43 protein-coding genes, 2 tRNA genes and 2 rRNA genes are annotated in these 57,671 nt (G+C 43.1%); 7 read left to right on the top strand and 40 right to left on the bottom strand.

What is annotated here, in order from left to right; all coding sequences use genetic code 11:
• Positions 1-628: 628 nt before the first annotated feature.
• A complete protein-coding gene (locus tag BACINT_RS00230) occupies positions 629-2,074 on the top strand; it encodes a retropepsin-like aspartic protease (RefSeq protein ID WP_007659605.1) in 1,446 nt (481 codons plus the stop codon).
• Between the two features lie 74 nt (positions 2,075-2,148).
• Here the strand turns inward: BACINT_RS00230 and porV are convergent, their stop codons facing one another.
• The 5 genes from porV to BACINT_RS00205 form a co-directional block, all read right to left on the bottom strand.
• Positions 2,149-3,324: a type IX secretion system outer membrane channel protein PorV gene (gene porV, locus BACINT_RS00225; RefSeq protein WP_007659604.1), complete on the bottom strand. Its 1,176-nt coding sequence runs from the start codon at positions 3,322-3,324 to the stop codon at positions 2,149-2,151.
• A 74-nt stretch (positions 3,325-3,398) separates the two neighbouring features.
• The gene (gene porU, locus BACINT_RS00220; protein ID WP_007659603.1) at positions 3,399-7,235 is read right to left on the bottom strand and encodes a type IX secretion system sortase PorU; all 3,837 of its coding nucleotides are present in this window, start codon (positions 7,233-7,235) and stop codon (positions 3,399-3,401) included.
• Between the two features lie 16 nt (positions 7,236-7,251).
• The gene (locus BACINT_RS00215; RefSeq protein ID WP_007659602.1) at positions 7,252-7,869 is read right to left on the bottom strand and encodes a fumarylacetoacetate hydrolase family protein; all 618 of its coding nucleotides are present in this window, start codon (positions 7,867-7,869) and stop codon (positions 7,252-7,254) included.
• A complete protein-coding gene (locus tag BACINT_RS00210) occupies positions 7,869-8,531 on the bottom strand; it encodes a redox-sensing transcriptional repressor Rex (protein WP_021967680.1) in 663 nt (220 codons plus the stop codon). Before BACINT_RS00210 ends, BACINT_RS00215 begins: the two co-directional genes overlap by 1 nt.
• Before the next feature lie 96 nt (positions 8,532-8,627).
• Entirely contained in the window at positions 8,628-11,117 is a 2,490-nt protein-coding gene (locus tag BACINT_RS00205; protein WP_007659600.1) for a DUF5686 family protein, read from the bottom strand.
• A 109-nt stretch (positions 11,118-11,226) separates the two neighbouring features.
• Here BACINT_RS00205 and BACINT_RS00200 point away from each other — a divergent pair, with 109 nt between their 5' ends.
• Positions 11,227-11,574: a translation initiation factor gene (locus tag BACINT_RS00200; protein ID WP_007659599.1), complete on the top strand. Its 348-nt coding sequence runs from the start codon at positions 11,227-11,229 to the stop codon at positions 11,572-11,574.
• A 127-nt stretch (positions 11,575-11,701) separates the two neighbouring features.
• Here BACINT_RS00200 and tsf read toward each other — a convergent pair whose 3' ends face one another.
• The 12 genes from tsf to carB all read right to left on the bottom strand — a co-directional run bounded on the left by tsf (position 11,702) and on the right by carB (position 26,027).
• Positions 11,702-12,694, bottom strand: a complete 993-nt coding sequence (tsf, locus tag BACINT_RS00195; protein WP_007659598.1) for a translation elongation factor Ts — start codon at positions 12,692-12,694, stop codon at positions 11,702-11,704.
• Between the two features lie 111 nt (positions 12,695-12,805).
• A complete protein-coding gene (gene rpsB, locus BACINT_RS00190; protein WP_007659596.1) occupies positions 12,806-13,642 on the bottom strand; it encodes a 30S ribosomal protein S2 in 837 nt (278 codons plus the stop codon).
• Between the two features lie 174 nt (positions 13,643-13,816).
• On the bottom strand, positions 13,817-14,203 hold the full coding sequence (rpsI, locus tag BACINT_RS00185; protein ID WP_007210470.1) for a 30S ribosomal protein S9: 387 nt from the start codon (positions 14,201-14,203) through the stop codon (positions 13,817-13,819).
• A 5-nt stretch (positions 14,204-14,208) separates the two neighbouring features.
• On the bottom strand, positions 14,209-14,670 hold the full coding sequence (gene rplM / locus BACINT_RS00180; protein WP_007659593.1) for a 50S ribosomal protein L13: 462 nt from the start codon (positions 14,668-14,670) through the stop codon (positions 14,209-14,211).
• Positions 14,671-14,959: 289 nt separating this feature from the next.
• Complete coding sequence (locus BACINT_RS00175; RefSeq protein WP_007659591.1) at positions 14,960-15,451, bottom strand: DUF4488 domain-containing protein; 492 nt, start codon at positions 15,449-15,451, stop codon at positions 14,960-14,962.
• 141 nt (positions 15,452-15,592) lie between these two features.
• A complete protein-coding gene (asnS, locus tag BACINT_RS00170; protein WP_007659589.1) occupies positions 15,593-16,996 on the bottom strand; it encodes an asparagine--tRNA ligase in 1,404 nt (467 codons plus the stop codon).
• Positions 16,997-17,024: 28 nt separating this feature from the next.
• The gene (locus tag BACINT_RS00165; protein ID WP_021967242.1) at positions 17,025-18,479 is read right to left on the bottom strand and encodes a pseudouridine synthase; all 1,455 of its coding nucleotides are present in this window, start codon (positions 18,477-18,479) and stop codon (positions 17,025-17,027) included.
• Between the two features lie 142 nt (positions 18,480-18,621).
• Positions 18,622-19,968: an adenylosuccinate lyase gene (gene purB, locus BACINT_RS00160; RefSeq protein WP_007659582.1), complete on the bottom strand. Its 1,347-nt coding sequence runs from the start codon at positions 19,966-19,968 to the stop codon at positions 18,622-18,624.
• A gap of 151 nt (positions 19,969-20,119) precedes the next feature.
• Positions 20,120-20,194 (bottom strand) — tRNA-Val (locus BACINT_RS00155).
• Positions 20,195-20,224: 30 nt separating this feature from the next.
• Positions 20,225-20,299 (bottom strand) — tRNA-Val (locus BACINT_RS00150).
• Between the two features lie 185 nt (positions 20,300-20,484).
• A complete protein-coding gene (locus BACINT_RS00145) occupies positions 20,485-22,689 on the bottom strand; it encodes an alpha-L-rhamnosidase-related protein (RefSeq protein ID WP_007659580.1) in 2,205 nt (734 codons plus the stop codon).
• A gap of 119 nt (positions 22,690-22,808) precedes the next feature.
• Entirely contained in the window at positions 22,809-26,027 is a 3,219-nt protein-coding gene (carB, locus tag BACINT_RS00140) for a carbamoyl-phosphate synthase (glutamine-hydrolyzing) large subunit (RefSeq protein ID WP_007659579.1), read from the bottom strand.
• Between the two features lie 541 nt (positions 26,028-26,568).
• On the opposite strand from carB, the gene BACINT_RS00135 reads away from it, so the two are divergent.
• Positions 26,569-27,210 (top strand): HU family DNA-binding protein, encoded by a 642-nt coding sequence (locus BACINT_RS00135; RefSeq protein WP_007659571.1) that lies wholly within the window; start codon positions 26,569-26,571, stop codon positions 27,208-27,210.
• 73 nt (positions 27,211-27,283) lie between these two features.
• A complete protein-coding gene (gene trpS / locus BACINT_RS00130; protein WP_007659570.1) occupies positions 27,284-28,378 on the top strand; it encodes a tryptophan--tRNA ligase in 1,095 nt (364 codons plus the stop codon).
• 87 nt (positions 28,379-28,465) lie between these two features.
• Here the strand turns inward: trpS and BACINT_RS00125 are convergent, their stop codons facing one another.
• The 12 genes from BACINT_RS00125 to tig form a co-directional block, all read right to left on the bottom strand.
• Complete coding sequence (locus BACINT_RS00125; RefSeq protein WP_007659568.1) at positions 28,466-29,659, bottom strand: OmpA family protein; 1,194 nt, start codon at positions 29,657-29,659, stop codon at positions 28,466-28,468.
• Positions 29,660-29,772: 113 nt separating this feature from the next.
• Positions 29,773-31,701: a DNA mismatch repair endonuclease MutL gene (mutL, locus tag BACINT_RS00120; protein ID WP_007659567.1), complete on the bottom strand. Its 1,929-nt coding sequence runs from the start codon at positions 31,699-31,701 to the stop codon at positions 29,773-29,775.
• A gap of 83 nt (positions 31,702-31,784) precedes the next feature.
• A complete protein-coding gene (locus BACINT_RS00115) occupies positions 31,785-32,075 on the bottom strand; it encodes a hypothetical protein (RefSeq protein ID WP_007659566.1) in 291 nt (96 codons plus the stop codon).
• Positions 32,076-32,080: 5 nt separating this feature from the next.
• Positions 32,081-33,742, bottom strand: coding sequence for an OstA-like protein (locus BACINT_RS00110; protein WP_007659564.1), 1,662 nt, complete (start codon positions 33,740-33,742; stop codon positions 32,081-32,083).
• A gap of 28 nt (positions 33,743-33,770) precedes the next feature.
• The gene (locus tag BACINT_RS00105) at positions 33,771-35,135 is read right to left on the bottom strand and encodes a peptidylprolyl isomerase (protein ID WP_007659563.1); all 1,365 of its coding nucleotides are present in this window, start codon (positions 35,133-35,135) and stop codon (positions 33,771-33,773) included.
• Between the two features lie 14 nt (positions 35,136-35,149).
• A complete protein-coding gene (locus BACINT_RS00100; RefSeq protein WP_007659561.1) occupies positions 35,150-35,992 on the bottom strand; it encodes a peptidylprolyl isomerase in 843 nt (280 codons plus the stop codon).
• A gap of 57 nt (positions 35,993-36,049) precedes the next feature.
• Positions 36,050-37,591: a peptidylprolyl isomerase gene (locus tag BACINT_RS00095; RefSeq protein ID WP_182424782.1), complete on the bottom strand. Its 1,542-nt coding sequence runs from the start codon at positions 37,589-37,591 to the stop codon at positions 36,050-36,052.
• A gap of 229 nt (positions 37,592-37,820) precedes the next feature.
• The gene (guaB, locus tag BACINT_RS00090; protein WP_007659555.1) at positions 37,821-39,296 is read right to left on the bottom strand and encodes an IMP dehydrogenase; all 1,476 of its coding nucleotides are present in this window, start codon (positions 39,294-39,296) and stop codon (positions 37,821-37,823) included.
• A 105-nt stretch (positions 39,297-39,401) separates the two neighbouring features.
• Positions 39,402-41,585: a DNA helicase RecQ gene (recQ, locus tag BACINT_RS00085; protein WP_007659553.1), complete on the bottom strand. Its 2,184-nt coding sequence runs from the start codon at positions 41,583-41,585 to the stop codon at positions 39,402-39,404.
• A gap of 171 nt (positions 41,586-41,756) precedes the next feature.
• Entirely contained in the window at positions 41,757-43,004 is a 1,248-nt protein-coding gene (gene clpX, locus BACINT_RS00080) for an ATP-dependent Clp protease ATP-binding subunit ClpX (protein WP_044154505.1), read from the bottom strand.
• Between the two features lie 2 nt (positions 43,005-43,006).
• Positions 43,007-43,669 carry an ATP-dependent Clp endopeptidase proteolytic subunit ClpP gene (clpP, locus tag BACINT_RS00075; RefSeq protein ID WP_007659551.1) on the bottom strand — a complete coding sequence of 221 codons (663 nt, stop codon included), beginning with the start codon at positions 43,667-43,669 and terminating at the stop codon, positions 43,007-43,009.
• 140 nt (positions 43,670-43,809) lie between these two features.
• Positions 43,810-45,165, bottom strand: coding sequence for a trigger factor (gene tig / locus BACINT_RS00070; RefSeq protein ID WP_007659550.1), 1,356 nt, complete (start codon positions 45,163-45,165; stop codon positions 43,810-43,812).
• A gap of 442 nt (positions 45,166-45,607) precedes the next feature.
• On the opposite strand from tig, the gene BACINT_RS00065 reads away from it, so the two are divergent.
• Complete coding sequence (locus BACINT_RS00065) at positions 45,608-45,856, top strand: RNA recognition motif domain-containing protein (protein ID WP_007210212.1); 249 nt, start codon at positions 45,608-45,610, stop codon at positions 45,854-45,856.
• A 77-nt stretch (positions 45,857-45,933) separates the two neighbouring features.
• Here the strand turns inward: BACINT_RS00065 and lptB are convergent, their stop codons facing one another.
• Entirely contained in the window at positions 45,934-46,689 is a 756-nt protein-coding gene (lptB, locus tag BACINT_RS00060; RefSeq protein ID WP_007659549.1) for an LPS export ABC transporter ATP-binding protein, read from the bottom strand.
• Between the two features lie 78 nt (positions 46,690-46,767).
• Between lptB and BACINT_RS00055 the strand changes: the two genes are divergently transcribed.
• Entirely contained in the window at positions 46,768-47,511 is a 744-nt protein-coding gene (locus BACINT_RS00055) for an MlaE family ABC transporter permease (protein ID WP_007659548.1), read from the top strand.
• Positions 47,508-48,278 carry an ABC transporter ATP-binding protein gene (locus BACINT_RS00050; RefSeq protein ID WP_007659547.1) on the top strand — a complete coding sequence of 257 codons (771 nt, stop codon included), beginning with the start codon at positions 47,508-47,510 and terminating at the stop codon, positions 48,276-48,278. Before BACINT_RS00055 ends, BACINT_RS00050 begins: the two co-directional genes overlap by 4 nt.
• 233 nt (positions 48,279-48,511) lie before the next feature.
• Here the strand turns inward: BACINT_RS00050 and BACINT_RS00045 are convergent, their stop codons facing one another.
• The 10 genes from BACINT_RS00045 to BACINT_RS00005 form a co-directional block, all read right to left on the bottom strand.
• On the bottom strand, positions 48,512-49,165 hold the full coding sequence (locus BACINT_RS00045) for a response regulator (protein ID WP_007659546.1): 654 nt from the start codon (positions 49,163-49,165) through the stop codon (positions 48,512-48,514).
• Between the two features lie 7 nt (positions 49,166-49,172).
• The gene (locus BACINT_RS00040; protein ID WP_007659545.1) at positions 49,173-51,374 is read right to left on the bottom strand and encodes a tetratricopeptide repeat-containing sensor histidine kinase; all 2,202 of its coding nucleotides are present in this window, start codon (positions 51,372-51,374) and stop codon (positions 49,173-49,175) included.
• Positions 51,375-51,526: 152 nt separating this feature from the next.
• The gene (gene der, locus BACINT_RS00035; protein WP_007659544.1) at positions 51,527-52,840 is read right to left on the bottom strand and encodes a ribosome biogenesis GTPase Der; all 1,314 of its coding nucleotides are present in this window, start codon (positions 52,838-52,840) and stop codon (positions 51,527-51,529) included.
• A 46-nt stretch (positions 52,841-52,886) separates the two neighbouring features.
• A complete protein-coding gene (gene era, locus BACINT_RS00030) occupies positions 52,887-53,768 on the bottom strand; it encodes a GTPase Era (RefSeq protein WP_007659543.1) in 882 nt (293 codons plus the stop codon).
• A 113-nt stretch (positions 53,769-53,881) separates the two neighbouring features.
• Positions 53,882-54,886, bottom strand: coding sequence for a beta-ketoacyl-ACP synthase III (locus BACINT_RS00025; RefSeq protein WP_007659542.1), 1,005 nt, complete (start codon positions 54,884-54,886; stop codon positions 53,882-53,884).
• 113 nt (positions 54,887-54,999) lie between these two features.
• Positions 55,000-55,185: a 50S ribosomal protein L32 gene (gene rpmF / locus BACINT_RS23435; protein WP_002562387.1), complete on the bottom strand. Its 186-nt coding sequence runs from the start codon at positions 55,183-55,185 to the stop codon at positions 55,000-55,002.
• A gap of 12 nt (positions 55,186-55,197) precedes the next feature.
• Entirely contained in the window at positions 55,198-55,782 is a 585-nt protein-coding gene (locus BACINT_RS00020; RefSeq protein ID WP_007659541.1) for a YceD family protein, read from the bottom strand.
• A gap of 74 nt (positions 55,783-55,856) precedes the next feature.
• Positions 55,857-56,999 (bottom strand): sensor histidine kinase, encoded by a 1,143-nt coding sequence (locus BACINT_RS00015; protein WP_007659540.1) that lies wholly within the window; start codon positions 56,997-56,999, stop codon positions 55,857-55,859.
• 118 nt (positions 57,000-57,117) lie between these two features.
• Positions 57,118-57,227, bottom strand: a 5S ribosomal RNA gene (rrf, locus tag BACINT_RS00010).
• Positions 57,228-57,295: 68 nt separating this feature from the next.
• Positions 57,296-57,671: ribosomal RNA gene (locus BACINT_RS00005) — 23S ribosomal RNA — on the bottom strand; the annotation flags it as partial.

The raw sequence follows: 57,671 nt of genomic DNA, 5'->3' as shown, positions 1-57,671 counted from the left end.
CTTTGACAAAAGAGGATGGACAAACAAAACTAAATATCAACGGGATGCATATCCAGCCTTCTACATCACAAAATATCAAAGCCCATCAATTATGAATGAAAGATTGCTAACGGAATTTTTGTTAGTTTACTGATAATCAACCAATAGCATTTACCGACGATTTACTATTAGATGTAAAAGCATTTACTGCCGTATGTAACGGCCTTTACCCCTTATTGTAACGACCTTTACCCCTTATTGTAACGACCTTTACCTCGGCATGTAACGGTCTTTACCTCAGCATGTAAATAGAGTTACCGTGTGGGGTTACTAAAGTTACCATTTGGAGTAAACTGAACTTCCATGCAAGGAAACAACTGTGTACATATAAAGGTGAAGTAAGATAATTCATATCGGGAAAGAAAGGAATAAAGGAGTGATAAGGTGGTAAAGTGATAAAATGGCTGCGCTATATATCACAGAGCGTTATCCCGCTATCACTTTATCACTCTACCACCTTATCACATTTTGTTCATAACCCTCCTGACACGAGCTAATTTATTGTTTTTTAGACAGAAGAACAATATATTTCGTATATTTGAAGAATGAATCATCAAGAAGATTGGCTAACTCTAAACAATCTGTAGTTATGAAGACAATATTACTATTTTTATTTCTCTGTATGAGCCTCAGCACATCTGCACAAACAGCTGATGAACGAGCCGGAACTTATATGAATCAGGAAAACTGGTTCAGTCTGCAACGCGAATTCGCCGTCAACAAAGACTCTTTACACCCTTTCCTGCAAGAATTCGGTCAGGCACTACTGGATAATTTCTTCAACCGTCCCCAAGCTGCCTACGAATCTATAGGCAAATTGCTGAACGAGCAACAAAGTAATATGGGCTTTGAGAATACTGCTTCCATGATTTACCTATTATCCGAAAACCTGAGCAAGCTGGGTGCTAACGACCAAGCTGCCGAAACACTGAAAAATTTCTGTGACCAGTTGGAAGGCCAGGTGGATAGTACTTTCCTTGCCGGATACCGGAGAAAAGAAAAAGAATATCGCGCTTTGTCCAAATATGCCCTATACCAATGGGAGAAGCCAGACACGGATTTAGCGCTGCCCATTCGCATAGACAGTGTAGGTCCAAAAGGTTCGGGAGCCACCGCCATAGCTATGGAAGGCAGTGTGAATGGAAAAGAACGGAACTTCATATTGGATACAGGTGCAGGTGTCAATGTTGTCACCCCCGAAGTAGCAAAAGCCTGTGGCATGAAGATACTGGACGTAGAAATCACAGCAAATGGGATAGGTACGGGAAGTGGACAATTCGCCATTGCCGAAGAGATAAAAACAGGTCCGCTCGTGATGCGAAACGTACCTTTCTACGTGTTGGATATGAAAACTGGAGAAGAAAAAGCCGACCGCTACATGAAATATCTGGAAGTCATCATCGGACTGCCTTTCCTCAATCAACTTCAGGAAATACAACTGGATTTACGCAACAACCGGATGATTATTCCCAAAGAACTGACTCCCACGCCCGGCTTTGCCCCGAACATTTGTTTTACGGGAAAGAACCTCCTGAACCTGGAAATCGTATACGACCATGAGCTATTGCAAATGAACTTCGACAGCGGTTCCTGCCTCAGCCATCTCAATTATGATTACTTTGAGCAGCATAAAGACCGTATTGAACGAATAGCGGAAAGGGACTCGATGGGACTTGGCGGTTTCGGTGGTACAGCATGGGTATGCATTTACAAACTGCCGGGCGCATGCTTCCAGATAGGTGAGTATACGGGCTGTACAGACAGTCTCAACGTAGTGGCAACACCCGAACAAGACGCTCTTCATTTTGCCGGAGATGGAATAGTAGGAATGGACATGTTCCGGAGCTTCAGTACAATTACAATTAATCTGAAGGATATGTTCGTGAAAACCACCCCGAAAATGCAAGGAAAAAACGCAATGATCTACGATAGCAAAAAGCTACGCTTAAAACTACCGGAAGACCAACTGAATATAACAGATATACTATTGGGGATAGCAGATATATATCTGAACTACTGGAACGATCATCGCTGAATGCTCTACACATAGCTCCCTCCCTCTTCTGCCGAAAGGCACTTGTAGCCCGTAACTTGTAGCTAGTAGCTGATTTATCTTCTACGACGTCCGAACAAGTCCTTTATTCCGTCAAGGTCGAAACCTAACGTGAAGCGAAGTGTCTGGTCGAGTGGATTGCTCTGTGCTGTAGATACCAGATAAGCAGCATCCAGTGAAAACACGCTCATCTTGAAACCTGCTCCGAAAGAGAAATACTTGCGGTTTCCTTTGTTCTCATGTTCCCAATGGTAACCACCACGAATGGAGAACTGTTCATGATAGGTATATTCCAATCCCAACGACCATTGTATCTCCTGCAGTTCTTCCTTGAAACCACCGGGAGCATCACTGAAAGATTTGAAAATACCCTTAATGGGTGAGATATCATTATAATCACGGTCCAGACGTTCTTCATATTCTTCCTGTGACTCGTCTTCTCCACGGATAGGACGGGTGGGAACCATATATTTATTGGCGTCGAAACTAACTCCAATTGTATTGTAATCATCTATCGGGAACAGTAAAGAAGCACCCAAACGCAAGTTAGTAGGCAGGAACCGACTGGTATTACCGCTATCATAAGAAATCTTCGTACCGATATTAGAAGCATTCAATCCGAAAGAAAGCATGCACTCACGCTGGGCAAGTATGACGTAATTTGTATAATAGAAGGCAATGTCGGCAGCAAAAGCGGAACCGGCAGAAACTTCTTCGTCTTCCCTGTATGCCAAGTCGGAGTAAATATACCGTAATGCAACCGCTGCAGAGAAACGCTCGGAAAGCATACGTGAGTAAGCTATATCCACCGCCATCTCATAAGGTTTAATCGTATATCCCGGAGAATTCTCGTCACCGGTATATCCCACGGGTACTTCCCCCAAAGAAAAATAGCGCAAAGAACCGCTGACTGCCTGATAATCTCCGATGCGATAGTACCCTGCCAGATATGCCAAGTCAATATCATTCACCAGCTTACGCAACCAGGGAGTATATGAAACCGCCACTCCGGCACGGCTGATAGTAAACGGATACTTTGCCGGGTTCCAGAATTGGGAGTTCACATCCGGATCTGTAGCCGCGCCCACATCTCCCATACCACCACCACGGGAGTCAGGGGCAATCCCCAGAGAGTTAACACCGGTATTAACAGGGTTAAACTGATTCTTGTCCTGAGCAAGAAGGTGTACGGACAAGAAAGCTATGATTAATGGTAAGATGTATTTCTTCATACGATATTATTTAATTCTTCATCTGCGGATGAAGAATATCTTTTTAATACTAATTAAACAGAGAATCCCCCTGTTTATTGTGACAGGATGATGATTTTCTGTGATTTCGTACTTTCACGACTGCCATCAGAGACAATAGAAGCACGATATAGATAAACACCCGGTGCCAGGCGTTGCCCACCGTTACTACACAAATCCCATTCTACATAGTAGGTTTGTCCTTCAGATATTCCTTTCTCCATATGTGTCCACATTTCCCGCCCGGCAAAATCATACACGGACATACGGACTGAAAGTGTGGAACCGGGGCGATTGTGAGAAAGAATAAATGTAGTACTTTCACGGGCAGGACTCTGTGTGCAAGTTACTGAAAAGAGACCGGGACGTAGCCCTCGAACCACCTCAAACTCTAAAGTCTTTGTAGAAGAACTATTCAGTAAATCCCAAGCACGGAATGACAATATATGTTTCCCCTCCGTAAGTTCGGGCACTGAAAAATGCACTGTACCCCGGGTATAATCTCCCGCTACCGGAGTATAATAATCATTCAGATTGTAAGTCGACACCGCACTGCCGTCTATACTAAGCGAAAGGTCATGCCCGATACCATTGCCAACCGTATTGATACCATCCGCATCTTCTAACTCGGCTACAAACAAGGGAGTAGTATTGGTTTGTCCACCGGAACTGAAGTCCGGCGTATTCAGATAAATGGTTATCTTAGGGCCTAACGTATCTGCCAAAGAAACATCATCATCCGTACCGCCTACCAGGAAACGGTCGAAAGCTCCGCCCGCTTCATTCGAATGAACAGCATCCAGAGCGTAAAGACTCAATAAGCCTTCTTCATCGGAATAATTGATGTCCAACGGTACAGGGAAAGTAAACTCAAACCGTCCCTGACGAACCGAATCACTGCCTGAAAAAAGAGTTTTACTGCGCTCCGTATAAGTATAAGCACCCTCACCACGATTATCAAGAGTGGTAACTTCTTCCTTACTATCCAGTACAGTAGGATGCACTGTGCCGGTAAAGTCTTCTGCTAAAGCACCTTCGGGAGTCAGGATACGTCCTTTTACAGTAATCTTGCTACCGGCTTTCACCTGCGGATAGGTGTTTGTTTCTTCTGCTACATTCACTCCGGCAAATTCATCCACCTGTATTTGATAATCAGGATATGCCAAGGTCAAGGCAGGATCACCGATCAGAGAGAAATTCAATTTATTCTTGTCAGTAGCCAAAGATGCATCGCACTTTGAAAGCCGCATAACATCTCCCAATCGCAGGCGTTTACCTTCAGGGCGGGAAAAGATATGACGAAGGAAAGCCTGGTTTAAAGTAGAATTCTGCGCAGCATATACCACCCGGGAAGTGGTGAGCAAAGCAATAGCCCCGCCTTTGGCATTCAGGAATGCCTGCTCTCCGGCGGAAGTCTGGATATCGTCGAAACGGGTAAAGTCACAAGTAGCTGTTATCCATAGAGGAAGACGTGGGGATGTCATTTGGGTAATATCTCCCATGTTCAGCAGATTCTCCTCTGCCCAGGCGGAAGTACTTCCGTGCCCTGTATAGTTGACTACCAGCATGCCTTTGTCGAATAATTGCAATAGGCGTTTTGTTGCATCGGGATAAGTTTCTCCGGTAGCAGAAGATTCGCGACGGAAAGCATCGGCATAGATTCTTTCAACAAGGAAGGAAGGATAATTCCGTTCTGTATAACTTGCCAGGATTTCAGATTGGGACATGTGCAGTCTGCCATCCCCGTCATCGCCCACATAGCAAACGGTGTGTTTCCACGGTCCTGCATGCTTATTTCCCATATAAGCGATGGTCTTATCAACAGTAGCTTTTGCCTCAGCAGCCGTGCGAACCGGGAAACGTCCGATACCTATATCCAGCATGGCATCTGACAGATTTTCACCTTCTCCATCATCGAGAAAGCCGAAATAATCGTCCGTTACATAGGAAGAGGTTTCCTCAAGAGAGGTTTCCGATTGATAAGATAGCAAAAAGTTTTCAGGCCGATAATTCTTCCAGGAGGAAGTCAGCATACGGTTATCATAACTGCAATCTCCGAAGAATAACAAATATTTAGGACTTTCAGCCTTATTCGGAAAACGATCATACAACATCTTCATCAAACGACGGTAAGCCGTTCCATCCGGTGTACCGGAAGAGAATTCATTGTAGATTTGCGGAGCAGCAAGAACAAGAACAGATAGGCCATCTTTTTCACGGTGTGCTTGTGCCAGCCGTTCCGCCTGTGTCATCAGGTCTTTCCGGTCGGGAGAAATGATAATCATATCCGTAGCTCCCAGAGAGTGCAGATTTTGATTTGCAATATTCCCTACCGTTTCTACCGTATCAAAGCCAGAAGCTTCCGGAGTGATGGCTACGAACTCACGCAATTTTCCTGCGGGAATGGTAAACGTATATGTGCCGCCTACAAAGCTGCCTTCCATCCTGCAAATATTTGCGGGATCGGTGACATCCCACACAACAGTAGAAGCTGTGGCACCGGAAAGTACAAATGTCGTCTCTTTATTGATGGAGGCCAAAGAACGGAAAGTAAGGTAAGGAGCATTCAGCGTAAGCGAGCGGATATAGTTCAAAGCAATATAATCCAGGCGCCCCGATGTCCCGGAAGGGCGGGTATGGATAACGGTCACTATAGTATTCTCCGACTCTGTACCCAGCCAGGAAGTACTTATGGAGGCAGAAGTAGCTCTAGTGTAATATTGATTGTCGGAAGATATGGATGCCAGTGTAGCATTTCCTCTCACCTTACCATTCACTGCAACCGAATAATAGGTAGATGCTCCAATGGAACGGGCAGCAAAAACTGTGGTCAGCCATACAGAATCTTCCGGAACGATACCCGGCAAACTCAACGTATAATTCTTGGTGTTACCCGTCGCATAATCATAATCTTCATATAGTTGTCTGCCGGTACTTGCCCAACTATATACTTCTTTCTCATGCAGAGCATAGGAATTAAAGGTTGTCAACCTGTTGGCAGAAGGTTCTTTCAAAGAAGAAAGGACTTCGACTTCCATTTCCGGAATATCCTCCCGGTCAGTCAGGAAATAATAGCCTTCATCGGAATAGAAATTACGTTCGCGAACAAAGTAAGTGTTATCGGAGCTCAGTTTCCAGGATACAGTGCCACGACCATAAAACAATACACCGTCTGACAAACGCAGCAAGGGGACTTCGGGCAAATCTGCTGCCGGATGTTCATTGAAACGCTGGGATAACAAATACCCACCATAACCAAATACGCGGACTTTCTCGGGTCTTGAGAATCCCATCTTCTTTAATTCGGCATTCGTGATTTTAAAGACTCCGGTATTTCTGACACCTATCTTTGTCCAACGACCTGAAGCGAGAAGCGAAGTAGTGCAATCTTTTAAAGAAGCTCTGGTTAAAGTTGTTCCCGAGCCTCGAGTGGCTGTACCCTCTCCTATTCCATCTGTCTTTGGATAGGATTTCACGGATAACTTGAACGAGTTCAGCCGTTGGTAGCTTCCTTCACGAAAAACTACAGGGACAAAACTTATGGAGAGAAAACCATGATGTGCGGAGATTTTAGTGAAGGTGTTTATCTGTGGAGATGCCGGTAAGCCCTTCCGGAAAGCAACGTCTTCATTGGGTAACTGACGCAAACTGTCGAGTCGCATTTCTAATGCTGCCACCTCACTCCGGCTTAGTTTCTGGTATTCCGGGAATTCAATTTCTACCTGATAAGTAAAAGAACGGAAAGCGTTCCCTAATGGAAGTTCGCGCGTCACTACGGGAAGCGTCTGTGCAGAAGACAATTCCTGCCAGTTCAGCGTAATGAATTCCTGCGCTGAAACCGGAAGAAGAAGAGCAATAAAGCAACAAAGCAGCCAGCAACGTTTGATAAACATATCGTAATAAATTGACTCAACGAATATAAAAGTCGAGCAACTTATCTTCTCCGAGGTACCCTTGTAAATGCTGTCCTATCTGTACCGGGCCTACGCCTGCGGGAGTTCCCGTAAACAACAGGTCGCCTATTTTCAGCGTCATAAAGCGGCTGACGTATGCAATAATCTCATCCACTTTGAAAAGCATATCCGAGGTATTGCCGTGCTGCACTTCCTTTCCGTCTATTTCCAGACGGAAATCAAGCTGCTGCAAATCGCCTCCAGCCTGCTCCAAAGGAACAAAAGTTCCGATAGCTGCCGAATTGTCGAACCCTTTGCAAAGTTCCCAGGGATTACCCGCTTCACGGAACTTACGTTGTAAGTCGCGTGCCGTAAAATCGATGCCTACAGTCACTGCATCATAATAACGGTTGGCAAAGCGCGGCGCAATGTTTTTTCCCAAACGGCAGATACGTACCACCACCTCAGTTTCGTAATGAACCTCATCCGAAAAATCGGGAATAAAGAAAGGCTTTCCGTCTTTCAATATAGCCGAGTCGGGCTTCATGAAGATAACCGGCTCTTTATTAACTAACGTATGCCCCAGCTCTTTATTGTGCAGTGCATAGTTCATTCCGACAGCAATAATCTTCATTATTCGATTTCGTTAAAATTCAGGCGGTTAAACATCACCGCCAAATGAGCATATAGAGAAGTATTCTGAACAACGATATTTTCCGGCACACGGATACGGAACGGCGTAAAGTTCCATACAGCTTTGATGCCACCGGCTATCATGGTGTCCGTAATGCATTGGGCTATCTCGATAGGTACAGTCAGCACACCGATGTTCACATCATATTCGCGCATCTTCTGCTCGAATTCACTGGAATGGAAGATCGGAATTCCGTTCAATGTAGTGCCTACCAATTCCGGGTTCACATCAAATGCCGCTACAATTTCCAGCCCGAAGTGCTTCAAACCGGAGTCGCGCAACAATGCACCACCCAAGCTACCTACTCCAAACAGAAATGCTTTATGCATATCGGTAAATCCGAGGAAGTCTTCCAATACGGCTATCAGAGTATCGACTTCGTAGCCCACACGCGTACGCCCGGAGATGTTGACATACGACAAATCCTTGGCTATCTGGGAAGCATCTATATTGATTTCTTTGGATATCTGTGTAGAAGAGACGTACCGTTCGCCCCGCTGCTTGAGCAGCTTAACATTCGACAAGTACCACGGCAACCTGCGCAAAGTAGGCTCCGGCACTTTCATGCTATCCTTATATTGAATTGCCTGGTTCGTGGTCATTTTCTTCATTTCTTTAGGTTACGGGTGGACAAAAATACGTTTTTTTGGAAAAGAATACTCCAACAGAAGAAAGTTAACATAATTTCTACAAAAGTTTTACTTATCACCAAAGAGGGATAACGGCAAACTAAGAGAAACTCCCACCGAATGGAACTTCAGGCAATCGAAACCGGCAAAGACTCCTATCCGTGCCCTATCGGAAAACCCGATCGAATATCCGATCTCCGTATAGGGACGCCGACCATATATCACAATGGAACGAAGATGCAATGCTTCATCAAATGCTTTTCTTGACAGAAAAGGAAGATGTTTCAAAAGCAGATATGGAGTATACCAGGAGACATTAGCCTGTGTCCAGCGGGTATTAGTGGACAAAGCGTAGTTATCCAGTAAACTAAACCCGGTATCGAAAGAACGTTCCGTAACCAGTATGCGGGTAGAAGCAAAATGCTTGAAGTCGGGGAACTGGAGATTCTTTGCATCAAAGAATGAACCAGCATTCACTGACCAATACAGACGATTGAACATGCCGAACTCAATTTTCTGTTTAGCAGAGAATTGCATCAGGTGGTACGAGGTAAGATAACGGCTTCCGCTCATAGGGAAAGCTCTGTCATATTTTAGGGCAAATGTAGGATAACGGGAAGCTTCATACACTTTCTTGCCTTGCGACATGTGATAGTAGTGAGCCGGAGTATACTCCAACTCAAAAGAAGCTTTCAGGATATCATTCTCCTGCATCGGTCGGAAAGCAGTGTTTTCCGGAATATTCGGCTCGGCATCCCTCTTGAACCAACTTTTACGGATATGGTTATCCAGCATCTTCCTACGTTGCCAGGAAAATGAGGAAGAAAAAAGTAATCCGTTAGCCGGCTCTATCGCATGGTCAACTGTGAAGAAAGTATTCTCGTAAAGCTTCAGATGGTTATGGCCGAACAACGAGCTGGACATACTATTAATCAAACGGGATTCTCCGTTTTCCGAATTATAATCGGCAGACAGAAGACCTCCGGAAAGGGATAAATAGCCACGGTTCCGTGGAGCATAATCCAGCGTCAATTCTCCTTGTCCAATCCAGTTTTTGCGAGCTGTGGTATAATAGAAAGAAGGTACAAAACGAAGTGTAGAAGATTCTGATAACTTCACTCCTGTTTTTAGCTTTACTCCTAACCAGAAGCCATCCACAAAATTATATTCGGGAATATAAGCGGAAAGACCGGGTAAAGTCAGCCAGGCATTTTTATTGGAAGTTCTGAAAGTCTTTCCCCACATAATGGTATTCAGTACTTGACCGAAAGCTGTTTTCTTCTCGGACTTTTCTCCGGGTGACAAATCTTTCAAAGCTATCTTTTCTTCTTTATATTGATAACTCTGCACCTCTTCCAATCGCAACGGCACGCTACGGATAGTGGTCCAATAAAGAGAATCCCGCTTATCGGCAAGCGAATCAACCTGAGTATCTTTGCGCCCGATTCGTGCCGGACGTTCAAATTTATGTTTCTTTGGCTGCGCTACTGCAGTGGCAGTTACAGTTTTTGCCATTTTATCCGTATTGGTCTCCGGCTGGATATCCGTTTTTACCTCTCTATAGTGTATTGCCGCCAGATAGGAAGCCTCTGCCTTGAAACCCATTATGTCGATGGTAGAAGAGGTAGTAATAGAAACTGGCAGAAAGACAGAAGACTGCACCTCCTTGCAAGTGATCTTAATCTTTGCTTTCAGCCCGGTGCCACGAACATTGACATCAGCAGCCGAAATGCACCACAAATCTTCTACAATGAACAGGTCTCCTTCCAGCAAACGGCTATCGTCTTTCTTGGGAATCACACGGATCTTATTTATCATTTGTCCTTCTTCCACAAAGCAAGCGTCAAGTCTGAAACGATAGTATGAAAAGGCACTTTTATTTAAAGGAGAGACTTTGCCGAAAAGCTCAGGAGTATAGAGATTAATCGTAGTTATTCCCATATCCACCTGTATTTCCTCAGGAAAAGAGTTTTTATTGGCTAATACCTTATTATTCCAGATATTGGGAGCAGTAAAATTCACGATCTGCTGTTGCTCCAAGACAAACAGCTTTCCAAGCCATTCTTTTGCATCTTTCCGCACCTCTTTGGATAGTTTCAGGACAGCGGGAATAGCGATCCCTTTACCGGTTCCTTTCAGATATGTACCGGCTGTATAGCTTTTTATCTGAGTACGATAATAAGGAGCACGCGCTATCGCTTTGCGCATCACTGCATAGGCGGGATCTTCATTTCCCTTGGTGATGCTTACTTCCGGCAGGCTATAGGTACGTTCGGCAAGCACTATATCCTTCTCATAATCACGATTCAGCATTTGGAAAGTAAAGGTCTGGGATATAAATCCTAAAGAAGAGACCTCACAGGTATATTGTCCGGCAGATAATTTCGTTTGAAATCGCCCATGCTCATCGGTAGTTAAACCTGACTTCATTTCTCTTAGATAGAGGGCGGCATAAGGAACCGGCTTCCCATCAGTATCCGTAACAGTACCCTTGAAAGATTGCGAAAAAGATAGTAGAGTAACCAAAGACAATAGAAATAGCCAGATGATTCTTTTCATATTTCGTATACTTGAAGCTAATTAGCGTTTTCTATTAGACGACAAAAGTCTCAAAAGATTGCAAAGTTCCACACAAAATATTACTTTTGATTCTTAAAACAGAACAAATATGAAGAATAATGATTGGAAAGAACGGTTGAATGTGGTTTATTCTACCAATCCGGACTATAGTTATGAAATGGAAGATGATGGGAAACAAGTTACCCCGGAAGCTTCTCAACAGAAATTGCGTGTTCAGTTGGATCGCAAGAATAGAGGAGGAAAAGTAGTCACACTTGTCACGGGTTTCGTAGGTACGGAGAATGACCTGAAGGAGTTAGGTAAATTGCTGAAGTCTAAATGTGGCGTAGGCGGAAGTGCCAAAGACGGAGAAATCATCGTACAAGGAGATTTCAAGCAGAAAGTGCTGGAACTACTTAAAAAGGAGGGATATACGCAGACTAAGCCGGTCGGATAATCCGGTTCACCGAAACAGACGGTCTATCAGTAAGTATATCACTTCTTCTAAAAGAAGCAAATATGCATAAAAAAACGACCGCAACGGAAATTCCCGTGCGGTCGTTTTCTATATATATTGAGTTGAATTATTCAGCTTTCAAAGTGAAACGCTTGAAATCTACAATCTTCAATTCAGGGTCAGCTGCTGCCAACACTTCTCTTACAGTCTTCTTAGAATCCATAATATTTTCCTGGTTCAGCAAGCAAACTTCTTTCAAGAACTTAGCCAGACGACCTTTAGCGATGTTCTGGATCATTTGTTCAGGCAGGTGTGCAGCCTTTTCAGCAGAAACAGTAGCAATGATTTCTTTTGCTTTTGCTACATCTTCAGCTGTAATCCAACCTTTAGCCATGTTGCTTTCCATGTGGTCTTCGCTGTCCACGTGAGCCGGATTGATATTTGCTTTCTTCAAAGCAGCCTCAACAGCTTTCTGTACCTGTTCTGCTTTTGTCTTTTCGATAGCAACTTCAATCTCTTTCTGCTTCACATCTTCAGAAACGCCGTCCTCATCAATTGCAAGAGGATTCATAGCTGCAATCTGCATAGCCACTTCCTTAGCCAACTGTTCGTTAACTTCTTTGTTGAAAGCAGCGATCGTGCAAAGACCGTTTCTATTCATGTGATTGTAAACGACAGTGCTTGCACCCTCTACAGTCAGATAGCCGTCAAGCTCCATCTTCTCACCTGTAATACCGCTACGGTCAGTCACTGCATCCTGTACAGTACCGTTACCCATCGGCAATGCTTTTACCTCATCCAAAGTCTTGCAGTTGTTAGCTACAGCAAGATCCAGAATATCTTGAGTCAATTTTATAAAATCAGCATTCTGAGCCACGAAGTCAGTTTCACACTTCAAAGCAATGATAACGGCAAAGTTACCGGTAGTCTTAGCCAGAACACAACCTTCAGAAGCTTCACGGTCTGAACGCTTAGCGGCAACAGCCTGTCCCTTCTTACGGATTATTTCCATTGCCTTGTCGAAATCGCCTTCGGCTTCCGTCAACGCATTCTTGCAGTCCATCATACCTGCTCCGGTCATTTTACGGAGTTTGGTAATATCAGCCATTGTTACAGCCATAATATATTTTCTTTTTATAATTAATATTCAAAATGATAGAATGGTAAGATGATAGGATGGTAAGACGACATTATCATCTTATCATTTTACCATCTTACCATTCAAGTATGATTAAGCCTCTTCGTCTTCCTTCAGGAAAGCAGCAGCTTTAGCTGCATTGATTGCTTCCTCGTCAGATTTGTCGAGTCTTGCTTTTGTAGCTTTCTTCTTGCCTTTATTGGCAGGAGCTTCACCAGCTGCTTCCATGTCTACTTTTTCAGCTTTTCTTTCTTCCAAACCTTCCTGCATAGCAGCGCAGCAAGCATCCAGAATTACTTCTATTGATTTAGTAGCATCATCATTAGCCGGGATAACGAAATCAATGTTAGAAGGATCAGAGTTCGTATCAACGATACCGAATACGGGGATACCCAAACGGTTAGCTTCGCGAACTGCAATGTTTTCTTTCATAACATCGATAACGAACAATGCAGACGGCAGACGAGTCAGGTCAGCAATAGAACCCAAAGTCTTGTCCAGCTTAGCACGTTGACGTGAAATCTGCAGGATTTCTCTCTTAGACAGATTAGAGTACGTACCGTCATTTGTCAATTTGTCGATGGTAGCCATCTTCTTAACAGCCTTGCGGATAGTGGGGAAGTTAGTCAACATACCGCCCGGCCAACGCTCGATTACATAAGGCATATTTACAGAGGCAGCTTTATCAGCAACCACTTGTTTAGCTTGTTTTTTAGTAGCAACGAACAGGACTTTCTTTCCTGATTTAGCAATTTGCTTCAAAGCTTCAGCAGCTTCGTCTACTTTAGCAACTGTCTTGTGGAGGTCAATGATATGGATACCATTGCGTTCCATGAAAATATAAGGAGCCATTGCAGGATTCCACTTTCTTTTGAGGTGACCAAAGTGGCAACCGGCTTCCAATAATGTATCAAAATTTGTTCTTGACATCTTGTTTTTTCTTTAAATCGTTTACTTTCTTTTTTGTTTTTTCTAAACCAACCGCCGGGTAGTCTATCATTCCAGAGTCCCGGTAGTTTAGATACTAAACGCTCTTTCAGTTGAGAGTTGAGAGATAAAAGTTGAGAATTAAGCAACTTGTCCGCCCCAACGTTTCTGCAACTCTTAACGTTTACTGAACTGGAATCTTCTACGAGCTTTCGGTTGTCCCGGTTTCTTACGTTCAACAGAACGCGGGTCACGAGTCATGAAGCCTTCAGCGCGAAGAGCAGCTTTGTCTTCAGCATTCATCTTCACCAATGCGCGGGCAATAGCCAAACGCAAAGCCTGAGACTGACCGGTGAAACCACCACCGCAAAGATTTACTTTAATATCATATTTTTCAGCAACACCCAGCTTACTCAGCGGTTGTTTTACTACATACTGAAGAATAGTTGATGGAAAGTACTCTGCAAGGTCTCTCTTGTTAATAGTAATCTTTCCTGTACCTTCGGTTACGAAAATGCGTGCAATTGCACTTTTACGTCTGCCTAATGCATTTACTACTTCCATATCTATTATTTAAGTAAGTTTATATCAATTGATTTCGGGTTCTGAGCGTCATGTTTGTGCTCGCTACCGGCATATACGTACATATTGCTCAGCAATTTAGCGCCCAATTTATTCTTAGGCAACATACCCTTTACTACTTTTCTCAACAGTCTGTCATCACCATTCGGTTTAGCCTGCAGACGAGCAGGAGTCATTTCTCTCTGACCACCGGGATAACCTGTGTATGACAAATACACTTTGTCAGTCCACTTATTACCTGTCATTTTAACTTTGTCGGCATTGATAATGATTACATTATCACCGCAATCTACGTGAGGAGTAAAGTTTGGTTTATACTTTCCTCTCAACAGTTTCGCAACTTTTGCGCCCAGACGACCCAATACTTGGTCTGTAGCGTCAACAATAACCCATTCTTTGGTTACCGTAGCTTTGTTTGCAGAAATGGTCTTGTAACTTAAAGTATCCACTCTTGATTTGTTTTTTAAATGTTACTACTAAAAAAATCTTCATTACGGATTAGCTACCCCGGACAAAGGTAGATTAACTCGCTCTGAATTAATTGCTTATCCTTATTAGATAATAATCGGCTTGCAAAGGTACGGATTTTCCCAAAACTGGCAAACGTTTTCTTCTTTTTTTTAAAGAAGCTAACTATCAATCACAAGCAATGTTAGGACACAAAACAAGCAGTGTTACGATGCATTAGATTACTTGTTATGCATCACAACACTGCTTATCATATTAGGATAACCCGCTTTAACGGACAATGTCTTCAGGGAATGCAGGTGGCATCATTACCCGTTTCCAAGTTTCATGATACCAGCAGTTCAGTTCGTTGCCGTTCAAATCTTTAGAAATAAAATACTTCAGATGCATAAGTCCACCCTCTCCCATCTCAAACTCCAGAACATTATCTTTATTATCCAGCATGGGCAGGTGAATGTTTTTTTCAATACTTTCCCGATAGCTATTATCCGTCAGCTGGGTATAGGTACCATATCCGGTGATTATAGCATCTTTGCCGGGAATAAGAGTGAAATTGACGATACGCCCGTCGTCACTCAACACCTTAAACGTGTTACTGGGCTTCAAAGCACCGGGAACATCCGGAATTTCAGATACATAGTGACACAACTGCCAGATACCTTTCAAATCTGCAGGTTTGAAACTCGCCTTTTTTTGTGCCATCGCTCCTGTTACCGCCAGCAGCACCGCTGCCAACATGGTAATGAAATACTTCTTCTTCATGTTCGTATATATTGGGTTAACGTATTGGCATCTGACTGTCACAAATATAAGTATTTATTTTGATATTATAACAATTTATCTATAAAAAAAGAGCCCGCACAACCAAGATTGTGCGGGCTACTTCATCTGTTTATTTATGAGTTAAAACTCTGCATTACGCGGTGTACGCGGGAAAGGTATCACATCACGAATATTCGCCATACCCGTCACGAACAGAAGCAAACGCTCAAAGCCCAGACCAAAACCTGAGTGAGGACACGTACCGAACTTACGGGTATCGAGATACCACCACATATCCTTCATAGGTATATGCATTTCGTCAATACGCGTCAACAACTTGTTGTAATCCGCTTCGCGCTCGGAACCACCAATAATCTCACCAATCTTCGGGAACAATACGTCCATTGCACGTACCGTTTTACCATCTTCGTTCTGCTTCATGTAGAACGCTTTGATTTCCTTCGGATAGTCAGTCAGGATAACCGGACGTTTGAAATGTTCTTCCACGAGATAACGTTCGTGCTCAGAAGCCAGGTCCACGCCCCAGTATACCGGGAATTCGAACTTATGACCTTTAGCAACAGCCTCTTCCAGTATCTTAATACCGTCCGTATAAGACAAACGTACGAAAGATTCCTTCAATACACTTTGCAGACGTTCAATCAAACCTTTGTCGAACATATCGTTGAGGAACTTCACATCATCAGCGCAGTTATCCAAAGCCCACTTCACACAGAACTTGATAAATTCTTCTGCCAGATCCATGTTGTCCGTAATGTCATTGAACGCAACTTCCGGTTCCACCATCCAGAACTCAGCCAAATGGCGCGGAGTATTAGAGTTTTCTGCACGGAATGTAGGACCAAACGTATAGATAGCTCCCAATGCCGTAGCAGCAAGTTCACCTTCCAACTGTCCGGAAACCGTCAGACTGGCCTGCTTACCAAAGAAGTCGTCATCATAAATGATAGAACCGGCTTCATCCTTCTTCAAATCATAGAGGTTCTTCGTTGTTACCTGGAACATTTGTCCGGCACCTTCACAGTCGGAAGCCGTGATGATAGGTGTATGGAAATAGACGAAACCTTTCTGATGGAAAAAAGTATGGATAGCTATCGCCATGTTATGACGAATGCGGAACACTGCACCAAAAGTATTCGTACGGGGACGCAAGTGAGCAATCTCACGCAGAAACTCCAGTGTATGGCCTTTCTTTTGCAAAGGATATGTATTATCACAAGTTCCCAGAACTTCAATTTCACGAGCCTGAATCTCAGCTTTCTGGCCGGAACCTACAGATTCCGTCAGTTCACCATTCACGCTCAGACAAGCACCGGTAGTAATGTCTTTCAGCATCTCTTCATCAAAGTTTGCCAAATCTACCACAACCTGCACATTATTTATTGTAGAACCGTCATTCAGGGCGATAAAATTAACTTGTTTACTACCTCTGCGGGTACGAACCCAGCCTTTCACGTTGACCATAGCGCCAAAATCTTCGCGCTTCAATACATCAACAATCTTTGTTCTACTAATCTTTTCCATAAATTTGTGTTAAACCTATATTATATAATTACTCAAAAGAGCCCATGCGCAGGTAGTTTACTTCCTGTTCGCTCAAATAGCGCCATTCGCCACGACGCAAGCCCTTCTTAGTCAGTCCGGCAAAGAATACGCGGTCGAGTTTCACTACCTTGTAGCCCAGTGACTCAAATATACGACGAACAATACGGTTCTTACCTGAGTGGATTTCAATGCCCACTTCATCCCGTCTAACATCGTCCGTATAACTGATAGCATCTGCATGGATTTCACCATCATCCAACTGAATACCAGCTGCAATCTGATCCATATCAGCTTTTGTCACATTCTTATCTGTATGTACGTGATAAATCTTCTTCTTCAGGAACTTCGGATGAGTCAACTTAGAAGCCAAATCACCGTCATTCGTCAGTAGCAATACACCTGTAGTGTTGCGGTCCAGACGACCTACCGGATAAATACGTTCATCACAAGCACCTTTCACCAAATCCATTACCGTGCGGCGTGCCTGCGGATCATCCGAGGTAGTCACAGTATCTTTCGGCTTATTCAGCAAGATATAGATCTTACGTTCGATACTTACCGGCTGATCGTGGAATTTCACTTCGTCACCGCGTTTGATCTTGGTTCCGAGCTCTGTAACCACTGCTCCGTTTACAGAAACCACACCTGCTGTGATGAATTCATCTGCCTCACGACGAGAGCAAACGCCTGCATTAGCCAAGAACTTATTCAAACGGATCGGTTCATTAGGATCAGTAAACTGCTCCTTATATTCTATCTGCTTCTTACGGCTATACTTTGCATTCGGATCATAATCCGGTGTACGGCGTTGTTGAGGGCGGCCATATCCACCCGGTCTTCCACCACCATTGGGATTAAAACGCGGACGTTGAGGACGATCGCCATAAGAAGAACCACCATAAGATGAACTTCCATAAGGACGCTGAGGACGGTCGCCACCATCACCACTATTGTAGCGTGGACGATAAGGACGATCATTGTTATAGGAACGCTGTCCACCATCACCACTATTAAAACGTGGGCGCTGAGGACGGTCACCATAAGAAGGACGCTGAGGACGATCACCACCTTCACTGTTATAGCGAGGACGGTAAGGACGGTCACCACCACTGTTATTTCCATAGGATGGGCGTTGCGGACGATCGCCACCTTCGCTGTTATAGCGCGGACGATAAGGACGGTCGCCACCTTCACGGTTGTAAGACGGACGGTCACCATATGAACGTTGTGGACGTTCACCACCTTCGGCATTAGGATTAAAGCGCGGGCGATACGGGCGATCACTGCTGTAAGCACGCTGTGGACGATCACCACTTTCGCTGTTAAAACGTGGACGATAAGGTCGGTCACCACCTTCACGGTTGTAAGACGGACGGCTGTAATTGTTTTCTCTGTCAAATCTGTTGCCTGAATTCTCCTCATTGGAAGAATCGTCACGCCAAGTTTCGTTTTCTGTACTCATTGTTTTATTCGAATAAAATTAAACGTTGGCCTCACGGCCATTCTATTATCACTTTTATACCTTATTATATATGTATACTATATTAACAATCACCAGATTTAAAATGTTGGCTTCATTATCCGGCTATTTTTTCCTACTCTTTTTAAATACCTGTATATGTATGGGGAGTAATGACGCGCAATTCTTTCTTAATCTCTTCGCTTACATTCAACCCTTCGATAAATTCTTTTATGGAAGCTTCCGTAATAGCCTGGTTGGTACGGGTCAATGCTTTCAACGCCTCATACGGATGCGGATATGCTTCACGGCGCAGGATAGTCTGAATAGCCTCAGCTACCACGCTCCAGCAATTATCCAAATCACGATAAATAGCAGTTTCATTCAGCAACAACTTACGCAACCCCTTCAACGAACTTTGAATGGCAATTACGATATGTCCAAACGGAACGCCTACATTACGCAATACAGTAGAATCTGTCAGGTCGCGTTGCAAACGAGATACCGGCAATTTCACAGCCAGATGTTCCAGAATTGCAGTAGCTATACCCAAGTTACCTTCCGCATTTTCAAAGTCAATCGGATTCACCTTGTGCGGCATAGCACTGGATCCCACTTCACCAGCTTTGATCTTCTGCTTGAAATATTCCATGGAAATATATTGCCAGAAGTCACGGTTCATATCGATCATCACTGTATTAATGCGTTTCATTGCATCAAAGATAGCGGAAAGATTATCATAATTGGAGATCTGCGTAGTATACTCTTCGCGTTCCAATCCCAGCTTTTCAGCAACGAATTTGTTACCGAATGCTTTCCAGTCAAACTCCGGATAGGCAACATGATGTGCATTGTAATTTCCGGTAGCACCGCCAAACTTAGCAGTAATGGGGCAAGCCTTTAATGTAGCCAATTGGCGTTCAAGACGATAGACGAACACCATTACCTCCTTCCCCAAACGGGTAGGAGAAGCCGGCTGACCATGTGTCTTAGCAAGCATAGGAATAGCAGCCCAGTCTTCCGCATACGTGCGAAGCTGCGCTATCAATTCCTCTATCTGCGGATAGTATACCTGTTCCAGAGCTTCCTTGATAGACAGAGGCACAGAAGTATTATTGATATCCTGTGAAGTCAGTCCGAAATGAATAAACTCTTTATAGTCATCCATTCCACCCATCTTATCAAACTCTTCCTTCAGGAAATATTCCACGGCTTTCACGTCGTGGTTTGTCACACTCTCAATATCCTTGATACGCTGTGCATCAGCTTCAGAGAAGTTACGATAGATATTTCTTAAAGTTTCAAATACACTTTTGTCTACGCCTTTCAACTGCGGCAAAGGCAGCTCGCACAAGGTGATGAAGTATTCCACTTCCACTTGCACGCGGTATTTCACCAAGGCAAACTCCGAGAAATAAGCCGCCAAGGCATCCGTTTTTCCTCTATATCGACCATCAATCGGAGAGATAGCTGTAAGTAAATCAAGTTCCATACGTCGTATTTTGATAATTATCGAGCCGCAAAATTAGCGTTTTTTTCTGAGTAACAAGCCATAAAGAGACAAGAAAGTTAAGAAAGGACGTTAACAGATAAAAAAATAGCCCTGCAAGAACTTGCAAGTCTATTTAATAATTTTACATCTGTGGGCGTTGACGGATTCGAACCGCCGACCCTCTGCTTGTAAGGCAGATGCTCTGAACCAGCTGAGCTAAACGCCCTTTTGGACCGAAAGTGCTTGTTTTTTTTAGTGGGCGTTGACGGATTCGAACCGCCGACCCTCTGCTTGTAAGGCAGATGCTCTGAACCAGCTGAGCTAAACGCCCATACACTTTCGTTTCAAAAGCGATGCAAAGGTACAGCTTATTTTGATATTACCAAAACAATTGCGAACTATTTTCTAAGAAATTTATACAGAAAGATATATACTTATTGAATTTCAGCATTTTAAATAAGTAACTTTTTTCTGAGACATTTCACCAACATAATCGCTATAAACCGATTCTTCGCCTTACGGAAGAATATGAGTACCCGGTGAAAGCACTTTTTCCTTACTGCCAGGCAATGCCACTACTGCCGTGGTGCCTTGCGGAACAACCACTTGAATACCGAGTTTATGATCTTGCTGCCTTATATCAACCCTGATGTCACCATAAAGAGTAGGCACCACCGCCGAAGCTTTATTCAACGAACCCAGTTGCGGAGCAACACGGAATTGCTTAAATCCGGGAGCAAGTGGTTCTATTCCACACAGTTTTTGACTCAATATAGTCAGCGGGCCGCCACTCCATGCATGATTAATAGTACCTCCACCAAAACCTTCGGCGCCTATCCCCCACCCTTCAAATAAGGTGGTATAAGGATATGATATCATTTTAGCATAACGGTCGCGCATACGTTTCAATGCAAACTCCGGTTCGCCCATCATAAACAAGGCTTCCATTACATACTTTTCCATATAAGGACTGGCATGATATTCCTTCTTGAAAACCTTTAGCAAAGCTTTATATCTACCGACCGGTGCCAATCCACTCACTACAGCCATTGCCTGCGCACGGTCATCCGTCTCCCCATTATGCAATTTGGAACGATAAGCCTTACCATTCCAATAGCGGGCGTCAAAAGCCGCAGAGATACGTTTCATCATTTCACCGATCTGATTGGCATCATACAGTTTACGCAGATGAAGGGCAAACTCTTTTTCAGCCTTAAGAGCCAGATAATACCAACAGGTAGTAAGAACCTCCATATCAACATCCGTTCCCCAATCGCCCCAACTCCAATCACCCGGACGAACCACAGGCATACCTTGGCCATCAACCTGCCAGACTTCATGCAAATACTTCTTCAGGCCGTCGTAAATATGCGGAACAAAAGAATAATCGTCACTATAGAACGCTTGCGTGTAGAATCCATACCAGCCTACAGACGCAAGCATCTGCAAAGGAAGTTCCTTACACCAGTTCAACGATGGAACAGGAGAAGCAATAACGCCGTCCGGACGTTGCCAGTTCATCAATTCATAGATACCTTTTGCGGCCAACTGCCAACCGCGCGGATCAAGTACATAGAAAGCTTCACCCAACTCATTTACTTCATCTCCCCACCATTGAGCACGCTCACGATCAGGACAGTCCATGTAATTATCGCGCATGGTAATATATAAAGTACGCGCACTTCGCTTCCACAATTCATTATAGAAATCATCATCGCATGCGAAAGAACCTTTCATATCCGCATTATAACCCGTTTCCCGGTATTTAACGCCCAGCACTTCCACGCCGGCAGGAACAACATAAAGCACCTCATGACCATTCATCCAGCCGAAACTTTCATATTCCTGCTCACCCTCACGAGTAATGTATTCAGCTCTCACATTATTAGCACTTCCTCCCGTATAATTATCGGTCAGCATGCCAACCACCAATCCGGCAGGAGCCTTTACATGCAGATAAGGAGTTATCTGACAATTATAGGGCAAACGGCACCGAATAGTATCCCCTTTTTCATTTTTGACTACTTCCGGATAATCCGTTAACCCACCATTCTTCCACATCGGAATGGGACGGGCTACCAATTTTCCAAACGGCATTTCGTTCGGAGCCACAATTTCGATAGATGCTCCCAGCTTTCCACTGAAATCCGGCATATTCCAACCTGCCAATTCCTTACGGGCATCAAAGCGGATATTACTTTCGGATAAACGATAATTGGGGAATGGGGCTTCTGTATTCTGATAAGCCCGATACACACTACATTGCCAGCTCTTATCACTGACAATGGATAAATTTGCCCCTTGGGCACAAAACAACAAAGCTGCCGTTCCACTATTCACATGACTGAATCCGTTTTTCCCGAAATGCCACACCAGCAGAGCAATGATATTCTCCCCCTTCTCCAGATAAGGGGCAATATCCACCTGATCATAATAAGTCGCTCCGGGAGCAGGCCCCCGTTTCAATCCGCCTTCAAACACCACCATCTTGCCGTTAATCCATAGCCAATACTTAGAATCCACAGCGATATTTGCAATCATCTCACCCGGAACGCCGGGCAGATGCACCGTTTTACGAAAACAAAGCCAGGTATTCGGAGTACTTTGACAATGTTCACTACCAATCCATTTGGATTGAGGAAGGAAATCATCTGCTGCCTTTAATTGTACAGCAGCCAATATACAAACTAAAACAATAAAGAAATGGGGGATTTTTTTCATGGTTTAAGAACGCATTCTGGTTAAACAATAACTAAACCTTATCTTACCCACAAAGATAAGCATAAAAAAAAGAGATGCCAATTTAGCATCTCTTTTTTTAACTTCAGGTAAATACCTGATTACTTATATTCTTGCCAACTCTTGATAGCAATATCTTCCAGCTTCAATTCGCAGAATGCTTCGATAAAGGCACTTGCCAGACGAGCATTCGTAATCAACGGAATGTTATGGTCGATAGCACCACGACGAATACGGTAACCGTTCGTCAATTCACGCTTCGTATGGTTCTTCGGAATGTTAACGATCAAGTCGAACTTGTGTTCAGCTATCATCTTCATTACATTGTTCTCAGCATCAGGGCGTTCATCCGGCCAGTAAACAGCTTCGGTAGATACACCATGAGCATTCAAGAACGCAGCCGTACCTGCCGTTGCATAAATCTTGTAGCCTTTATCGAAAAGTACACGACTGGACTCCAACAAATCTACTTTTGATTTCATTGCACCGGAAGAGAACATAACACCTTTTTGAGGTATCTGGAAACCTGTAGCAATCATTGCACTCAGCAATGCTTCTGAGAAGTCATCACCGATACAACCAACTTCACCCGTAGAAGACATATCCACACCCAGTACCGGGTCTGCCTTGTGCAAACGAGAGAAGGAGAACTGAGAAGCTTTCACACCGATCCAATCAATATCGAATGCTGATTTATCAGGACGTGTATAAGGAGCATCCAGCATGATGCGGGTAGCCGTTTCTATAAAGTTGCGTTTCAGCACTTTAGAAACAAACGGGAAGCTACGAGAAGCACGAAGGTTACACTCGATTACCTTCACTTCATTGTTACGTGCCAGGAACTGGATGTTGAACGGACCGGAGATATTGAGTTCCTTCGCAATCTGACGGCTGATCTTCTTAATGCGACGTGCCGTAGCAAAGTAAATCTTCTGTGCCGGGAATACCAACGTAGCATCACCAGAGTGCACACCCGCAAATTCCACATGCTCGGAAATAGCATATTCCACCACTTCACCATTCTGTGCTACAGCATCAAATTCGATTTCTTTTGTATTCTGCAAGAATTGAGAGATTACTACCGGATATTCCTTTGATACCTCAGCAGCCATCTTCAAGAAGTTTTCCAATTCTTCTTCATCATAGCATACGTTCATCGCAGCACCCGAAAGCACATAAGACGGACGAACCAATACCGGATAACCGACCTTTTCTACGAAACCTTTCACATCTTCCAGACTGGTAAGTTCCTGCCAAGCCGGCTGGTCAATACCCAGTTGGTCGAGCATTGCAGAGAACTTGTTACGGTTTTCAGCACGGTCGATAGAGATAGGAGAAGTTCCCAGGATGGGTACTGACTGACGGTGCAGCTTCATTGCCAGATTGTTCGGAATCTGTCCACCTACAGATACAATTACACCACGAGGCTGTTCCAGGTCGATAACATCAAGTACACGTTCGAAAGAAAGTTCGTCGAAGTAAAGACGGTCGCACATATCGTAGTCAGTAGATACAGTTTCGGGGTTGTAATTGATCATAATAGACTTATAACCCAACTTGCGTGCTGTCTGCACTGCATTTACCGAACACCAGTCGAACTCTACGGAAGAACCGATACGGTAAGCACCGGAACCCAGTACAACTACTGATTTTTCATTCTTATAATAGTTCACATCATACCCTTCAACGGCATATGTCATGTACAGGTAGTTAGTCAGTTCCGGATGCTCGGAAGCTACGGTATTGATACGCTTCACTGCCGGCAGAATACCCAACTCTTTACGACGGGCACGCACCATCAGGTTTTCCTTCTCCATATTACCTTGCGGATCGAGTACAAAACGTGCAATCTGGAAGTCAGAGAAGCCCAGCACTTTTGCTTGACGCAATACATCTGCCGGAATATCTTCCACCTTATTATATTGAGAAAGTTTCAACTTATAGTCAACAATGTTCTTCAATTTGCCAAGGAACCAGGGATCGATCTTCGTCAGGTCGAAGATACGGTCTATTGTATAGCCATTTTCCAAAGCTTCAGCAATAGCGAACACACGCAAGTCCGTAGGACGTGAAAGTTCGCGGTCCAGATCATCAAAGTGCAGGTCGTTGCCTACAAATCCATGCATACCTTGACCGATCATACGCAACCCCTTCTGGATAATTTCTTCGAAAGAGCGTCCGATAGACATGATTTCACCAACAGACTTCATGCTGGAACCGATTTCGCGAGATACACCAACGAACTTCGTCAAGTCCCAACGAGGGATTTTACAAATCAGGTAATCCAGTTGCGGAGCCACGTATGCAGAATTCGGAGTTCCCATTTCACCAATCTGGTCGAGTGTATAGCCCAATGCAATCTTAGCGGCAACGAATGCCAACGGATATCCTGTAGCCTTAGAAGCCAAAGCCGAAGAACGGGACAGACGAGCATTTACCTCGATCACACGGTAGTCGTTTGTTTCAGCATTGAATGCATACTGAATGTTACATTCACCCACGATACCCAAGTGACGGATACACTTTGTAGAGAGGTCTTGCAACATCTTCACCTGTTCGTCAGTCAGTGAACAAGTCGGAGCTACTACGATAGACTCTCCCGTATGGATACCCAGCGGGTCGAAGTTTTCCATGCTTGCCACTGTAAAGCAGTGGTCATTTGCATCACGGATTACCTCGAACTCAATTTCTTTCCAACCTTTCAGAGACTCTTCTACCAGAATTTGTTTAGAGAAAGCGAAGGAGCTTTCAGCCAGTTTCAGGAACTCTTCCTTATCCTGACAGATACCGCTGCCCAAACCACCCAGTGCGTAAGCAGATCGAACCATAACCGGGAAGCCAATGCGTTCAGCAGCCGCAATAGCATCTTCCATGCTCTCTACAGCCTGGCTGACAGGAGTCTTCATCTCGATCTCGTCCAGTTTCTTCACGAAGAGGTCACGGTCTTCCGTATACATGATAGCTTCTACCGAAGTACCCAATACGCGTACACCATATTTGTTCAGGATACCACTTGTGTACAACTCAGCACCGCAGTTCAAGGCAGTCTGACCACCGAAAGCCAACAGGATACCATCAGGTTGTTCCTTCTTGATGATTTCTTCTACGAAATAAGTAGTTACAGGCAGGAAATAAACCTTATCTGCGATACCTTCCGAAGTCTGGATAGTCGCAATGTTCGGGTTTACCAATACTGAACTGATACCTTCTTCACGCAAAGCTTTCAATGCTTGCGAACCGGAATAGTCGAACTCCCCGGCCTGACCGATCTTGAGTGCACCTGAGCCCAAGACCAACACTTTCTTCAAATTCTTTTCCATATATTCTCTTGTTGTCTATTAAGTTTCTTTCTATACATTCGGGCACAAAAAAAAATGCGTTACCCAACAAAGGATTAACGCATTACCAAAGAACTAACAATATCTTCTCAGAGAAAGAGAAATCATCGACTAACGAATGAAATTCATTCGAATGCAGATTATATGTATCTCTTTTCCCGTGTTGTTGCATTGTTGCTTTAAAATTTGTGCAAAGTAACGACTTATTTCAATAATAAACAAATTATAGCCCATGAAATTAGCTTTATTATAAAGTCACGTTCTCCTTACCACAAAAACATAATAAACCTGCTACAAAACTTTCTCACTCCGGTTTTAAACTTTATCTTTGCACTGAAGATCTATATCTTCAAACTGAACATAAGCACCTTCAACTTGAAGATATTTATCTCCAGCCTGAATATAACTTTTCTTCCTAATCACAGGTATCTCCATCCCTAAAGAGAAGGCACCTCAAAGTTAAGGAGAGTCTTCATTTATCATTAACTGTTAGCACGAACATCATTAATAGCATTAAAATACAATGGCTGAATATGAAATGCAGGAGTCGAACCTGCCAAATGAAGAGGGCAAACGAATCCTCTTTCCACGCATGAAGTTATGGAACCAAGTAAATCTGGAATACATTGCGAGCAACATTAATTATGCCAGTACCTTCACCCCGGGAGACATCATCGGATTGGTACACTCGCTCACCCAAGAGATTGCCTACCAAATGGCACAAGGCAATTCGGTAAAGGTAGACGGACTGGGCATCTTCACGCCAGCACTGGGATTGCGCAAAGGCAAAGAACGGGAATCGGGCGAGAAAAAGGGACAGCGACGAAATGCGATGAGCATCTGCGTACAGAATATTAATTTCCGTGCCGACAAGCAATTCATCGAGGAAACCGGAAGACGCTGCATATTAAACCGCTCGGAGATAAAGCCCAACCGCTCATCCTCAAAATACACGCCGGAACAACGGTTACAACTGGCACAAAAATATCTGGAAGAACATCCTTATATGAGAGTGAATGACTATTGCCAACTAACCGGTCTGCTGCGAAACACCGCCGCCAAGGAGCTGAAGCACTGGAGTGAAATGCCGGAAACATGCATTACTACCAACGGACGAGGTTCGCATAAGCTCTATGTGAAGCGGAAAGAAACAGCTTTTCCTTGAGGTTTCGATAAATATCGGTATCTTTGCAGTCATATTAAAATTCACGAAAGAAAAAACAAAGAAAATCATAGATATGACTAAAGAGAAAATCATCCTCACGGGCGACCGCCCAACAGGACGCCTGCACATAGGACACTATGTAGGCTCATTGAGAAGAAGAGTAGAGTTGCAAAACTCCGGTTTATATGACAAGATATTTGTCTTCATTGCTGATGCACAAGCATTAACAGACAATGTGGACAATCCGGAAAAAGTACGCCAGAACGTTATCGAAGTGGCCCTTGACTATCTGGCATGCGGACTGGATCCGGAGAAAAGCACCATCTTCATCCAATCACAAATTGCCGAATTATGCGAGTTGAGCTTTTACTTCATGAATATGGTAACTGTGAGCCGCCTGCAACGCAATCCTACTGTGAAAGCCGAAATCCAACTACGCAACTTCGATGCCAGCATTCCCGTGGGTTTCTTCACCTACCCCATTAGCCAGGCAGCAGATATCACAGCTTTCAAGGCAACAACTGTCCCTGTAGGTGAAGACCAGGAGCCAATGCTGGAGCAAGCCCGCGAAATCGTTCGTCGCTTCAACTATATCTATGGTGAAACGCTGGTTGAACCGGAAATCCTTCTGCCTGACAATGCCGCTTGTCTGCGCCTTCCCGGAACAGACGGAAAAGCCAAAATGAGCAAGAGCCTGGGTAACTGTATCTACCTTTCCGACTCTGCCGACGAAATACAGAAAAAAGTGAAGAGCATGTACACCGATCCCGATCACTTGCGTGTACAAGACCCGGGTAAAGTAGAGGGCAATCCTGTCTTCACCTATCTGGATGCCTTCTGCCGTCCCGAACACTTCGGTCTTTACCTGCCCGACTATCCGAATCTCGATGAACTGAAAGCGCATTATCAACGTGGCGGTCTGGGTGATATGAAGGTGAAAGGATTCCTGAACTCCATCATGCAGGAGACACTGGAACCGATTCGCAACCGCCGTAAAGAGTTTGAGAAAGATATACCTGCCATCTATGAGATGCTGAAGAAAGGCTGTGATGCGGCACGCGAAGTTGCTGCTGCCACACTGGACGATGTACGCAAAGCGATGAAGATAAACTATTTCGACGATGCGGAACTGATAGCTGAACAGGTGAAGAAATTCAGTGCAGAATAATTCCCGCACTATTATCAAATAGAGAAACGCCCTGCCTCCCATAGATTAACGAGAAGGCAGGGCGTTTCCTTGCTTATGAAAGTACTATTAATTGGCAGATTTCACTAATACCACACGGTTCAGAATTGGCTGACCAAATTTGTCTACACCACCACCAGCTTCAATATTCAAGCGGTCGGCAGCAATACCGTAATTCTTAACCAGTGCATCTTTAACAGCTTGTGCACGTTTCAAGCTCAATTCTTTGTTGAATGCCGGAGTACCGGTTGCAGAGTCTGCATAACCATTCACGGTGTAAGTTACATTCGGGAACTGCTTCATCTGTTCTGCCAGATAAGACAAATTCATGATTTCACGCGGAGACAGTTCAGCAGAACCGATTGTGAAGAATACAGTACGCGGTGCGATATCCGGATCCGGAACGATTACTTCTGTTTCTGTAACTTCGGCTACCGGTTGGTTTTGAGCCTGTATCAAAGCATTCTTCAACTGTGCATTCTGCGCACCCATTGCGGCCAACTTATCTTGCATAGCAGCCAACTCGATTTGAGAAATCAACTGCGGCATCGGACGACGGAAACCACGGGCAGGGAAACGGTAAGTCAAACCGACTGTAGCACTCAGTACGCCATCATATCCATGATCGCCACCAACTTCACCATCGAATTTATCTTCAACGCCCATTGCACTTAATTCCAGATTAATATCGAATGCATTCGAAATACGGAATTTATTGATGATACCTGCATTCACAGACAATGCCTCGCGATGAGGTTTTGAATAGTTGTGGGTAAAACCGGCACCGACATAAGGAATAATTTCATAAACACGATGCTGATTGTAACCACCGAAAAGCGCATTCAGATTGAACATCACATCAGCATGGAGGTTCATATAATCAAAACGCTGTTTATAATAACCGTCTTTCATCTGAGTGCCTTTTACATAATCTGCTCCTGCATCATATGTGAAACCTCTTGCTTGAAGACCGCTATATTGCAAACGCAATCCTAAACCAGGGGTAAACCATTTACCGACGGAAACATTCAGTGTCGGACTAATACGTTTGCCAAAACTTCCGGCTGAATCGTTATCACCAAATGTAGCTTCGGCACCACCGCCAATAGAGAAGAACCAATTGCTCCAGAAAGGATTCGTTATCACCTGATACTTATCCTGTACCTGGATTACTTCATACTCTACAACTTCACTTGTACTGTTCTGCGCCCAGGCGGCAGAAGTCAGACCGGCCAAAGCCAGCAACATTAGAATCTTTTTCATATACCTAAATAGTTAAGTGGTTAATTTAAATTCATTATTATAACTGACTAAATAACACCATCCCCACTAAAAGGTTTTTGAAAGAGATTATTTTTTGTTATTACCTTTAATCTTTATCGCGAGAATAATTTCTCAATATCCTCTTCTTTTATAGTTGACAATACGGTACGTCCATCCGGTGTATAGTTTGGAGTAGGGCAAGCAAACAGGCTATCTACCAAATTAGCCATTTCTTCATTGCTCAGCACTTGTCCATAAACGATTGCCGCAGCCTTTGCCAGCGTCAAAGCTAATATGGTTTGCACTTCTTCTTTTACATCATTTCCTTTTTCCATGGCAGTATGTACCATATTGCGCACCAGCTCCACAGGATTCAGCCCTTCAATGCCAGACGGAATACCATTGATAGCATAACTGCCACCGCCCAACGGGGTTAATTCAAATCCAACTGCCGAGAAGTCTTCCATAATGCTTTCCAACACAGCAGCTTCCGAAGCCGGCAACTGTACGATTTCCGGAAACAGGACGCCCTGAGATACTCCCTGCTTCTGACTGATCTGATTCATATAACGTTCAAACAATACCCGGATATGTGCCCTGTGTTGGTCTATCAACATCAAGCCGGACTTCACCGAAGTCAGAATAAAACGTCCCTTGAATTGGAAATGCTGCGCTCCCTTTTCCACTGTCGGCTCATTAGCATACAACGGTGCAGATAAGGAAGAAGAAGCCTGCGTTTCCGGTATATATGGTGTACGTTCTTCGGACATATCAGTCGATACCGGCGCAGAAGCCCAATCTGTTTCATCCACAAAGGGTTCTTCTTCCATCGGAGCATTCATTTTGCTGGCTTTTTCCAGCCCATCGTACAATCCTTCCCAGTCTACTTTCGGACGAGAATAGTTGCCACCGCTATAAGAAGAGGCAGAAGAAGTTTTAAACGGATTGAAGTCTGAATTATAATGCACTTTCGGCGGTTCTATCGGGCGTGTCTGATCAAATGCCGGAATATCAGGCATACCTTCGGTATCAAAATCGATAGATGGTACAGCATTAAATTTGCCCAATGATTCTTTAACAGACGCAGAAAGTATCTGCCAAATCGCTTGTTCATTTTCAAATTTGATTTCTGTCTTTGTGGGATGTATATTCACATCTATATTTGCCGGATCTACCTCAAAATAAATAAAGTAAGAGATCTGCTCACCAGCCGGAATCAGCTGTTCATAAGCATCCATCACTGCTTTATGGAAATATGGATGACGCATATAACGGCCATTCACAAAGAAGTATTGATGAGCACCTTTTTTTCGTGCCGTCTCCGGCTTGGCTACAAAACCCGATACCTTCACCATAGTGGTATCCACATCCACCGATAGCAAATACTGGTTCAGCTTTTTGCCAAACACAGCAAGAATACGTTGCCGAAGCGGCATAACCGGCAAATTAAACAGTTCGGTATCATTGCTATATAGATAGAATGCCACTTCGGGATGTACCAAAGCGATGCGTTCAAATTCTGTAAGGATATTGCTAAGTTCCGTAGAATTCGCTTTCAGGAATTTACGACGGGCAGGAATATTAAAGAATAAGTTTTTAATGGAGAAGTTACTCCCTTTAGGGCAGGATACCGCTTCCTGACTTTCTACTTTAGAACCGGCTATCACAATCCGTGTACCCAGCTCTTCATTTGCCGTACGGGTTTTCAATTCTACTTCTGCTACCGCAGCCACAGAAGCCAATGCCTCGCCACGAAATCCCATCGTACGTAAAGCAAACAAATCGGCTGCTTCTTTTATCTTAGAAGTGGCATGGCGTTCAAAGGCAAGGCGTGCATCCGTTTCGGACATACCTTTTCCATCATCAATCACCTGAATGCAGGTTTTTCCTGCATCCGTCACTAATACGTGTATTTCTTGTGCTTCGGCATCAATCGCATTTTCTACCAATTCCTTTATCACAGATGCCGGACGCTGAATCACCTCTCCGGCAGCAATCTGATTGGCAACCGAATCGGGCAGCAAATGAATAATGTCGCTCATTATAATTACAAATTATGAATTATGAATTACAAATAACGAATAACAACAGATTACATGATGCCACATTGTAATTCGTAATTAAATTAAATGATTCCGGTACTTATTGCATACCACAAGTATATCAGCAAGGCAATAATAACCAATATCACCCCCAGATGCACCGGTTTACGCCCGCTTTCCTTGCGTCGCTTCAGGTGAGTAGTTCCTTCTACAAACTTCCCCCGGATATCTTCCGGTGAAAACTCTTTTTCAGGTAACATCCCCAAATCACGCTTGGCGCTCTCTTCCATTTTCGCCAACTTCTCTTTCCGCTCATCCACATATATGTATGGATGGTTAAAGCCGCGCGGCTTTCTCATAGTGAACATTCCCATAGCGTTTATTTATTTCGTTTAATATTCATATTCCTTGGTGAAGTTAAAGGTTTCCGGTCTGATTTCTGCATTTGCTGACCAGCCTTCTTTCCCCTCCATTCAAATATATCTTCCTTATTTCGCGGACGAATATAATCGAACCAGGCAAAGGTAGGCAATTTGTATTTCTCCGCAGGAATCTGATCCATCGGATACATCGTACCGTTAGCTTTACCAATAAAAGCACCTTTCTCCATACGTCTATCCTTCAGCAACATACGCAAGAAGCTACCTTCGGCATAATTCAGTCCTATCAAACTACTATCTCTCTCTTCTACCGGATAAAAGATAACCAGCACATTACCGTTCACGTCAACCTGACGCATGTCTCCTGCTACAAAGAATCCTTTCATCTCTTTACCCGACACCTGATTATAATGGACAGAGTCTTTCTGTTCTATGGTAAAAGCCTGGTTAATGATATGTACCCAGTCTATAGTGCTGTCATTCATATATGCCTTGATCTCCTCACCTAATATCTGTTGCGAACCGTGCCACAAAATAGGATCAGTATACATCGTCATGCAAGAATCTTTTGAATTATAAACCAAAGAGTCGCACACAGCCTGTACATCGGTACGGTAAGCACGGACTTTATGATAAACACGCATTTCACGATACATGGAATCCGTATTTATATTATAAGTAATCAACCGTAACGTATCACCATGCATAAACAAGCTGTCACCTTGTGAATAATCAATGGCGACAGCACGCTGAGTAGCAAGAGCGCTTCCCGTTATTTCATTATAGAAACAATAGTTACCTGTCAACATGTTTTTGTTGATGGTATCATTCATCTGCACATTCTCAAATGCTTCACCATATCCCAACACACGATCGTAGAAAATACTGTCGCCTGTCAACTTCTTACCTTCGTTAGTTAACACGGAGCGATCCAGAAGTTCAGCTTGTTCAGTAGTAGTATTATAAAATCCTCGTTCAGAGTAGATATGGTTATTATCACTCACGATATCCGAAGGCCCCAAAATCGTGGCTATCTTAGTTGCAGTGCTATATTTCAAGGTATCCGAAGTCAATATGAATTTCGGATTCACCAACTTCACATCATGGTTGAATACAGAAATTTTCGTTGCCGGACTATATTCCCCCCACTCAGACGTCAGTACATTCTCTTCATCAGTCAATGTACCGCCCTCAAAGTAGTAACCCAGATTATACAAACGGTCGTAGTTCAAACTATCGGTTGTCAAGGTAGTATTTCTGTTGATCATACGGACATTTTCACGAAGCATTGCCAACTGCGACATACCGTCATAATACAGATAATCGCCATAGATAAAAAGCGTATCCCCCTGCTCCATACGAACATTACCAAACGCTTCTACCGAATTTGTCTTTTCGTAGATCAACGCACTGTCACAATACATATACATGCTATCGTGACGCAACTTCACCGACCGGATCAGTATCTGGATATCCGGATGCAACACTTTGTCCGCCTGTGCCTCTTCAGCATGAAGCAAATCGACCCGGGTTTTCTTCTTTTCCGGTTCTTTTTTCTTATCCTGAGCGCTCAGTAAACAGACACCAAACAGGCATAGAAGACCTGCGAGAAGGAATCTATGCCTGTTCAGAAAATTAGTTCTTGTATTTTTTTTCTGCATACAAAAAGAATCAATGTATCACCCGGAATCAGTCTTTAACCCAACCCGGATACTTAAATGTACAGTTCTTCCAGTTATCGTTGATACGTACGTACGTATGCTTCTGCTTTTCACGAATCCACTTATCCAGCATTTCATCACGACGTTTTTCCAAAACGATTTCTTTCAGATTCTGATAGTCTTCTGAAATTGTAGCTTTGTGGCCGTTGATGCGGCTTTTCAGTTTCACGATCACACATTCTTCTTTACCGGTCTTTTGCGGAATCATAGTAAATGCTGTGGAGATTTCTCCTACTTTCATATTATCTACCACTTTGGCAATCTCGGGCGGAAGTTCCTGCATCTCAAACTTGGAAGTATTATTGTTAGGATTAGGCAACAAACCATGGTTGTTGCGTGTATCTTTATCCTGCGAAAGTACAGAAGCAGCTTCCTCAAAAGAGAACTTACCATTACGGATATCATCTGCAATAGAATCCAGACGGGCAGTACCTGCCATCAACGCTTCTTCCGGTACATGAGGCTTCAGCAAAATATGACGCACCTTGATTCGGTCACCACGTTTTTCCATCAACTGGATAATGTGGAAACCATACTCAGATTCTACAATCTTAGAGACCTTATTGGGGTCTTGCAAATTAAAAGCCACATTGGCAAATGCGGGGTCCAAATATCCACGTCCTGTAAATGGCATTTCACCACCATTGATAGCCGTACCGCGGTCGTCAGAATACAAACGTGCTAACATTGAAAAGCTTTCCCCCTTATTCACACGCTCCGTATATTCACGCAGTCTTCTTTTTACATCTTCAATCTCTTCCAAAGGGATCTTCGGTTGCTGTGTGATGATTTGCACCTCTACCTGGGTAGGGATATAAGGGATACTATCCTGTGGCAGATCTTTGAAGTAACGACGTACTTCTGCCGGAGTAATCTTAATCTCTCCCACCAGTTTCTGCTGCATCTTCTGCACCTTCAGACCTTCGCGTGCATTTTCACGTAAAGTCTCACGAATCTGACTGGATGTCTTATTGAAGTATTCTTCCATTTTTTCACGCGAACCGATATTGGCGATATACATATTCGTCATATAGTCCACACGCTGGATAACTTCACTTTCAGGTACTTCGATACTATCGAGAGCAGCCTGATGCAAAAACAGCTTCTGCACAGCTATTTCTTCCGGAATCACGCAGTAAGGATCGCCGTCAAACTTGCGTCCTTCGTAAGCAGCACTCATACGTGCTTCTTCCACTTCAGACTTCAATATAGCCTCGTCGCCCACTACCCAAACTACCTCGTCAATCACGTTGTCTTGTCCATAAACGGCAGAACCGGTCATCAGCGCCAAGGCACATAAAACGACAAACTTAAAGTTCATAAAATTCTTCATTCTGTGTATCTAAACTAATTATATTTAATCTTATCTCTTTTCACTGCCTGCTGATACAAGTCATCTTTCACAGCTCTCATAAATTCTACTTGTTTCAGATTCAACACCATATCTTTTACTTTAGGACGGGCAAACTCATATGGTTCCTGTTGGCCCACCGTGCGGAAATCGCTCACATTCAGAAAATAATGAAACGCCGTATCTTTCAGTTCGATATGACGGTTCTTATTCACATAATCCTCTACCTCCGGAACTTTCAGCGGTATCAGATCTAACACATCCGCCATCGGTACCCATTTGTCATAAAAGTATTCATACTTTACAGCATTCTGCAAACTATACTTCTCCAAATGCTCCACTGCATCTTGCGTAGGAGTCTTATACCAACGACGTACTTTGTTTAGTTCCGGTGCAGTGAGAGGTACTTTAATGAACAACCCTTGCATAAGCGGGCGTTCCAATCTGAATAGTTCTTTATTCTTTTCATAATAATCCGTCAACTCCCCTTCTGATATCTCATTCGAGAGCCTTTGATGAATCAACGCTTGTTGATAAGTGTGCATTATCAATGCCTTGCGATAGTTCTCCACTAATTTTTCTATTTCCCCATTATCAGGAATATTACTTTGAGCTTTCTCGTACAGCAAGATATCTTCCACCCAGTTGCGAATATAATGTTCAGCAAACAGCAAGCTATCATCTTTCGACAATCTTGCCGGAAGTGCAGATTGCAAATCTTCCTGGTAAAGGAAATTGCCGTCCAGCTCCACCAATGGCGTCTTACCTTTATGGTCGTGCTGCTCGCTACAAGCCACACAGAAAAGGATGGATAGGATTCCCAGAAAGATTATTCGCATTACCGATTGATATTTACTTTATTTCAAGCTACGAAGATAGCGGTTTAATCGGTTGCATCAGTGCTTATTAACGGTTTTTAAAACCTCTTGGTTTATTTCAACCTTAGAAGCTGCCCGTAATCGTGCTACCCAACGCTCCTCCAGGTAATTTTGATAATCACCGACAAGCAGTCCACGCACCTCTTGATAACTCTCAGGACCCTTTATTTTCTCACCCAGAAAAGTGGTAAAAGGAAATGACGGTATAGGTTCAGCCTTCTCTTTTTTGAATATTTCATCATCTACATAGATATTGTCTCCAAGGGCAAATAATCCTTGTTCGGCCTGTACTTGCTGTTTTTTTGCATTAAATGTCAACCGGATGGCATCCTGCCACTCTTCTTCCGGCAAAGATTTTAAAAGCTTACGAACTTGTTTCCCTATTCGTTTTGTTGCAGAATGTATCACAATCCCTTTATAATGAGGATTTTTCCAATGGTAATCAGAACGATGTTTATCAAAGTAAGCAGCCATTCCCACCTCATCCGAAGGCACGCGTTCCCATATTTCCCGATTACTGATTTCAAACAACAACATACCATCACGATACTCTTGCATAAGCATACGAAACTCCGGATACTTCTGTTCCAAACGACTGTATTCATAGTCGAGTACAGACTTCATGATAAACCCTTTCAACTGACGTTGTATCCCCTGAGGATGGGCAATAGCAAAATTTGCAAACATTTGCCCCGTATATTCTCTGCCACCAAGAGTAAAAAGTTTCTTTTCAGTCTGCCCTTTTGCCAACAATTCATCCATTCCCACTTTATCCGGTGTGTATTGATACTCTTTTTTCAACTTCTCCACCAAAGATTCTGTTCCCTTATCCATTCCATGACGACGGGTCTGGCGACGGATAATTTCATCTTTCACATCCTCGAAAGGCAAAATATCTTTCCGTTCAAGCACCTTGACAATATGAATACCCTGCGGAGTGAAGAAAGGACGGGATATTTCACCCGGTTTCATTTTAAAGACCGTATCTTCAAATTCAGCCGGCATCTGTAGCCAACTTACCCAGAAAGACTTCTTTTCGTCAGAAAAGTTACGTACGCAAGCATCAAAATCCGCTTGTCCGTTCTGCAATGCAGTATAAAGAGAATCCATGCGGGTTTCAGTAGTACGGAGCAAATGACTGGTAGCTGTCTGAGGCAGGGATTTAAAGATATGACTAACCCGTACTTGTCCCGCACGCTGATTGGCTTTCATCTTGTCATATATTTGCCGAGCGGCAAGTTCTGATACAGTTTCATCTGTTAAATAAGTCTTTGCCAACTGACGACGATAACCTTCCAGTTCTTCACGGAAAGCACGGGTAGTATCCAATCCCATAGCCTCAGCTGCGGCAACCTTCAACTTAAAGTTTACAAACAAATCAACATATTCGTTCAATGTTTTCTGCTCTATACCAGAAAGAGCATTATTCTTATTATAGATATATTCAAACTCCGAACGGAGAATATCTTTCCCGTTAATACGCATCAGCATAGGATCTTGCTGAGCAAAAACTGTCAATCCCAGACATAGGAAAATTATTGTCAATCCACTTCTTATCATAACTATCTTCTTTTGAAAAAGAACAATGTAATAACGGGAAAACATCTTTTATATTGTTTGTCTTCAACGGCTTTCTTTAAACACATCATCTGTCTGCCTCAAACAGACGGTCTGTCTACCTCAAACAGACCATCTGCTTATGCCGAACAGACCATGTATTTTCAGAAACTAAAATACCCGGAAAGAAACTGCTCCTTTCCGGGTATTCTTATCTAACTTGCCTATACTTTTATTCGGGACGACTGTAATTCGGAGCCTCGCTTGTAATCGATACATCGTGCGGATGACTTTCGAGTACACCTGCATTGGTAATACGGGTAAACTTAGCATCGTGCAACTGCTCAATATTGCCTGCACCACAGTAACCCATACCAGCACGCAGACCACCAACCAACTGGAAGATTACTTCATACAAAGTTCCTTTATAAGGTACACGAGCAGCAATACCTTCGGGCACCAACTTCTTCACGTCATTAGTTCCGCTCTGGAAATAACGGTCCTTTGAACCATTTTCCATTGCTTCCAACGAGCCCATACCACGGTACGACTTGAATTTACGTCCATTGAAGATAATCGTATCACCCGGAGATTCTTCCGTTCCGGCAACCAGCGAACCGATCATTACACTATAACCTCCGGCAGCCAAGGCCTTCACAACATCTCCTGAGTAACGCAACCCACCGTCAGCAATCAAAGGAATACCTGTTCCCTTCAATGCCTTGGCAACATCATATACAGCAGACAACTGAGGAACACCCACACCTGCTACAACGCGAGTAGTACAGATAGAACCCGGACCGATACCAACTTTAACGCCATCAGCACCAGCTTCTACCAATGCCTTTGCAGCCTCTCCGGTAGCAATGTTACCTACTACAATATCAATATTCGGGAAACGCTTCTTTGCTTCTTTCAATTTCTCTATCACATAGATGGAATGTCCGTGAGCAGTATCGATAACAATAGCATCGGCACCGGCATCCACCAAAGCTTGCATACGGTCGAGGGTATCAGCAGTAACTCCTACTCCGGCAGCTACACGCAAACGACCTTTAGAGTCTTTGCAGGCCATCGGTTTATCTTTAGCTTTCGTAATATCTTTATAAGTAATCAGTCCTACCAGCTTACCTTCTTTATCCACAACCGGCAATTTCTCAATTCTGTGTTCCTGCAAAATCTGAGAAACAGCTTCCATATCAGTAGTCGGATTCGTAGTAATGATATTTTCTTTTGTCATCACTTCATCGATATGCTTATTCATATCTCTTACGAAGCGAAGGTCACGGTTAGTAACAATTCCTACCAAATATCTTTCATCATCTACTACTGGAATACCACCGATTCTATATTCTGCCATCAATGCCAATGCATCTCCTACAGTAGAACCTCTCTTAATGGTTACCGGATCATAAATCATACCATTTTCAGCGCGCTTCACAATGGCAACCTGACGTGCCTGTTCCTCAATGGACATATTCTTATGAATAACGCCGATACCACCTTCACGTGCAATGGCAATAGCCATTTTCGCCTCAGTAACCGTGTCCATAGCGGCCGTTACAAACGGAATTTTCAACTCAATGTTTTTAGAAAACTTTGTCGAGAGTTCGACAGTTTTAGGGAGTACTTCAGAGTAAGCGGGGATTAACAAAACGTCGTCATAAGTTAATCCATCCATTACAATCTTATCAGCAATAAATGACATAGGGCTATGCGTTTAAAATTTATTGCGTGCAAATATACGGTTTTTATTCCATTCCGTATATCTGCACGCAATATTTTTTTCTTTTTTTAAACCAACAGCCAAGGGTTAATTCGCCATTTCAGAAATGAACTTGATGCGAACCAAACGTACTTCTTCTTCCGTGAAATCATCCCCCAACTCATCGAGAGCATCATCAACTTTGTCTGTGGTGGATTCTTTATAATAATCATAGATATCCAGCATATGGTCTTCGTCCATAATCTCATCCAGGAAGTAGTCGATATTCAATTTCGTACCGGAATAAACGATAGCCTCTATTTCGTCTAGCAAATCACTGAACTCGATACCTTTGGAAAGAGCGATATCATCCAATGCCACTTTCCGGTCTATAGACTGAATAATAGAAACCTTCAGTTTTGACTTATTGGCAACCGTACGAACACGTAAATCTTCCGGACGTTCGATCTCATTCTCTTCACAATGCCGCTTAATGAGTTTACAGAACTCTTCACCATAACGTTTCGCCTTACCGGCTCCTACGCCAGGAATATTCTGCAGTTCGTCCAATGTCACCGGATAAATGGTAGCCATGGCTTCCAACGAAGGATCCTGGAATATAACGTATGGCGGCACTTCCAACTTCTTAGAGAGCTTCTTGCGCAAATCCTTCAGCATGGAATAAAGAGCCGGATCGACAGCGCAAGAACCACCTCCCCGTGCCGGAGCTTCTTCTTCCACTTCTTCGAAATCATTATCTTCGGTTATCTTAAATGACTTAGGATGTTTCAGGAATTTCTTTCCGGCATCCGTCACCTTCAACAAACCGTAATTTTCCACATCTTTACTCAGGTAACCGGCAATCAACGCCTGACGAATGACAGCATTCCATGTCTTGTCCTCTTCGCCCATTCCAGAACCGAAAGCTTCCAGATCTTCATGCAGGTGCGCTTGTACTTCGGTAGTTTCGCGTCCTTGTATAATGTCAATAATATAATCTGCTTTAAAATTCTCTTTCACCGCGAGAATAGCCTCTATCACGGTACATAATAATTCTTGAGCCTCCACTTGTTTTTTCGGGTTTAAACAGTTGTCACAATTTCCACAGTTCTCTTCCAAATACTCTTCGCCGAAGTAATGCAACAGCGTCTTTCGGCGGCATACAGAAGATTCGGCATAAGCAGCAGTTTCCAACAGAAGCTGTTTGCCTATTTCCTGTTCTGCTACAGGTTTGCCTTGCATGAACTTTTCCAGTTTCTGCAAGTCTTTATTGGTATAAAAGGTAATGCACTGTCCTTCACCCCCGTCTCTTCCGGCACGTCCTGTTTCCTGATAATATCCTTCCAGACTTTTCGGAATGTCATAGTGAATGACATAACGTACATCGGGCTTATCAATACCCATACCGAAAGCAATGGTTGCCACAATCACATCTATTTTCTCCATCAAGAAGTCATCTTGATTTTGCGTACGTGTTGCAGAATCCATGCCTGCATGGTAAGCGCGGGCATTGATGCCGTTTGCCTGCAGAATCTCAGCAAGTTCCTCTACTTTCTTCCGGCTCAGGCAATAAATAATACCTGATTTTTCCGAGTTATTCTTGATAAACTTGATGATATCTCTATCTATATTATTAGTCTTGGGACGTACCTCATAATAGAGGTTCGGACGATTGAACGAAGACTTGAACACCTCTGCATCCACCATACCCAGATTTTTCTGAATATCGTGCTGCACCTTAGGAGTAGCAGTCGCCGTCAAAGCAATCACCGGAGCTTTTCCGATTTCATTGATAATAGGACGGATACGCCGGTATTCCGGACGGAAATCATGTCCCCACTCGGAGATACAATGTGCTTCATCTACAGCATAGAAGGATATCTTCACTGTCTTCAGAAACTCCACGTTTTCCTCTTTCGTCAGCGATTCAGGAGCCACATACAGCAACTTCGTCTTACCACTGAGGATATCAGACTTTACCTGATCTATCGCGCCTTTATTAAGGGAAGAGTTTATAAAATGGGCAATACCATCTTCTTCACTGAAGTTGCGCATCGCATCGACCTGGTTCTTCATTAGAGCAATCAGAGGAGAAATCACAATACCCGTGCCTTCCATCATTAATGAAGGTAACTGGTAACATAATGATTTGCCACCGCCTGTAGGCATCAGCACGAATGTATCGTTGCCTGCTAACAGGTTTTGTATGATAGCTTCCTGATTCCCTTTAAACGTGTCAAATCCGAAGTATTTCTTCAGCTGGTCTGTCAAATTAATCTTCTTCCCTGCCATGATTCATTAGGTTGTTTTTTGAGTGATTGTTCAACATCTCGTTTAGCCATTCTTTTTTAATAAGAACTCTAACAAAGTTATAAACAACTTCTTAATTTTCAAGCATAATCCAATGAATATTTTTCAATAAAAAACAAAAAAGTCAGTTTTGCACATCCTTATCATTTGATTTTAAGCAGTTTGCAGTCTTGCAATGTTTGCTTTTTCAAGTTGTTGTTTTGCGTAATCCAACGTCACAACAAAGGTATCTTTGTGCTCAGAAGGGATTTCGAACATAGCATCCATCATTATGGTCTCCACAATAGATCGCAATCCACGGGCTCCCAATTTGTATTCCACAGCCTTATCGACTATGTATTCAAAAACCTCATCTTCGAACTTCAATTCCACTTTATCCATCTCAAACAGCTTTACATACTGTTTGATAATAGAGTTCTTGGGTTCAGTCAGGATGGAGCGCAAAGCAGCACGGTCCAATGGATTAAGATAAGTCAACACCGGCAGACGACCGATGATTTCAGGTATCAAACCGAATGACTTCAAATCCTGCGGAGCGATATATTGCATCATATTGCTCTTATCGATCACCGCAGTATTACGCACTGCACTATAACCCACCACATGCGTATTCAGTCGTTGAGCTATTTTCTTCTCAATGCCATCGAATGCACCGCCGCAAATGAAAAGGATATTCTTCGTGTTCACCGGAATCATCTTCTGGTCGGGGTGTTTACGTCCACCCTGAGGCGGTACGTTCACCACTGAGCCTTCCAACAATTTCAGTAAACCTTGCTGTACACCTTCTCCACTCACATCACGAGTGATGGAAGGATTATCACCCTTACGGGCTATTTTATCAATTTCATCAATGAATACAATGCCTTGTTCTGCTTCGGGAACATTATAATCTGCCACCTGCAGCAGGCGAGTCAGAATACTTTCAATATCCTCACCTACGTATCCTGCCTCGGTAAGCACCGTGGCATCCACAATCGTAAAAGGAACATGAAGCAGTTTGGCAATAGTACGCGCCAGCAGGGTCTTTCCCGTACCAGTACTTCCTACCATAATAATGTTGGACTTTTCAATTTCCACATCATCACCGCCGTCCTTTTGCAACAGGCGCTTATAGTGATTGTATACCGACACGGAAAGGAAACGCTTGGCATCGTCCTGTCCAATGACATATTGATCAAGGAATTCTTTTATTTCTAAAGGTTTCGGAAGTTCTCTCAGGTTCAGTTTTGTTGCAGCGCCACCTCTTTTTGCTCCACCCAATGCCTCCTGAGTAATCTCATAGGCCTGAGTAGCACAACTATCACAGATGAAACCGTTCATTCCTGTTATCAGGAATCCGACTTCATCTTCCATACGCCCACAAAAACTACACCTTCCTTTGTTTCTTTTTGAGTCTGCCATATTTATTTTTTAATCAACACTTCATCTACCATACCATACTCTTTGGCTTCCTGTGCCGTCATCCAGTAGTCACGGTCAGAGTCTGCCCAAACTTTATCAAAAGGAGTATGAGAGTGATCAGCAATGATAGTATACAGTTCTTTCTTCAGTTTTTGTATTTCACGGGCTGTGATTTCAATATCTGAAGCCTGCCCCTGCGCACCGCCCATCGGCTGATGTATCATTACACGCGAATGAGTCAGTGCCGAACGCTTACCCTCAGCACCTGCCACCAGCAACACTGCAGCCATACTTGCCGCCATACCGGTACAGATAGTTGCTACGTCACTTGTAATAAACTGCATTGTATCATAAATACCCAATCCTGCATATACAGAACCACCCGGTGAATTGATATAAATAGAGATATCTTTACCCGGATCTACTGAGTCCAGATAAAGTAACTGCGCCTGTAAAGTATTGGCGGTATAATCGTCAACTTGCGTACCAAGGAAAATGATGCGATCCATCATCAAGCGGGAGAAAACGTCCAACTGTGTTACATTAAGCTGACGCTCTTCCAGGATATAAGGATTTAAATACCCGGCTTGTGATTTAATCACATCGTCCAACACCAAACTATTCATTCCTAAATGCTTGGTAGCGTATTTTCTAAAATCATCCATATTACTTTCTTTATTTAGGTTTAGTAAATTGAAATGCAAAGAAACAAAAAAGAACACAGAGACACAAAAAAACACAGAGTTATATACTATAAAACTCTGTGTTTCTTAATGTTTTTAAACTGTTTTCAGAATAAAAAAGCTTATTCAAACATCTTGTTGAATTCTTCTGCAGAAATTGTTTTGTTATTCAGCTTCACCTGAGACTTCAAAGCAGAAGCCAATTTGGTTTCAACAACGCGGTTCACCAAACCTTCCACACTTTCTTTCTTCTTCAGCATTTCCTTTGCATAGTTTTCCAGAAGATCTTCGGGAACGCTCATCATACCATATTGTGCAAACTGAGCACGAGTAGCTTCCTTAGCCATATTGACCACATCTTCCTGTTCAACTTTAATATTATTTGCCTTCACCAACTGTTCCTTGATCAGGTGCCATGTCAGTTCTTCAATGCTCTTATCATAGTTGTCATCAACGAACTTTTCGTCTTTATCCTGGTTGTTCATGCGCATGATGCGTTTCAGCAATGCATCCGGGAATTCCAGTTTACCAACCTTTTCCATCAACATCTTACGAACATCAATCAGGAATTTATAATCGCTGTCTGCTACGAACTGATTGGCAATTACTTCTTTTATTTTAGCGCGGAATTCTTCTTCAGTCTTCACTACGTCTTTACCACATACCTGGTCAAAGATTTCCTGAGTCAGTTCTCCTTCTACGAAACGAGTAACCTCTTCTACCTGATAGCTGAAGTTAGACTTCATTTCAGCAGCCTCTTCCTTGTCAATCTTCAACAGAGAAGACAGTTCGGCAGCATTACCTTCCCATGCAGTGTGAGGATTGAATACAAGTACATCGTTTACCTTTGCATTGGCGAAAATAGCTTTTTGCTCATCGTTCTTCATATAAGACGGCATCATTACAGCACCTTCTACTTGGATACCACCTTCTTTGGTATTGCCGTTTTCGTCCAACTCAGCCAACAGACCTTTCAGCATATCCTTATCTTCGTAAACGTCTACTTTCTCGTACTTACCGTTACGTTGTGTATAAGCTTTCACCTGATTGTTTACCATATCTTCGGTAACGTCAATCAAATAGTAGTCTACTTTATCTTTAGCGTCTACTTCAGCCTTGAATTCAGGTGCCAAAGCAATATCAAACAGGAATTCGAATTCTTCCATAGTATCGAAGTCGATCTCCGGTTGCTTGTCTTCGTTTGGCAACGGTTCGCCGAGGATAGATACATTATTATCTTGAATATACTTATATACAGCTTCTGAAAGTGCCTTGTTCACTTCTTCGGCAATAACAGATTTACCATACATTTTCTTCACCAAGCTCATCGGAACCATACCCGGACGGAACCCCGGAACTTGAGCTTTCTGACGAAGACTTTTCAATGATTTATCAACTTTTTCCTGATAATCGGCTTTCTCAAGCTTTACAGTAAGCAGAGCGCTTACTTTGTCAATGTTTTGTAATGAAACGTTCATTCTGACAATTATTTATTTGATTTATACTTTATTCCAATCTCAAATGAGGGTGCAAAATTAGCGTTATTCTTTCAATTATCAAAAAAACATAGCTGAATTATTTCTTTATAACAAAAGGAGAGAATACTTACCATTGAATGATACCTCTATCATTAAAAAGAAAAGTCTGCGCCCCATAAACAACAAATTGTTATTTCATAAGGCATTTATCTATAGATTCGAAAGAAAAAGCAAAAAAAATAGAAGAGAAATATTGTTAATTCGAAATATTTCAGTTTCTTTGTTGCGGAATGGTAATGCGTTAGTTTTTAGATTTTCAGTACATGGTTTTTACTTCCGTTTTTATTTAAACGCTTTTGTAAACTCTCTGTTGTTGTGATCATTTTATTATAGTTACTGTTCCAAGAGAGTTTTATTCATTTATTTATTTTACATTTTCATTATGAACATTTACGTAGGAAACCTTAACTACAAAGTTAGGGAATCAGATCTGCAAAAGGTCATGGAAGATTACGGTGCTGTAACCGCAGTCAAATTTATCAAAGATCGCGAAACCGGTCGTTTCAGAGGCATTGCATTTGTAGAAATGGAAGATGCAGCAGCTGCAGCTAAAGCGATTGAAGAACTCGACGGAGCTGAATATTTCGGCCGCAACATGGTAGTTAAAGAAGCAAGACCTCCGAAATACTAATATAAAGGAGAAAGAAAACAAGACCGCCTGCTCACTCTTGGAAAAGAGAGCAGGCGGTCTTTGTTTTACCACTATCATTATTTCATAAAATCCTTGCGACGAAGCACAAAGCTATTACTCAGATACTTTTCACGTACAATTTTGTTTTCCGCCAACTCTTCCGGCGTTCCCTGGAACAAGATTTTCCCTTCGAACAACAGATAAGCACGGTCGGTAATACTTAATGTTTCCTGCACGTTATGGTCAGTAATCAGGATACCGATATTCTTATCCTTTAATTTCCATACGATTTGCTGAATATCTTCTACAGCAATCGGGTCAACTCCTGCAAAAGGTTCGTCGAGCATGATAAACTTAGGGTCGATAGCAAGACAACGGGCAATCTCTGTACGACGGCGCTCACCACCCGAAAGTTGGTTACCTTTATTTTTACGCACCTTCTGCAAACGGAATTCCGCAATCAGGTTTTCCAGTTTTTCCTTCTGATATTCCAGAGGTTTATCCGTCATTTCCAGTACAGAAGCAATATTATCTTCCACACTCATCTGGCGAAATACAGATGCTTCCTGCGCCAAATATCCGATACCGGTTTGCGCACGCTTATACACCGGATATTTCGTAATATCCAGGTCATCCAGAAAAATACGTCCCTCATTCGGCGTAATCAGTCCCACGGTCATATAGAATGAAGTCGTCTTACCGGCACCGTTCGGTCCCAGTAAACCAACAATTTCTCCCTGCTTCACATCTATGGAAACATGGCTTACTACTGTACGTTTACCGTACTTTTTCACCAGGTCCTCAGTGCGAAGCACCATTTTGCTTTCTTCCATACTTGCGTTATTTTGCCGCAAATGTAGCAATTATCAGCTGAAAATGGGCTATATTTGCAGACAAAATAGTTAAGAGTCATGATAAAAGCACTTAAAACTGTCGGAAGATACATCATGTTGATGGGGCGTACTTTTGCCCGCCCGGAGCGTATGCGCATGTTCTTCCGCCAATACCTCAATGAGATGGGGCAACTCGGCGTGAACTCTATCGGCATTGTCTTGCTGATTTCGTTCTTCATCGGCGCTGTTATCACCATACAAATCAAACTGAACATCGAGAGCCCTTTTATGCCACGTTGGACAGTAGGTTATGTGACACGTGAAATTATGTTGCTGGAATTCTCTTCCTCCATCATGTGTCTGATATTAGCAGGAAAAGTAGGTTCCAATATTGCCTCTGAGCTGGGAACCATGCGAGTAACCCAGCAAATCGATGCATTGGAAATCATGGGAGTCAATTCAGCTAATTACCTGATCCTTCCCAAGATTTGCGCCATGGTGACTACCATTCCTTTCTTGGTAACGTTCAGTATCTTTGCCGGCATCATCGGAGCCTTTGCCACGTGTTGGTTCGGTGGCATCATGTCGGCGGTAGACTTGGAATACGGTTTGCAATATATGTTTGTAGAATGGTTTATCTGGTGTGGCATCATCAAATCATTGTTCTTCGCTTTCATCATCGCCAGTGTATCGGCCTTTTTCGGTTATACCGTCGAGGGCGGTTCTATAGAGGTGGGCAAGGCCTCTACAGACTCCGTGGTATGCAGCAGCGTACTTATCTTATTTGCCGACTTAATATTAACTAAACTCTTAATGGGATGATCGAACTGAAAGGACTTTGGAAATCATTTGAAGGCAGAGATGTATTAAAGGATATCAATGCCACTTTTGAAAATGGGAAAACTAATCTCATCATCGGACAGAGTGGTTCGGGAAAAACCGTATTGATGAAGTGTATCGTTGGATTGCTCACACCGGAACGGGGTGAATTATTATACGACAACCGTAATTTCCTTGCCATGGGCAAGAATGAAAAGAAAGCATTGCGCCGCGAAATGGGAATGATATTCCAAAGTGCGGCATTGTTTGACTCCATGACGGTGCTGGACAATGTAATGTTTCCTTTGAACATGTTCAGCAACGATACATTCCGCGACCGTACCCGCCGTGCCATGTTCTGTCTGGATCGCGTAAACCTGGCAGAAGCAAAAGATAAATTTCCAGGTGAAATCAGTGGTGGTATGCAAAAACGTGTTGCCATAGCCCGCGCCATTGCCTTAAATCCGCAATACTTGTTCTGTGACGAACCGAACTCCGGATTAGACCCAAAGACCTCATTGGTAATCGACGAACTGGTACACGATATCACCCATGAATACAATATGACCACCCTCATCAACACCCACGACATGAACTCTGTAATGGGTATCGGTGAAAAAATTATCTATATCTACGACGGATACAAGGAGTGGGAAGGCAGTAAAGACGACATCTTCACTTCCAGCAACAAGAAACTCAACGATTTTATTTTTGCATCCGACCTCTTCCGGAAGGTAAAGGAAGTGGAAGTGCAGAATATAGAAGGATAAGATTAAAAAAATTAGCAATCTCCTATAAATAGGGCGTCCGGAAAAACATCCGGACGCCCTTTTCCTCATAAAACCAGTTAATAGAATTGACATATATCCTCACGATATACTTTGATTGCCCTTATATCTTCATGAGAAAACATGAAGAACAACTTCAATTACGGCAACAAAGATAACCAAAAGATACTAATAAAAAATCACGGAAAACCGTTACACTCTGAATTTTCCGCAAATCATTTCAGCGCAATCCATCCTTGCGCAACAGCCTTGACTACCATATCTATAGCATTCTTTGCTCCAAACTTGCTAATAAGCCTTTTACGAAATGTTTCCACAGTGTTCTCTGAAATTTTCAATAAATCAGCAATTTCATGGGTATTCATTCCTTTAGCCACAGCCTCCAACACATCACGCTCCCGACGGGTAGGCGCATCCTTAGGCTGCAAACCTGCTGATGCAGAATTCAGTTTCTGCGAGATAGCAGCAAACCGTGGACAAGCATGCGCTTCTCCTCTCAACACACAACGAATAGCTGTCATTAACTCCGCAGAGGCCGAAGATTTCAGAATAACAGCATTCACTCCGCACTGTACCAACCTGTTAACTATCCATATTTCTTCGTGCATTGTATTCACAATAATCTTTGCCTGGTCATTCATTTCACGGATTTTAGCAATCAACTCAAATCCGGACATATCAGGAATACTGACATCCAGGATATATATATCATAATCTCGTCTTTCAATCAATTCTGCAGCTTGCAATCCGGAAGTTACAGCATCCACCACAACTACTTCCGGCATCTTATTCACCACTTTACAAATACCTTCCAGAATCAGATTATGATCATCCACTACCAATAATTCTGCCTTCACATTCTTTTCCATTGTTCGATTAGATTAATACGTTAATTTTCAAACGGGTTCCCTTACCAGGAGAAGAGACCAGTTCAACTTCAGCACCTACGGTTTCCGCTCGCTGCCAGATAGTCCGTAAGCCGATACCCTTAGTTTTCTTGCTCATATCAAACCCTTTTCCGTCGTCTGCTACAAGTATGGAAAGGTCATTATTTTCCAGAACTAACTCTACCTGTATACAGGTTGAGCCGGCATATTTTACTGCATTGCTCACTGCTTCCTGAACAATGCGATAACATTCAAAACTGATTGATTTAGGCACTACATTCCAATCTACACCTACCGTAGAATGATATTCCGCATGCGTACCTTCTGGCAATGATAAGTGCAAAACATAGTCAGCAAGCAGTTCATCGAGTGTAGCATACTGGAAAACCGGTGGCATCAGTTCATGGGAAAGTTTTCTCAACCTTTCCCTGGTATTATTCAATAAATCCAGCTGCTTATCCAGATCAGCTCCTTCTTCAGTAGAAATAGTACGAATATTCATTTCAAGTGCAAGCAAATTATTACATACATCATCATGCAATTCAGTTGCCATACGCTCCCGTTCACTCTCCAAACCATCAATGTATTTTCGTGTTAAGCGCTGTTCTGTTTCTTTCTGGAGCTCCAGGAATTCACGCTCTTTTTCACAAGCTGCATTTGCCAGCAAAGCAATCCTTGCCCGCTGACGTTGGCGTGCATAAAGTGAGCCCAGCAACAAAATTCCCAGTAAAGAGATCACCGAACCTACAATAATACGGTGACGTAACATATACGTCTCCTGTTCCAACTGTTCACGCCTCAGACTTACAATCTCCAACTCCTTCTCTTTGGTCCGGTACTTCACAGAATATTCGGACAACTGGTCAGTCTCTTCCGTCTGGAACACAGAATCACGAAGTGCATAAGCCTGCGTCATATAATTATAAGCCAAAGACAGATTATTCACAGCCAGATAACATTCCGATAATTTCCTGTAATGCTCATAATCACGTGCATCTTTATATCCACTACGGAGCATATCAACTATCTTGCGATAATAAACAATAGCATCCGCATAGTTCTTACTTTCCTGCAACAATGCAGCTTTTGCCTGGTAATACTTGAAACGCTCTATATCAGTCTGCATCTCATGCGCCAATTTATCCAACTTCTGCAAGTACTGCATTGCCATATCCAGATTTCCATCCAACCGGTAGGCATTTACCAAATAATTATAAGCATTGCATAGCTGCCTTCTGTCATTCACCTGCTCCAAAAAAGGAATAGCTTTCAGTAACGTGTCAATGCCCTCTGTACGCATTTTCTCCATTCGTACCAAGATGGCACCCAAATTAACATAGCACGTACCTATCCTCCGTTTATTATCTGTCTTCAAAGCATATTTCAAAGCTTTTTCGGAGAAGGAAATAGCATCTTCCGGTCGATCCCAGTCACAATAAGCCGTCGCTATATTTCCATATATAAAAGCGACCGTGTTGTAATTTCCACACAATTCACACAAATGGAGCGCTTCTTCAAAGTTAGCGATACAATCCTCCAGATTCTTTTTCCGACGATAGATAGTGCCCAACTGATTCAGGTTTTCAATCAACATAGCTGTATCTTTATCGGCAGCAGAGCGCTCACTGGCACGAATGGTATAAACTAAAGCCGAATCGGTCTGTCCCTCAAAAAGAAAAGAACTGGCATAATTCGTCAATATGGTGCGGCATGCCTCCTCAGCACCCGGCAAACCTTCACCGGCTACCAACCCTTTATGAAAATAATAACGTGCAGAGTCATAGCAGGCATCCGCATTACAATAATATCCCATATCACAGCAAGCCTGGGCTATTGTAAACCTCAATCCAGCCTTTTCAGCCAAGTCAATGGCTTTCCGTTTCAAAGCGTACCCCTGCTCGAAGTCGCCTTTAATGAAGTAACCTTCACTTAGCCAGATGTAGTATTCGATAAATATTTCCGGCTTTCCACTGTCTATGGCCAGTTGATGAATGGAATCAGCGTATGAAAGAAGTAAATCAGGATCTTCTTCTGTCTGATAAAGGAGTTTACAGACCTTGACATAGCTATCCAGGTTTCTGTTTTGGGCTGCCTCTTGTTGTAATGCGCGTAAATCCGACTTGTCCTCTGCCCACAGCACACCTATGGAGAGGAGCAAGCAGCATCCCAATACCCACCTGTAACGTTTCATCTAATCCTTTTTTATGTTGTCAGAGCAAAAATAAATATTATATTTATATTAACCTATTTTTTATTTACATTTTCCTAATAAGCAACAAAAAAACCGCCTGATTTATAACTAAATCGGGCGGTTTCATACCAATATCTCAGTAATCGATTTATCTACTTCTGACGGATATAAATATTTATCGGAGTTCCTGTCAGGTTCCACTTTTCACGCATCTTGTTTTCCAGGAAACGTTTATATGGCTCTTTCACGTACTGCGGCAGATTAGCGAAGTAAACAAAAGAAGGCACCTGTGTATTCGGCAACTGCGTAATATATTTAATCTTGATATACTTGCCTTTGGTTGCAGGAGGCGGATATGCCTCAATCAGCGGCAGCATTTCCTCGTTTAAGCGGGCAGTCGGAATACGCGTCATACGGTTGTCATATACACTGCGTGCTTCCTCCAGCACCTTCAGGATACGTTGTTTGGTCAATGCCGAACCGAAGATGATAGGGAAGTCAACGAATGGAGCAAAGCGGCTACGGATCGCATCTTCAAAAGTCTTCATCACTTTCACAGTCTTATCCTGTACCAAATCCCACTTATTCACTACTACCACCAGACCTTTGGCATTCTTCTGTATCAGTGAGAATATATTCAAGTCCTGGCTTTCAACACCACGTGTAGCATCCAACATCAGAATACACACATCCGCATTCTCAATGGAACGGATGGAACGAATCACAGAATAATATTCCAGATCCTCATTCACCTTATTCTTTTTACGGATACCAGCAGTATCTACCAGATAGAAATCAAATCCAAACTTATTATAACGGGTATAGATAGAGTCACGTGTTGTACCGGCAATCTCCGTTACAATGTTCCGTTCTTCTCCGATAAAGGCATTCACGATAGAAGATTTACCAGCATTCGGGCGTCCCACCACAGCAAAGCGGGGAATATCCTCATCTAGAATCTCATCCGTATCCTTTTTAAATGTACCCACAATCAAGTCCATCATATCCCCCGTACCGCTACCCGTCATAGCCGAGATGCAGTAAGGATCACCCAGACCCAACTTATAAAATTCGGGAGCATTGTATTGTAATTCCCCGTTATCAGTCTTATTGGCAATCAGCAACACCGGCTTTTGAGTCCGGCGCAAAATGGCTGCTACCTGCATATCGAGATCAGTTACCCCATTCATCACATCTACTACAAACAATATAACGTCTGCTTCATCCACAGCCATCAGTACCTGCTTGCGTATTTCCTCTTCAAAGATATCGTCAGAGTTCACCACCCATCCTCCGGTATCTACCACGGAGAATTCTTTCCCCAACCATTCGGACTTACCATACTGGCGATCTCGTGTTGTTCCTGCTTCTTCGTTCACAATAGCTTGACGTGTTTTGGTCAAGCGGTTAAATAAAGTAGACTTTCCCACATTAGGGCGTCCTACGATTGCAACTAAATTTCCCATAGTTCACTCTTCTTGTTTTTGCGACTATCACAGTCGTATGAATACTCTAATCCAGTTGATAACCAAAATTGCGCAACTCTTTATCCGAACTACGCCAATCCTTATCCACCTTCACAAATGTCTCCAGGAAAATTGTTTTTCCGAAGAACCTCTCTAAATCACGGCGTGCTTCAGTGGCTACCTTTTTCAGCGCTTTACCTTGCTTGCCGATAATAATTCCTTTCTGCGAATCGCGCTCCACATAAATCACAGCACTGATATGTATCTTCTTCGCATCCTCCTTAAACTGTTCCACCACTACCTCTACCGAATAAGGTATCTCCTTGTCGTAGTACAACAAAATTTTCTCCCGGATAATCTCGTTTACAAAGAAACGGGCCGGCTTGTCCGTCCACTGGTCCTTATCGAAGTAAGGCGGTGAATCGGGCAACAGTTCTTTCACCCGCTTCATCACATAGTCTACATTGAACTTTGTCGTTGCAGAAATCGGAATAATCTCCGCATTGGGCAATAATGCTTTCCAAGCTTCCACAAGTTCCACAAGTTTCTCCTGGTTCGACAAATCAATCTTGTTGATAAGGAGCAACACTGGTATTTCCATGTGTGCCACCTTCTCCACAAACTCATTATGCTTATCGGGTGTCTCAACCACATCTGTTACATATAGCAAAACATCCGCATCTGTCAGAGCCGAAGTAGAGAAATTCAGCATAGACTCCTGCAACTTATACTGCGGCTTCAGCACTCCCGGAGTATCCGAGAATACAATCTGCATATCATCCGTATTATAGATTCCCATAATGCGGTGACGGGTCGTCTGCGCCTTGAAAGTAGCAATCGAAATCCGCTCGCCCACCAAGGCGTTCATCAATGTAGATTTACCCACATTCGGATTTCCCACGATGTTTACAAAACCAGCTTTATGCATCACATTCCTGTATTTTAGTTGAGACAAAAAAACGCATCGAATCGAAGTAGGATGCGTTTTTTTTTAGTTTATATGTTTAGTAACCGTAATTCGTAATCCATGTGATTATACAGTTACCCTTTCTTTCCGTCGTATCCCCACTTCACGTAAACGGCTCCCCAGGTAAACCCTGCACCGAATGCTGTAAAGATCAGGTTATCGCCTTTTTTAAGTTTATCCTCAAAGTCCCACAGACAGAGCGGAAGCGTACCGGCACTTGTATTACCATAATGCTCGATATTAATCATTACTTTCTCATGGGGAAGTTCCAAGCGATGAGCTACTGCATCGATAATACGCAGATTGGCCTGGTGAGGAATAATCCAGTCGATATTCTCTTTGGTGAGATTGTTTCGTTCTGCAATGGCAGCGCAAGCATCCGACATGTTCGATACGGCATATTTGAATACTGTACGGCCTTCCTGATAGATGAAGTGCATATGGTTATCCACTGTAAAATAAGAAGGAGGGCATACAGAACCACCTGCTTTCATATGCAAGAAAGGTAATCCCTTACCATCAGTTCTCAAGATAGCATCCATGACGCCTACATCTTCCGTAGTAGGTTCCATCATAACCGCAGCTGCACCATCACCGAAAATCGGGCAAGTAGCACGTTCTGTGTAATCTACCATAGACGACATTTTATCGGCGCCCACTAAAATGATCTTCTTATATCTTCCCGAACGGATAAAGTTAGCTCCAGTTTCCAACAGAAACAGAAAACCGCTGCAAGCAGCCTGCAAGTCAAAAGCAAAAGCATGTTTTAATCCAAGCTTATCACATAAGATAGAAGCTGTAGAAGGGAAGTGATAATCAGGAGTAGTAGTAGCTACAATCACCAGATCGATATCATCAGGATCAGAACCAGTACGCTGCATCAACTGCTTTGCAGCCTTGCGAGCCATGTACGAAGTACCCAGTCCTTCTTCGTTCAGGATATGTCTTTCCTTTACTCCGATACGGGTCATAATCCATTCGTCATTGGTATCCACCATTCTTGATATCTCTTCATTCGTCAAGACATAATCGGGTACATATCCGCCGACTCCTGTAATTACTGCATTTATTTTTTCCATTAATCCTGCTTAAAGTTAATGAATACCTAAACAACGGTAGTCTAAAAAGGTTTGTGTGTTACAAATCTTTTTAGACATCCGGCATTCAAGTATATTCTTCATCAGGCTGCAAATTAAACAGCAGCTTCTTTCTCGATAGCAAGCTTGCCTCTGTAATATCCGCAAGCACCACACACAGTGTGATATACATGCCATTCGCCACAGTTCGGGCAAATAGCCAATGTAGGAGCTACTGCTTTATCATGAGTTCTTCTCTTTGCAGTTCTTGTTTTAGACTGTCTTCTCTTAGGATGTGCCATTTTTCTTAATCTTTAATTGTTATCTAATATTTTCTTTAATTCATTCCAACGCGGATCAATCTGTGTTTCCTCCGCATCACTCTCCGGCATTGCGTCTTCACCTTCGATAAAGATTTCATCTTCCGCATCATCTTCATCTGCTTTTGTACGCAGATGCTTATGCAATTTGCTGCTGACGGCCTTATTGCATTTTCCGGGAGCATGTACATGCTTCATCGGGATTGCCAACGCAACAAATTCATACATGAACCATGCCACATTGATTTCCCCTTCTTCTTCAGGGATCACAATGAGGTTATCACCTTCTTCAGCATACTCATGTCCAAACTTTACCATCAGTTTATCTGTAGAACTAACCGGCTGTTCCATATCGTCCAGGCAGCGGTCACATGGCACCCACACCATACCCTCCGTCTGGAAGTTGAATTCGAAAGCACGAGATGTTTTCTTTACAACCAATGTAACATTAACTTTGCCCTTCTGTACTTCCGGGCCATCAATGTTAGCGAAAAAAAGGTTATCCAGTACAAACTCATACTTACAAGAGTCTGCCTGCATGCCTTTCAAATCTATTTTGTATTTATCAAACTTTCCCAAAGCTTCTTTTATTTATTCGGGCGACAAAGATACAAATAATTATCCTCATAATGTATAAATTAGCCACGAAATATTCATTTTTTAAGCTCTATTCTGAATATCGTCCCTTTATTGATCTCCGATTGCTTTACAAAAATACGCCCCGAATGATATTCCACCACAATCCGGCGTGCCAATGACAAGCCCAGTCCCCACCCTCTTTTTTTGGTGGTATAACCGGGAGCAAACACTGTTTCAAAATTCCGTTTGTCAATTCCCTTTCCCGTATCAGCCACATCAATATGCCAAAATCTTGACGTTTCCTGTACTGAAATAGTCAAAGTTCCAGCTCCTCCCATTGCATCAATCGCATTCTTACACAGGTTCTCTATCACCCATTCAAACAAAGCAACATTCAGCCTTACAGGCGGAAGTAAATCCGGCAAATGGGTAATGATCTTCACCTTGTTCGAAGTACGATGGGAAATATAATCCGTCACCCGTTCCAACAGAGCTTTCAAGTCCGCCTCTTCCAACTCTGGAACAGAACCTATCTTCGAGAAACGATTGGCAATCATCTGCAAGCGTTCCACATCTTCCGCCATGGCAGGAATCAACTCATCCTGTGGATATTGCGCCTTCAACAATTCCGTCCATGCCATTAATGAAGAGATAGGAGTTCCCAACTGATGGGCTGTTTCTTTAGATAGTCCAACCCATACCTTATTTTGTTCTGCTTTTTTAGAACTCAACAGGGCAAAAATAGCAATCAGAACAAAGATAAGTACCACTGCCAACTGTACATAAGGATAAACAGCCAGCCGCGTGAGCATCAAGGAAGGACCATAATACACATTCAGATAGTCACCACCACCATTCAAGTCGATACGGATACAGTTTCCTTCATGGCTGAAGCGATTCAGTTTTTCTTTCAGCGAAACGATTGTATCGGTTGGAGATAGTTCAATATTCCTGTAAGTTTGTACATCTTCATTCTGATCCACTACAATTACCGGAATTGTATGATTGGCGTTCAGAACTTTCAGCACCATAGTCAAATCCGTATTTCCATCAGCGGTTTGGAGATTCTTCATTGCCTCGGCCCACACCTCCATACGTACCCGTTCTTCAGCAGATAAATCGCTTATCAGAGAATGGGAAACATACAGGGAAGAGATAGCTATAATCACAGCAATCAATATCAACCAGAACTTTATAGGACGGATTTGCTTCAGCATATATAAATTAAGGTGTAAACTTACAGTATATAAACGAAAAAACAAAAAGAATATTATCTGGACAGGGGGTATAAATACAAAAAGCCCCCATATCTTTCGATATGGAGGCTTTCCTGAAAAACGGCAACTACCTACTCTCCCACTTGACGCAGTACCATCGGCGTGATCAGGCTTAACTTCTCTGTTCGGAATGGGAAGAGGTGGAACCCTGATGCTATAGTCACCTGAATAAGTCAGACACGATGTAAAAAGTAAAGTCAGAAAACTGAACGTATATATCCGCCATACAAGGCAAGGACCAAAAGTGAACGGGCAATTAGTAATGCTCGGCTATGATGTTACCACCTGTACACCTGCATCCTATCAACGTCATCGTCTTTGACGACCCTAAGAAATCTAATCTTGTGGCTGGCTTCGTACTTAGATGCTTTCAGCACTTATCCAATCCCGACTTAGATACCCAGCAATGCACCTGGCGGCACAACTGGTAAACCAGAGGTCAGTCCAACACGGTCCTCTCGTACTAGTGTCAGAGCCACGCAAATTTCATACGCCCACGATAGATAGAGACCGAACTGTCTCACGACGTTCTGAACCCAGCTCGCGTGCCACTTTAATGGGCGAACAGCCCAACCCTTGGGACCTTCTCCAGCCCCAGGATGTGACGAGCCG

Origin of the sequence: Bacteroides intestinalis DSM 17393 (genome assembly GCF_000172175.1) — a bacterium.
GTDB classification, from domain to species: Bacteria; Bacteroidota; Bacteroidia; order Bacteroidales; family Bacteroidaceae; genus Bacteroides; species Bacteroides intestinalis.
This window is presented reverse-complemented; position numbering and strand designations above follow the sequence as displayed.

Excerpts from the sequence above, each read along its gene's own strand:
- BACINT_RS00230 (WP_007659605.1), top strand. The coding sequence starts at position 629 with ATGAAGACAATATTACTATTTTTATTTCTCTGTATGAGCCTCAGCACA.
- porV (WP_007659604.1), bottom strand. The coding sequence starts at position 3,324 with ATGAAGAAATACATCTTACCATTAATCATAGCTTTCTTGTCCGTACAC.
- porU (WP_007659603.1), bottom strand. The coding sequence starts at position 7,235 with ATGTTTATCAAACGTTGCTGGCTGCTTTGTTGCTTTATTGCTCTTCTT.
- BACINT_RS00215 (WP_007659602.1), bottom strand. The coding sequence starts at position 7,869 with ATGAAGATTATTGCTGTCGGAATGAACTATGCACTGCACAATAAAGAG.
- BACINT_RS00210 (WP_021967680.1), bottom strand. The coding sequence starts at position 8,531 with ATGACCACGAACCAGGCAATTCAATATAAGGATAGCATGAAAGTGCCG.
- BACINT_RS00205 (WP_007659600.1), bottom strand. The coding sequence starts at position 11,117 with ATGAAAAGAATCATCTGGCTATTTCTATTGTCTTTGGTTACTCTACTA.
- BACINT_RS00200 (WP_007659599.1), top strand. The coding sequence starts at position 11,227 with ATGAAGAATAATGATTGGAAAGAACGGTTGAATGTGGTTTATTCTACC.
- tsf (WP_007659598.1), bottom strand. The coding sequence starts at position 12,694 with ATGGCTGTAACAATGGCTGATATTACCAAACTCCGTAAAATGACCGGA.
- rpsB (WP_007659596.1), bottom strand. The coding sequence starts at position 13,642 with ATGTCAAGAACAAATTTTGATACATTATTGGAAGCCGGTTGCCACTTT.
- rpsI (WP_007210470.1), bottom strand. The coding sequence starts at position 14,203 with ATGGAAGTAGTAAATGCATTAGGCAGACGTAAAAGTGCAATTGCACGC.
- BACINT_RS00175 (WP_007659591.1), bottom strand. The coding sequence starts at position 15,451 with ATGAAGAAGAAGTATTTCATTACCATGTTGGCAGCGGTGCTGCTGGCG.
- asnS (WP_007659589.1), bottom strand. The coding sequence starts at position 16,996 with ATGGAAAAGATTAGTAGAACAAAGATTGTTGATGTATTGAAGCGCGAA.
- BACINT_RS00165 (WP_021967242.1), bottom strand. The coding sequence starts at position 18,479 with ATGAGTACAGAAAACGAAACTTGGCGTGACGATTCTTCCAATGAGGAG.
- purB (WP_007659582.1), bottom strand. The coding sequence starts at position 19,968 with ATGGAACTTGATTTACTTACAGCTATCTCTCCGATTGATGGTCGATAT.
- BACINT_RS00145 (WP_007659580.1), bottom strand. The coding sequence starts at position 22,689 with ATGAAAAAAATCCCCCATTTCTTTATTGTTTTAGTTTGTATATTGGCT.
- carB (WP_007659579.1), bottom strand. The coding sequence starts at position 26,027 with ATGGAAAAGAATTTGAAGAAAGTGTTGGTCTTGGGCTCAGGTGCACTC.
- BACINT_RS00135 (WP_007659571.1), top strand. The coding sequence starts at position 26,569 with ATGGCTGAATATGAAATGCAGGAGTCGAACCTGCCAAATGAAGAGGGC.
- trpS (WP_007659570.1), top strand. The coding sequence starts at position 27,284 with ATGACTAAAGAGAAAATCATCCTCACGGGCGACCGCCCAACAGGACGC.
- BACINT_RS00125 (WP_007659568.1), bottom strand. The coding sequence starts at position 29,659 with ATGAAAAAGATTCTAATGTTGCTGGCTTTGGCCGGTCTGACTTCTGCC.
- mutL (WP_007659567.1), bottom strand. The coding sequence starts at position 31,701 with ATGAGCGACATTATTCATTTGCTGCCCGATTCGGTTGCCAATCAGATT.
- BACINT_RS00115 (WP_007659566.1), bottom strand. The coding sequence starts at position 32,075 with ATGGGAATGTTCACTATGAGAAAGCCGCGCGGCTTTAACCATCCATAC.
- BACINT_RS00110 (WP_007659564.1), bottom strand. The coding sequence starts at position 33,742 with ATGCAGAAAAAAAATACAAGAACTAATTTTCTGAACAGGCATAGATTC.
- BACINT_RS00105 (WP_007659563.1), bottom strand. The coding sequence starts at position 35,135 with ATGAAGAATTTTATGAACTTTAAGTTTGTCGTTTTATGTGCCTTGGCG.
- BACINT_RS00100 (WP_007659561.1), bottom strand. The coding sequence starts at position 35,992 with ATGCGAATAATCTTTCTGGGAATCCTATCCATCCTTTTCTGTGTGGCT.
- BACINT_RS00095 (WP_182424782.1), bottom strand. The coding sequence starts at position 37,591 with ATGATAAGAAGTGGATTGACAATAATTTTCCTATGTCTGGGATTGACA.
- guaB (WP_007659555.1), bottom strand. The coding sequence starts at position 39,296 with ATGTCATTTATTGCTGATAAGATTGTAATGGATGGATTAACTTATGAC.
- recQ (WP_007659553.1), bottom strand. The coding sequence starts at position 41,585 with ATGGCAGGGAAGAAGATTAATTTGACAGACCAGCTGAAGAAATACTTC.
- clpX (WP_044154505.1), bottom strand. The coding sequence starts at position 43,004 with ATGGCAGACTCAAAAAGAAACAAAGGAAGGTGTAGTTTTTGTGGGCGT.
- clpP (WP_007659551.1), bottom strand. The coding sequence starts at position 43,669 with ATGGATGATTTTAGAAAATACGCTACCAAGCATTTAGGAATGAATAGT.
- tig (WP_007659550.1), bottom strand. The coding sequence starts at position 45,165 with ATGAACGTTTCATTACAAAACATTGACAAAGTAAGCGCTCTGCTTACT.
- BACINT_RS00065 (WP_007210212.1), top strand. The coding sequence starts at position 45,608 with ATGAACATTTACGTAGGAAACCTTAACTACAAAGTTAGGGAATCAGAT.
- lptB (WP_007659549.1), bottom strand. The coding sequence starts at position 46,689 with ATGGAAGAAAGCAAAATGGTGCTTCGCACTGAGGACCTGGTGAAAAAG.
- BACINT_RS00055 (WP_007659548.1), top strand. The coding sequence starts at position 46,768 with ATGATAAAAGCACTTAAAACTGTCGGAAGATACATCATGTTGATGGGG.
- BACINT_RS00050 (WP_007659547.1), top strand. The coding sequence starts at position 47,508 with ATGATCGAACTGAAAGGACTTTGGAAATCATTTGAAGGCAGAGATGTA.
- BACINT_RS00045 (WP_007659546.1), bottom strand. The coding sequence starts at position 49,165 with ATGGAAAAGAATGTGAAGGCAGAATTATTGGTAGTGGATGATCATAAT.
- BACINT_RS00040 (WP_007659545.1), bottom strand. The coding sequence starts at position 51,374 with ATGAAACGTTACAGGTGGGTATTGGGATGCTGCTTGCTCCTCTCCATA.
- der (WP_007659544.1), bottom strand. The coding sequence starts at position 52,840 with ATGGGAAATTTAGTTGCAATCGTAGGACGCCCTAATGTGGGAAAGTCT.
- era (WP_007659543.1), bottom strand. The coding sequence starts at position 53,768 with ATGCATAAAGCTGGTTTTGTAAACATCGTGGGAAATCCGAATGTGGGT.
- BACINT_RS00025 (WP_007659542.1), bottom strand. The coding sequence starts at position 54,886 with ATGGAAAAAATAAATGCAGTAATTACAGGAGTCGGCGGATATGTACCC.
- rpmF (WP_002562387.1), bottom strand. The coding sequence starts at position 55,185 with ATGGCACATCCTAAGAGAAGACAGTCTAAAACAAGAACTGCAAAGAGA.
- BACINT_RS00015 (WP_007659540.1), bottom strand. The coding sequence starts at position 56,999 with ATGCTGAAGCAAATCCGTCCTATAAAGTTCTGGTTGATATTGATTGCT.